General features: G+C 54.0%; 40 protein-coding genes and 1 pseudogene. 36 read left to right on the top strand and 5 right to left on the bottom strand.

The window, feature by feature from the left end:
• Positions 1 to 423: 423 nt before the first annotated feature.
• Genes Q0Y46_RS11300 through galE form a run of 9 tightly spaced genes read left to right on the top strand, consistent with a single transcriptional unit; the run spans position 424 to position 9,248 of the window.
• On the top strand, positions 424 to 2,292 hold the full coding sequence (locus Q0Y46_RS11300) for an alpha-amylase/4-alpha-glucanotransferase domain-containing protein (RefSeq protein WP_297947452.1): 1,869 nt from the start codon (positions 424 to 426) through the stop codon (positions 2,290 to 2,292).
• Positions 2,289 to 2,978 (top strand): hypothetical protein, encoded by a 690-nt coding sequence (locus Q0Y46_RS11295; RefSeq protein ID WP_295684457.1) that lies wholly within the window; start codon positions 2,289 to 2,291, stop codon positions 2,976 to 2,978. Before Q0Y46_RS11300 ends, Q0Y46_RS11295 begins: the two co-directional genes overlap by 4 nt.
• Positions 2,968 to 3,651, top strand: coding sequence for a lytic transglycosylase domain-containing protein (locus tag Q0Y46_RS11290; RefSeq protein WP_295684455.1), 684 nt, complete (start codon positions 2,968 to 2,970; stop codon positions 3,649 to 3,651). The genes Q0Y46_RS11295 and Q0Y46_RS11290 overlap by 11 nt, the downstream gene beginning before the upstream one ends.
• A 12-nt stretch (positions 3,652 to 3,663) precedes the next feature.
• On the top strand, positions 3,664 to 5,070 hold the full coding sequence (locus Q0Y46_RS11285; RefSeq protein ID WP_295684452.1) for a TolC family protein: 1,407 nt from the start codon (positions 3,664 to 3,666) through the stop codon (positions 5,068 to 5,070).
• 1 nt (position 5,071) lies between these two features.
• Positions 5,072 to 5,650, top strand: coding sequence for a phospholipid-binding protein MlaC (locus tag Q0Y46_RS11280; RefSeq protein ID WP_295684449.1), 579 nt, complete (start codon positions 5,072 to 5,074; stop codon positions 5,648 to 5,650).
• Positions 5,650 to 6,588, top strand: a complete 939-nt coding sequence (locus Q0Y46_RS11275; RefSeq protein WP_297947449.1) for a hypothetical protein — start codon at positions 5,650 to 5,652, stop codon at positions 6,586 to 6,588. The genes Q0Y46_RS11280 and Q0Y46_RS11275 overlap by 1 nt, the downstream gene beginning before the upstream one ends.
• Positions 6,588 to 7,292 carry a pseudouridine synthase gene (locus Q0Y46_RS11270; protein WP_295684443.1) on the top strand — a complete coding sequence of 235 codons (705 nt, stop codon included), beginning with the start codon at positions 6,588 to 6,590 and terminating at the stop codon, positions 7,290 to 7,292. Before Q0Y46_RS11275 ends, Q0Y46_RS11270 begins: the two co-directional genes overlap by 1 nt.
• A 60-nt stretch (positions 7,293 to 7,352) precedes the next feature.
• On the top strand, positions 7,353 to 8,249 hold the full coding sequence (locus tag Q0Y46_RS11265) for a flavodoxin (protein WP_297947447.1): 897 nt from the start codon (positions 7,353 to 7,355) through the stop codon (positions 8,247 to 8,249).
• Positions 8,250 to 8,270: 21 nt separating this feature from the next.
• Positions 8,271 to 9,248 (top strand): UDP-glucose 4-epimerase GalE, encoded by a 978-nt coding sequence (galE, locus tag Q0Y46_RS11260; protein ID WP_297947445.1) that lies wholly within the window; start codon positions 8,271 to 8,273, stop codon positions 9,246 to 9,248.
• 5 nt (positions 9,249 to 9,253) lie between these two features.
• Here the strand turns inward: galE and Q0Y46_RS11255 are convergent, their stop codons facing one another.
• Both Q0Y46_RS11255 and Q0Y46_RS11250 read right to left on the bottom strand, forming a co-directional pair.
• Positions 9,254 to 10,717, bottom strand: a complete 1,464-nt coding sequence (locus tag Q0Y46_RS11255; RefSeq protein ID WP_297947443.1) for a hypothetical protein — start codon at positions 10,715 to 10,717, stop codon at positions 9,254 to 9,256.
• Positions 10,718 to 10,783: 66 nt separating this feature from the next.
• Positions 10,784 to 11,641 carry an LOG family protein gene (locus tag Q0Y46_RS11250; protein WP_297947441.1) on the bottom strand — a complete coding sequence of 286 codons (858 nt, stop codon included), beginning with the start codon at positions 11,639 to 11,641 and terminating at the stop codon, positions 10,784 to 10,786.
• A gap of 133 nt (positions 11,642 to 11,774) precedes the next feature.
• Here Q0Y46_RS11250 and Q0Y46_RS11245 point away from each other — a divergent pair, with 133 nt between their 5' ends.
• Positions 11,775 to 11,987: a hypothetical protein gene (locus tag Q0Y46_RS11245; RefSeq protein WP_295684429.1), complete on the top strand. Its 213-nt coding sequence runs from the start codon at positions 11,775 to 11,777 to the stop codon at positions 11,985 to 11,987.
• A gap of 28 nt (positions 11,988 to 12,015) precedes the next feature.
• On the opposite strand, the gene Q0Y46_RS11240 is transcribed toward Q0Y46_RS11245, so the two are convergent.
• Together Q0Y46_RS11240 and Q0Y46_RS11235 are read right to left on the bottom strand one after the other, a co-directional pair.
• Positions 12,016 to 13,701, bottom strand: coding sequence for a bifunctional diguanylate cyclase/phosphodiesterase (locus Q0Y46_RS11240; protein ID WP_295684427.1), 1,686 nt, complete (start codon positions 13,699 to 13,701; stop codon positions 12,016 to 12,018).
• Between the two features lie 11 nt (positions 13,702 to 13,712).
• The gene (locus Q0Y46_RS11235) at positions 13,713 to 13,931 is read right to left on the bottom strand and encodes a hypothetical protein (protein WP_295684425.1); all 219 of its coding nucleotides are present in this window, start codon (positions 13,929 to 13,931) and stop codon (positions 13,713 to 13,715) included.
• Between the two features lie 17 nt (positions 13,932 to 13,948).
• Here Q0Y46_RS11235 and nuoB point away from each other — a divergent pair.
• The 13 genes and pseudogenes from nuoB to Q0Y46_RS11170 form a co-directional block, all read left to right on the top strand.
• Positions 13,949 to 14,428, top strand: a pseudogene (gene nuoB / locus Q0Y46_RS11230) (NADH-quinone oxidoreductase subunit NuoB); the annotation flags it as partial.
• 159 nt (positions 14,429 to 14,587) lie between these two features.
• Positions 14,588 to 15,193 (top strand): NADH-quinone oxidoreductase subunit C, encoded by a 606-nt coding sequence (locus Q0Y46_RS11225; protein WP_297947439.1) that lies wholly within the window; start codon positions 14,588 to 14,590, stop codon positions 15,191 to 15,193.
• Positions 15,190 to 16,383 (top strand): NADH-quinone oxidoreductase subunit D, encoded by a 1,194-nt coding sequence (locus Q0Y46_RS11220; protein ID WP_295684416.1) that lies wholly within the window; start codon positions 15,190 to 15,192, stop codon positions 16,381 to 16,383. Before Q0Y46_RS11225 ends, Q0Y46_RS11220 begins: the two co-directional genes overlap by 4 nt.
• Positions 16,380 to 17,441 carry an NAD(P)H-dependent oxidoreductase subunit E gene (locus Q0Y46_RS11215; RefSeq protein ID WP_297947437.1) on the top strand — a complete coding sequence of 354 codons (1,062 nt, stop codon included), beginning with the start codon at positions 16,380 to 16,382 and terminating at the stop codon, positions 17,439 to 17,441. The genes Q0Y46_RS11220 and Q0Y46_RS11215 overlap by 4 nt, the downstream gene beginning before the upstream one ends.
• A gap of 2 nt (positions 17,442 to 17,443) precedes the next feature.
• Positions 17,444 to 18,751, top strand: a complete 1,308-nt coding sequence (gene nuoF, locus Q0Y46_RS11210) for an NADH-quinone oxidoreductase subunit NuoF (RefSeq protein ID WP_297947435.1) — start codon at positions 17,444 to 17,446, stop codon at positions 18,749 to 18,751.
• A complete protein-coding gene (locus tag Q0Y46_RS11205; RefSeq protein WP_297947433.1) occupies positions 18,675 to 20,348 on the top strand; it encodes a 2Fe-2S iron-sulfur cluster-binding protein in 1,674 nt (557 codons plus the stop codon). The genes nuoF and Q0Y46_RS11205 overlap by 77 nt, the downstream gene beginning before the upstream one ends.
• Positions 20,348 to 21,703, top strand: a complete 1,356-nt coding sequence (locus Q0Y46_RS11200) for a complex I subunit 1 family protein (protein ID WP_297947431.1) — start codon at positions 20,348 to 20,350, stop codon at positions 21,701 to 21,703. The genes Q0Y46_RS11205 and Q0Y46_RS11200 overlap by 1 nt, the downstream gene beginning before the upstream one ends.
• Entirely contained in the window at positions 21,703 to 22,269 is a 567-nt protein-coding gene (locus tag Q0Y46_RS11195) for an NADH-quinone oxidoreductase subunit I (protein ID WP_297947428.1), read from the top strand. The genes Q0Y46_RS11200 and Q0Y46_RS11195 overlap by 1 nt, the downstream gene beginning before the upstream one ends.
• A complete protein-coding gene (locus tag Q0Y46_RS11190; RefSeq protein WP_297947426.1) occupies positions 22,269 to 22,808 on the top strand; it encodes an NADH-quinone oxidoreductase subunit J in 540 nt (179 codons plus the stop codon). Before Q0Y46_RS11195 ends, Q0Y46_RS11190 begins: the two co-directional genes overlap by 1 nt.
• Positions 22,808 to 23,122 carry an NADH-quinone oxidoreductase subunit NuoK gene (gene nuoK, locus Q0Y46_RS11185; protein ID WP_295860235.1) on the top strand — a complete coding sequence of 105 codons (315 nt, stop codon included), beginning with the start codon at positions 22,808 to 22,810 and terminating at the stop codon, positions 23,120 to 23,122. The genes Q0Y46_RS11190 and nuoK overlap by 1 nt, the downstream gene beginning before the upstream one ends.
• Before the next feature lie 3 nt (positions 23,123 to 23,125).
• Positions 23,126 to 25,066, top strand: coding sequence for an NADH-quinone oxidoreductase subunit L (nuoL, locus tag Q0Y46_RS11180; protein WP_297947424.1), 1,941 nt, complete (start codon positions 23,126 to 23,128; stop codon positions 25,064 to 25,066).
• A complete protein-coding gene (locus Q0Y46_RS11175) occupies positions 25,066 to 26,772 on the top strand; it encodes an NADH-quinone oxidoreductase subunit M (RefSeq protein ID WP_297947422.1) in 1,707 nt (568 codons plus the stop codon). The genes nuoL and Q0Y46_RS11175 overlap by 1 nt, the downstream gene beginning before the upstream one ends.
• Positions 26,765 to 28,237: an NADH-quinone oxidoreductase subunit N gene (locus tag Q0Y46_RS11170; protein ID WP_295685196.1), complete on the top strand. Its 1,473-nt coding sequence runs from the start codon at positions 26,765 to 26,767 to the stop codon at positions 28,235 to 28,237. Before Q0Y46_RS11175 ends, Q0Y46_RS11170 begins: the two co-directional genes overlap by 8 nt.
• A gap of 70 nt (positions 28,238 to 28,307) precedes the next feature.
• Here the strand turns inward: Q0Y46_RS11170 and Q0Y46_RS11165 are convergent, their stop codons facing one another.
• Entirely contained in the window at positions 28,308 to 29,465 is a 1,158-nt protein-coding gene (locus tag Q0Y46_RS11165; protein ID WP_297947420.1) for an FprA family A-type flavoprotein, read from the bottom strand.
• 224 nt (positions 29,466 to 29,689) lie between these two features.
• Between Q0Y46_RS11165 and Q0Y46_RS11160 the strand changes: the two genes are divergently transcribed.
• The 13 genes from Q0Y46_RS11160 to Q0Y46_RS11100 form a co-directional block, all read left to right on the top strand.
• The gene (locus tag Q0Y46_RS11160; protein WP_297947418.1) at positions 29,690 to 31,132 is read left to right on the top strand and encodes an FISUMP domain-containing protein; all 1,443 of its coding nucleotides are present in this window, start codon (positions 29,690 to 29,692) and stop codon (positions 31,130 to 31,132) included.
• Between the two features lie 84 nt (positions 31,133 to 31,216).
• Positions 31,217 to 31,702, top strand: a complete 486-nt coding sequence (gene ispF / locus Q0Y46_RS11155) for a 2-C-methyl-D-erythritol 2,4-cyclodiphosphate synthase (protein ID WP_297947416.1) — start codon at positions 31,217 to 31,219, stop codon at positions 31,700 to 31,702.
• A gap of 423 nt (positions 31,703 to 32,125) precedes the next feature.
• Positions 32,126 to 34,453: a fibrobacter succinogenes major paralogous domain-containing protein gene (locus Q0Y46_RS11150; RefSeq protein ID WP_297947414.1), complete on the top strand. Its 2,328-nt coding sequence runs from the start codon at positions 32,126 to 32,128 to the stop codon at positions 34,451 to 34,453.
• Positions 34,454 to 34,877: 424 nt separating this feature from the next.
• On the top strand, positions 34,878 to 36,575 hold the full coding sequence (locus Q0Y46_RS11145; protein WP_297947412.1) for a Na/Pi cotransporter family protein: 1,698 nt from the start codon (positions 34,878 to 34,880) through the stop codon (positions 36,573 to 36,575).
• Positions 36,576 to 36,930: 355 nt separating this feature from the next.
• Complete coding sequence (locus tag Q0Y46_RS11140) at positions 36,931 to 37,614, top strand: response regulator transcription factor (protein WP_073190877.1); 684 nt, start codon at positions 36,931 to 36,933, stop codon at positions 37,612 to 37,614.
• A 29-nt stretch (positions 37,615 to 37,643) separates the two neighbouring features.
• Entirely contained in the window at positions 37,644 to 38,978 is a 1,335-nt protein-coding gene (locus Q0Y46_RS11135; RefSeq protein ID WP_295683672.1) for an ATP-binding protein, read from the top strand.
• Positions 38,975 to 40,681: a Na/Pi cotransporter family protein gene (locus Q0Y46_RS11130; protein ID WP_297947409.1), complete on the top strand. Its 1,707-nt coding sequence runs from the start codon at positions 38,975 to 38,977 to the stop codon at positions 40,679 to 40,681. Before Q0Y46_RS11135 ends, Q0Y46_RS11130 begins: the two co-directional genes overlap by 4 nt.
• A 72-nt stretch (positions 40,682 to 40,753) precedes the next feature.
• Positions 40,754 to 42,172 carry a DUF5683 domain-containing protein gene (locus tag Q0Y46_RS11125; protein ID WP_297947407.1) on the top strand — a complete coding sequence of 473 codons (1,419 nt, stop codon included), beginning with the start codon at positions 40,754 to 40,756 and terminating at the stop codon, positions 42,170 to 42,172.
• Positions 42,172 to 42,882 (top strand): hypothetical protein, encoded by a 711-nt coding sequence (locus Q0Y46_RS11120; protein ID WP_295683683.1) that lies wholly within the window; start codon positions 42,172 to 42,174, stop codon positions 42,880 to 42,882. The genes Q0Y46_RS11125 and Q0Y46_RS11120 overlap by 1 nt, the downstream gene beginning before the upstream one ends.
• 91 nt (positions 42,883 to 42,973) lie before the next feature.
• The gene (locus tag Q0Y46_RS11115; protein ID WP_297947404.1) at positions 42,974 to 44,035 is read left to right on the top strand and encodes an SGNH/GDSL hydrolase family protein; all 1,062 of its coding nucleotides are present in this window, start codon (positions 42,974 to 42,976) and stop codon (positions 44,033 to 44,035) included.
• Positions 44,036 to 44,091: 56 nt separating this feature from the next.
• Positions 44,092 to 45,237, top strand: coding sequence for an efflux RND transporter periplasmic adaptor subunit (locus Q0Y46_RS11110; RefSeq protein WP_297947402.1), 1,146 nt, complete (start codon positions 44,092 to 44,094; stop codon positions 45,235 to 45,237).
• Positions 45,238 to 45,244: 7 nt separating this feature from the next.
• Positions 45,245 to 48,304, top strand: coding sequence for an efflux RND transporter permease subunit (locus Q0Y46_RS11105; protein ID WP_297947400.1), 3,060 nt, complete (start codon positions 45,245 to 45,247; stop codon positions 48,302 to 48,304).
• 171 nt (positions 48,305 to 48,475) lie between these two features.
• On the top strand, positions 48,476 to 49,161 hold a 686-nt coding region (locus Q0Y46_RS11100; protein ID WP_297947398.1), incomplete at its 3' end, for an ATP-binding cassette domain-containing protein.

Below are 49,161 nucleotides of genomic sequence, written 5' to 3'. Positions count from 1 at the left end.
CCGCCTTTATCCACCCGCTCTGCTGTTTTCTTTAAAGTTTAATATAGAATGACAATCCCACTTCCTACTATCTACTTTCTTCTGTCTACTTCCAACTTCCCTCACACCTCATCGCCCCTAACCACCAATCACTAATTAAAAAGAGGCTAGAGATTAGAGACTAAAGGCTAGTGAATAAGTATCACGCACTTCGTGCGTTATTAACAGACGGCGAAGCCGTGATGTTTCTCCCTAGCCCCTAGCCCCTAGCCCCTAGATCCTAATCCCTAACTCATATCTAGAGATTGCTTCGGGGTTTTCACCCCTTGCAATGACAATCCCACTTCCTACTATCTACTTTCTACTGTCTACTTCCAACTTCCCTCACACCTCATCGCCACTAACCACCAACCACTGTTTACTTTTTTTTCTATTCTTCACCTTATGAAGCTGACTTTTTCTTTTGTGTTCCAGCTGCCTCCGCTGACGTTCGAGGACGACGTCAAGGCCATTGCCAGGAATCTCCTGGGTGCCTTTGATTTCCTCTTGAACCTGAGCTCGTTCCGCAGTTCGTTCTTCTTGGACGGTACGGTGCTCGAGGCCATCAACCATGCGGCTGGTCCGCTCTCTATTGGGAAAATCCGGCACGGCATCCGCGAGGGCAAGCTTGAATTCCTGGGCGGCAGCTACCACGATTCATTGCTCCCTTTATTCCCGGCCGAACTGCAGCAGATGCAACTCAAGATGCACCGTAAGCTCCTTCGCAAGATGTTTGACGTTGAACCGACGGGGTTCTTCAATTCGTCAATGGTCTGGGAAATGGATATGACCGACCTCCTGTCGAGGGAGTCCTTTGAATATTCGCTTGTCAGCGAATCGGCATTGCAGGACGCATTGGGCAGGACAACTCCCATATCGGGTTGGTTCACGACCGAAGACAAGGGCGCTCTGATGCGCGTCGTTCCTGTTGCCGAAGGCCTTTCCCGCGCGATTGCCGAAGACAAGTTGGACTGGGATAGCTGTGCAGGCCCGTATTGCCGTGAAAACAAGTCGGCAGTCATTGTCCTTACAATGCCGCGCGATCCCAAAGAAATTGTGCCCTTCTTCGAGAGGCTTGCCGAATTTGTAGAAATGAACGAAATCCGGACCTGGCCTGTCGGACATATCGTTTCGCAGCAAGGTTCCGAAGGCAGCGTCAGTTCTCTCATGTCTGTCGGGACAAACCTGGGCTTGCCAACTACGGCGAAGAGTTGCCGTGAACTCCTGATTCGCAGGCCCGAAATCAACATGCTTCACAAGACTATCCTTGCTCTTTACCGTTCGGGCGTTGCCCAACTTGATGGCAAGGACCGGCAGGATTTTTTCAGGAGGCTTCTGCCGGCAATGCTCCCGCAGTATTTCCGCGACTTGCAGGATGGCGGCATGCGTTCTCCTGCGGTGCGCTGGCGAGCCTATAGGCACTTGATCAGCGTCGTGAACTGGCTGGGGCGGGCTACGGGCTTTAACGGCCTGCGTGTCGAGGTTTCCGATTTTCTCCTGGTCGGTCGCAAGCTGGTCTCGGTGGAAAATCCGCATTTTTCACTTTTGCTCGATTATGCGCAGGGCGGCACGTTGCGTTCCCTCAACTACAAACGTTCTACGCTCAGCCTCCTTTCGGCTTGGCGCGACGACGGCGAACCGACGCTTGGTTTCTTGGATTGCCTTATCCCGAACACGGCGCTCATGCCGGCCAAGCTGGACTTGATCCTCTCGAACCGTGAGAACCTCCTCGCGGAACCTTATGATTACCAAATTAAGCGGCACGAGGAATCTACCGATATCCAGCTGTCTTCGGAACAGGCTTTTTCTGTGGGTTCGCTCCGGGGCCTTTTGCAGGTGGACAAGCGCTATTCCCTCAAGCCTACGGATTCTACGTTCCAACTTTGGTATCGTGTGTCGAATACGACCTATGTTGATTTCAAGGGATACTTCGGCACGCTCATGGAACTGGGCATGCGCCCGTTCAGTTCAAGGAGTCAGGCTGTCTATATCAACGGGCAGAACCTCCGTTGGAAACTGGATATCCCGCTAATCTACCCAGATGCGAGAACGGTCGAAATTTACGACAGGGTGCTTTCGTGCTTGTTCCGCCTGGATTTCGATGTGCCGACGAACCTTTTCTTGGGTCCCATTTTCGGGGCTTCATCTACGGCGGCACCTGAATCGTTCCAGGGAATCCGCATATTCCCGTTCTGGAAACTCGCCATGGAAAGCCTGAACACCGCGAACTACGGCATCAAGGTCAGCCTGTCGCAAAGGAAAATTCTCAGATGAAGGCGGATTTGATTGATATCAGCGTAGACGACCGCGGTGAGGACGTCGAAATCAAGTTGTCCGGTTCTCTGGGCGTGTTCCAGCTGGCGGCTGTCCGCGAAAAAATTGAGATGCTTACCGATGGGCCCGGCTGTTTCTTCTTTTTCAACTTGCAGGATGCTCATTTCGCGACGGACGAGTACATCGTATTCTTCCTGGATTTGTTGAACCGCGTGCGCGGGCAGGGTTCCGCACTTATACTGCTGTTCGACAACGAGGAACAGAAACAGTATTTCGCGAAGTACCGCAACATTTTCGAAATTTACGCGAGCCGCGACGATTACCGGCATTCGGGTATTGCGAAACAGATGTGGCAGGTCGGAATCCATTACGGCAAGAAAACCGGGCTCCGCCTGAGCCCTTCTGTCGCCATCGCGACGGCTTTGCTCATCATCGGCTGGGCGGTGACGATGTTCCTTATCGTGGTCTCGCAGGGGCGCGATATTGTGGACAAACAGGCGCAGATTATCGCATTGCAGAGCCAGAAAGACCGCTATGTCCGTGAAATAGACAAACTAGAATCTTCTATTGGCCCGCTGCGCAAGCTCGGGGTTGTCCAGGATACGACTATGCTCAGCTCTTTTGGTGCTATACAGGACTGGGTTTCCTATTTGGAATACCTGGAGAACGACAGGCGTGAAAAATAGTATCCAGATATCGCCGCCGCTGATGGTGCTGATTCTTGCCGGGCTATTTGCCTTGCTTGTGGTCTTTGGCGTGTGCTGGTTTTCGAGGGCGAATACCTTGGCGCACTTGGCCGAGCAGGAATCGGCTTTGCGGAGCGATTTGGAGCAGTTGGATACTTGGGGCAAGTGGACGATTGATTACGTGAAAATCGACCGCGCGCTGAACTACCTTTCCAAGAACAAGTTGACGCAGGGCACCCGCACGGTGCTTGCTGAACAAATCTGGAAAATCTCGAGGTCGTACTATATCGACCCGCTCTTGATCCTCGCCGTGGTGGCGCAGGAAAGTCGCGGCAACCCGAATGCGCGTGGCCGTGGCCGCTCCGGCAAGGAAACGGGTGCGATGGGTCTCATGCAAATTAAGCTGGAGACTGCTCAGCTGATGGGGGCCCGGTTCGGATTGATCATCGAATCTACCGAGGACTTGTTGCGCCCAGAAGTGAATGTCGCTGTGGGTTCGGCCTACCTGATTCGCCTGTTGGGAAAGTACGGCAACCTGAAGTCGGCTTTGATGGCGTACAATCTGGGCCATGCGGCCGTGGACAAGATGATTGCGAGTGGACAGCCGATTCCTTCCCGTTACTATGATAGGGTCATTTCCAAATATTGGGATCTCGCGAGACTTTCTTTTTAGTAAATTTATATTGTGATTATTCGTCCGCTGGTACCACTGTTGCTTGCCGGGCTCGCTTTTGCTGCCGAGGTCCGCTATGACTGCCTACGTTTTGTGGAGGCAGGGCTTGCTTTTGACCCGCAGGTGGAAGAACTGCGTTACGGTACCGAAGCCAAGAAAAACAAGATCGATGCGCTCAAGGCGGAAGCGATTCTGCCTACGTTTACGATTTCGATGTTGGTTGGCCCTGCTCCGGGCCTCAAGGAATACAACGACTACTATTTCAACGAGAATGGCGACACGCTCGGTGTCGAGAAGGCCGAGAAGTACGATTTTTCCAAGATGGGACCTTTCTGGGGTGTCGAGGGTAAGTTCGTGCAGCCGCTCAATCTCGGGCAGTACCGTACGGGGAAAGAGGCGCTGCAGGCCGACCTCCAGCAGAAAAGTTTCGAAATCGAAAATCAGCTCCACCAGAAGGATGTGGAATTCCAGACGTATTACTACAATTACCTGCTTGCACTCGAAATGAAGCGCCTGGCCGATGATGCAAAACAGCAAATCGACAAGGCTTACGAGCAGATGGAAGAAGCGCTGGACGACGACGATCCGAACGTTACCCAGATGGATTTCTTGAACCTCAAGGCGAAAATGCACACGGTCAAGGAGGCCGTGACGGAGGCTGATCTTGGCATGAAGCGTGTCCAGCTGGCTATCCGGTTCTCGCTGGGCTTGCAAGAGGGGGATGTTTTCGTGGCCGAGGATTCGATCTTGCTCCCGCGAACAGAACCTTTGCCGAGTCTTGATGATGTGCGCGCTATGACCGAACGCCACCATCCCGAACTGCGACAGCTTTCTGCCGGGCTTAGGGCTCGCCGCTTGCAGATGGATTTGTCCGAGGCGAAACTTGCACCGGAGTTCTTTATCATGGGCGAGTTCGAGTATGTGAAAAGCTGGGCCGGCAACCGAAGCGTGATGCAGAAGAACGCCTTTGCCCAGGATGCCGTCAACAGGCTTACGGGGGCTATCGGTATCGGACTGCGGTATCGCCTGAACTTCTGGAACAATTGGGAAAAGTACAAAGCGTCGCGTACGGAATATCATGGCTTGCAACTGAAGGAGGCCTATGCTGTAAACGGCCTTGTTGCTAAAGCCGAAGAACAGTATTATCAGGTTGTTGCCGCCAAAGAAAAGATGGATGCCCTGCAAGAAAGCTTGCGTGCGACGGAGTCTATTTTGAAGGGCGCTGCGATGCAGTATGATTTGGACAAGTCCAAAACCAGCGAACTGGCGTCGGCCTACACCCAGAACGCCACGGTCAAGAAGGATTACTATTTCGCCGTTTGCAAGTACAATGTGGAGTTTGCCCAGTTGATTGCAAAGATGGGATGGTCCTTAAAGGACTTCCATATGGTGTACATGGTTAAAAAAACAGGAGAATAGGATGTTGAAGAAATTGGTTATTATGCTTGCTTGTGCGGCTGTCGTTGCTTTTGCCGCCGACGACCCGGTTACGGTCATCAAGAAGAAGGATGCGGAACTCCAGACTTTGCTCAAAAAGTCGAACCGCAGTGCCAAGGAAACCGAAAGGGTCAAGTCGTTGCTCAACGATTCGTTCGACTTTGCTTTGCTCGCCAAGAAATCTCTTTCGACGAAGGACTGGGATGCTCAGGATGAAGCCTCCCGCAATAAGTTCGTATCGGAATTCCAGCGCATGGTCCGCAATTCCAGCGCAAAGCGCCTTGAACTCTACCGCGCCGATTCTACGATATACGAACCGGCCAAGATGAAAGGGACCAACGAGGCCCGCGTGACGGCGCATCTGTGGAACAAGGGCAAGGAATCTGTGCTGGAATACAAGATGAGCCTTGTGGACGGTACCTGGAAGGCTTGGGACCTGGTCATTGACGACCTCTCTACAGCCCGTAACTACAAGGACCAGTTCAGCCAGATCTTGAAGACCAAGAGCTTTGCCGAACTGATTGACATTATCAGTAAGAAGGCTGACGAAGCCGAGAAGTGATGGGCGGATTTCTCTCTTGGCTTGTACTTGTTGCCTGCGTCCTCGTTTTGGTCGCCCTGTTTTTCCCATTCCGGTTCAGGGCCGAATTCGAGGCTGGCGAACATGGCGGCAAGGTACGCCTTTTCTTTTTTAAAAAGAAACTGTGGTCTGGAGAGAAAAAGTGGGGCCGCGGGAAACGCGATGCGAAAGCCCATGAGAATGACAGAGACCTAGATAGTGATATCGTGGACGACGACGAATCCTTTATGCCGGAATTCGTCGCGACGGCACCTAAACCGAAGGTGGAAAAGAATGCTGCACCCGTAGCCACTCCACCTCCTGCTGTGGAAAATAAACTGGCGGAGATCAAGGCACAAGCCAGGATGGAACCGAAAGAAGCGGAACCTGTAAAGACCGAACCTGTTAAAATAGAATCTGTAAAAGCTGCACCTGTAGAAACGGCTTCAAATCATGATGCCCCAGAACCGGCCCCCGAGAAAAAAGAAAAGCGCAAACTGACAGAGGCGGAATTCTGGACGATACTTCTCACGCCGGAATTGGATAGCTGTGCATTTCGCTACGTGAAGAGCTTGCTTGGAATCATTTTTAAGTTGTTCAATATCCGGTTCGAAAACTGCTATGTTGAGGGAATCCGTGCGGATTATGTTACGATGGGTTACGGGGCTGCAGTAAATGCCGTGATGAAAGGTTTCCCATATTTGGAATCGTGGGACATCCGTATGGATTGGTGTCGCGACAAGGATTTGTGTACTGCAGGGACGATCCATGCGAAGACGAACCTTTGCCGTGTGTTTTTCCTGTTGTTTGCCGCCGTGTTTTATGTTGCAGTTCTTTTCTTGTCGTTCTGGCGTCGCCGTGCGCATGTGCTCAAGACGGGTGAACTGCCGGAACTTGGTTTTGTCCGTAAAAAGATTGTCGGCTGGATGGTGGAGGAATAATGCCTGCTTTGACTTTGGATCGCCTGCTCTCGTCGATTGGTTTCGGTTCCCGCAAAGAAGCGCGTGCGCTTGTGCGCATGGGGCTCGTGGAATTGGACGGCCAGGTTGTAGAAGACCCGTTCATGGAGTTTGCGGAAAGGCCCGCTTGCATTACCGTGAATGGCGAAGAAGTGACGACAGAAGAAAAGTTGTACGTGATGCTCGATAAACCGCTCGATGTGGAATGTAGCCATAACGCCCGTGACCACCGCTCGGTCTTTGAACTTGTGCCCGACCGTTTTACGGCAATGGGTATCCAGACGGTGGGCCGCCTGGATGCGGATTCTACCGGATTGTTGCTGCTCTCGAACCAGGGCGATTTTATCCATAGGGTCGAAAGCCCCAAGAAGGGATTCTTGAAGAAATACCGCGTGACGCTTGCTCGCCCGTTTACGGCAGAACAAGAAGCGGAACTCCTGAAGGGCGTGATGCTCAAGGGGGAACGCCGCGAGGTTGTTGCCCGTGCGATTGAACGCGATGGGGATTCTGTCGTCGTGAGTATTGGTGAAGGGTTGTACCATCAGGTGCGCCGCATGTTTGCTGCTGTCGGGAACCATGTGGAAACACTTAAACGCGAATCCATTGGTCCTGTGGCTCTAGATGATACGCTGGGTAATGGGGGGTGGCGCTTCTTGACGGCAGAAGAAGTGAATTCCTTGATGTAGGCTGGACTTGCCATGGCAAGTATGGCTATCTTTTAGATGGAAATATTACAGGAGGTTGTTATGCCTTGTAAACTGAAATGGGTTATTGCTGCATCTGCGGTTGCTGCCGCGACGATGTTCACTGCCTGCGACGGGCAGGGTGACCAGTCCAAGAAGCGTGCGGAAGCATTGCCTGAGGCGCAAGAACCGATAGCCTCTGCAAAGTCGGTGGTGGTGTTCTTCTCGCAGACGGGCTCGACTGCAAAGCTGGCGGGCATTTTCAAAGAGGCGAGGAATGCCGATGTTATCGAACTCAAACTTGTGGAGCCTTACCCGTCTACTTACGACAGCACGATTGCCAAGGTAGGTGCGCAGCGCCAATCCAAGCAATGGCCTGCTCTCGTGAATGCAAAAATTGACCTTGCCCAGTACGATACGGTTTTCTTGGGTTATCCTATCATGTTCGGCTCGTTCACTCCGCCGATATACACCTTCCTCGATTCCAATGATTTGAGCGGTAAGGTGGTTGTCCCGTTCTGTACTTTTGGCAGCGGTGGTCGCAAGGCGAGTGCCGCAGAACTCAAGGAACTTGAACCGCAGGCCAACGTGACGCTTGCTTACGGAATCACCAACAAGCGCATCAATGCCGAAGGCGGTATCGAAAAGGCGAAGGCCGAAGTCGAGTCGTTCTTTGCAGACCTTGCATCGGGCAAGACCGACGAAATGCTCATGGGCGGCTACTCCGAGCAGCGCCCGCTTGTGGCCGAAGATTCCGCCGTGTTTGCCGAGGCGACAAAGGATTATGCCTACTTGGGCTTGAAACCGCTGAGCGTTTCTACGCAGGTGGTGGCGGGGACGAATTTCCTTTTCGTCTGCGAAATGAAGGCTTTCGGTGGCCCTGCGGTGCAGGCTAACGTAAAAATATTCCGTCCGCTCCCCGGACGCGGAAACCCCGAATTGATTTCGGTGGAAAAGTAGATTTATAAAGAGGACTTTGTTATGAAAATTGCTGTTATTGGTGGTGCTGGGTATATTGGTTCGCATACGGTGCGTGAACTTTTGGACCGTGGTCATGAAGTTTGTGTGTTTGACAATCTTTCGAGTGGCTTGGAACAGAACCTTTTCCCGGAAGCGGGCTTTGTGAAGGGCGACATTCTCCATCCCGACGAGATTGAAAAATTCCTCAAAGACTTCAAGCCGGAAGGATTGGTCCACTTGGCCGCTTTCAAGGCTGCGGGCGAATCGATGCTCAATCCCGAAAAGTACAGCGTCAACAATATCACAGGGTCCATCAATATCCTGAACGCGGCATCTGCTGCTGGAGTCAAGTATTTTGTGTTCTCGAGTTCTGCTGCGACTTACGGGTCCCCGCAGTATCAGCCAGTTGATGAAAACCACCCGACAAACCCTGAGAATTATTACGGCTACACCAAGCTCGCTATCGAAGGGTTCCTCAAGTGGTACGACCAGCTGCGTGGTATTAAGTTCGCTGCCTTGCGCTATTTCAATGCCGCTGGCTACGACGTGAAGGGGCGTATCAACGGGCTCGAAAAGAACCCGGCGAACCTGATTCCGGTGGTGATGGAAGCCTTGCTCGGCAAGCGCAAGGAACTGCTCGTGTTCGGTAACGACTACGATACGCCCGATGGCACGGGCGTGCGCGATTATATCCACGTGAACGACCTTGCAATCGGTCACGGGATGGCGTTCGATTACTTGCAGAAGAACAACAAGAGCTTGATTGTAAACCTCGGCGTGCAGCAGGGGAGTTCCGTGCTCGACGTGATCCACATGGCAGAGAAGGTGAGCGGTCGCAAGTGCCCGTACCGCATTGTGGAACGCCGCCCGGGCGACCCTGCGACACTCGTGGCCAACCCCAAGAAGGCTCACGAAGTTCTTGGCTGGAAGGCGCAGTACAGCGATTTGGAAACGTTGCTTGCGACAACTTGGCGCGCTTACTTGGCGAACGAGAAGTAGGCTTTTTAGCCTTGCTTCTTGGAAGCGAGTTCGATAAGCCGCTTTGCCTGGATGGCGAGGGCGTCCCCTTCGCCGAGGCTGAGTACCTGATTGAGGCGGCGCAGACCCTCTTCGCGGTCCAGCCCCTTGGCCACCCTGATTTCTCCGATGTTGAAAAGAGCCCTGCGGGCGAGCTTTTCGTTTTTCTCCATCGAAAGCCCTTTTTCGAGTAGCATGAGCGCGATTTCGGCGCTGTTTTTGCCCTTGGCTGTTTCGCCCCATTCTAGCCACTGCACGCTGGGGACGCTGATGTACATGTTCGGGCTGGTCATGCGTTCGGTGAGGTCTTTTGCTGTTGCCGTGTCGATGGGGTATTCTTGCAGGAGCGAGGACATTGCCTGGGTCAGGATTTGCTGGGCCTTTTCGTAGCGGGCTTCGTTCGCTTCTTGCAGCCCGTCCTTGATAAGGGCACGTGTCTTTGCCTTGCGCATGGCGATAGGATTGTTCGATGCGGTCTTGCGGATGCGTTCTTCGAGGGCGTTCGCCTTCCGCTCTTCGTGGCTAATTTTGCGGTTGGGGATTTTTAATCCGGCGACGGCCCCGAGGGCGAAAGTTGCAATCGAAGTCAGGGCGACGGCACCGTAAATGCCTCCGTAGCCGAGTGCGTTTGCGATGAGGTCGATGACGGCTCCGATGATGGCCACCGCGCGCACGGTGCCAGGGACTGCGTCTTTTGTGAGTCCGAAACTCGTTGCGCCCAACATGAAGGCGAGCGCGATGCTTGCTCCCATGTACCGATCGCCTACAAAGTGGTCAAAGAAACTCGTTGACGTACAAAGGACAACTCCGATACCGCCGACTAAGACAGCTCCTGCGAAGCAACCGAGAGTGACGGCGACGCCCCAGCGCCTGGAAAGTTGCACGTAGGCGAACAAGAAGAATATCGCAAATATGGCGTAGTTCAACATGCCCGGAGTGAGAATCCAGGAGGTAAGGAGCCTCTCGTATTCGGCGTCTTTGGGAACAAAGGCCATGGCGTAGCGTGCGTGCTTGTCGGTATATTTCTTAATCCACTTGTAACATTCCTGTTCGAAAATCCGCTCGTTCGGGTAGACTTTGTGGTCTTTTGCGTATTCTTCCTTGCCACCGCCAATTTCCCACCACGTCCGGAATTCCTGACGCATTTCGGCGATGCGGTCTTCGATGATGTAGGTGTGGTTCTGCTGCAGGTAGCGGTCGCGATACTGCTCGAATTCTTCGGCTCGCGTTTTTTCGTCGGCTTTGAGCCCTATCGCCATGAACTTTGGTGCGCCTTCTTCTTCCCACCATGTGTTGAAACTCTCGGCGATGCGGTCTTCGCGTTGGCTCTGCTGGATAATGGGGGAGTATATCGTCACTGCGTTGAATATGCCTATGGCGATGATTGCCGCAAACACGACGTAGTGGTGAATCTTGAGTTTCTTGACGAGGCTTTTCACGTTTTCGTTCATATAAAGGAATATATATTAAAAAACGCCCGTGTGGCCGGGCGCTTTGGAATGATTTCTTGGGAAAGGTTACTTTTTCTTGCCGTTACGGTTCCCGTTGAACATGGTCCACTCTTCTTCTTGTTTGTCGAGCGTTCCGGTGATGAAGTCGTAGGCTTCGTCGACGGTGTCGCAGAACTTGAAGAGCTTGAGGTCTTCTTTGTTGATCATGCCAGCCTCGGCGAGGTATTCCCAGTTCACCACCTTTTTCCAGAACTTGGAATCGAAGATGACCACGGGGAGCTGCTGGGCGTATTTGTCGGTCTGGATGAGCGTGAGCATTTCGAACATTTCGTCGAAGGTGCCGAAGCCGCCCGGGAACACGACGAGGGTGCGGGCCTTGCGGAGGAACCAGTACTTGCGGATGAAGAAGTAGCGGAATTGCAGGCTCAGTCCATTGTCGATGTAGGGGTTCGGATGCTGTTCGAACGGGAGCTTGATGTTGAGGCCGATGGAGGGCGTTCCCACATCGTTTGCGCCGCGGTTGCCCGCTTCCATGATGCCGGGGCCGCCACCGGTCATGATGGCGTAGCCCTTGCGGCGGTTGTTGGCCCACTTGCCGAGGCGTCCGGCGAGTTCGCGGGCGTCGTCGTAGGACTGGGCCACCTTTTCGAGGCGGTCGAGACGGTCGAGTTCCTTCTTGTCTTTGCAGTTCTTGCGGAGTTTCTTGATTTCGGCAGGCGGGAGCGTCCTTGCAGAACCGAAGAACACGATGGCGTTCTTGATTTCTTCGTCCTCGAAAATCTGCTGGGGTTCAAAAAATTCAGAAAGGATACGGATGGTCCTGCCGGCGTCGCTTTCGATGAACTTCGAATCGTAATAAGCCATTTTCGGGGTTGCCGTATCTATGTCGCACTTGGTTTTCTTCTTAACAGTCTTTGTAGCCATGATAAACCTCTTTTTATGATATTTAACTTGAATCTACTTTCAAAATTTCATTCGGCAACAAAAAAATGCGATAAATATGCATTTCGTGCTCGCAGGGGGCTGTTCAGGAAGGAAAAATCTTTATATTTACGTCATGCTCGTAAAAATATGGACAGACAGTTTTATTATCACCGGCGAAATCGACACGCTCCGTGACGAACGCCTTACGGACTATATCCGCGAAAACAAGGACTTCATCGCCGTGACGCAGGTGAAGGTCAGCGACCGTTCCGAACGCGACCTGTTCAGGACGCATTTCTTGAATGTGAGCACAAGCCACATCGAGATCATTCTCCCTGCGGAATAATTACGCTATGGGGCTCCCGTGGGGGCGCCTAGATGCTTTCGTAGTAATGGGGGGACCTGAGGCGCTTTTCGAAGTCGCTGATGGTCAGCGGCTGGTCGAAAAGGAATCCCTGGACCAACGGGCAGTGGATGCGTTTGAGGAACTTGACCTGGGCCGGAGTTTCCACGCCTTCGGCGATGGTCTCGATGCTCAGCTCGTTAATCATGTTCACAATATTGCGGATGACGATTTCGTCTTCTTTTTTCGGGCTTTCCAGGTTGTCGATAAGCGACTTGTCTATCTTGATGACATCGACGTCCAAGTTCTTGAGGATGTTCATGGTGGAATAACCCGTTCCAAAGTCATCGATGGCGACCGAGATGCCGTTTCTCCTCAACTTCTTGACGAAACTTTCAAATTCCGCGTAGTCGTCGTAGTCCGAAATTTCGGTCAGTTCGATTTCGATATACTTGCTGTCGATATCGTACTTCTTCATGATGGAGAGAATCTCGTTCACGATATTCTGGTTGCGCAGGTTGCGCTTGGAGAAGTTCGACGAAATGCGGACGATGTGCATGCCTGCGTTGAGCCATTTCCTGAGGCACTTGCAGACACATTCGAATACATACAGGTCGAGCCTGCAGATGGTTTCTTCTTTCTCCAGAATGTTGACGAATTCTGCGGGCGGGATGATGCGGTCGTCGTGGACCCAGCGGACAAGGGCTTCTGCACTGTGCATGTTGTTGTCGTACAGATTGATCTTGGGCTGGAAGTAGATGATGAACTCTCCGTCGTTCAGCGCCTGCGGGAAATGGGTCGACACCTTTTTCTGGTACATGACCTTTTCCATCATCTCGGGCTTGAACAGCGTGATGTCCTTGTTGAGTACGTTCCTGCCGAGGTCAAGCGCGATGGCGCTCTTGTTCATGAGCTCGTTGAACGTGTCGCCTTCCGTGGCGCGATAGACGCCCATGCGGGCCATGACCTGCACGATGAGTTCGCTTCCCTGTTTGCGCTCGTTGATGGGGAAGATGACGAACTTGTTCAGGAAGTCGTTGGTGCGCTCGCTAAGGATGAGGGCGAAGAAGTTGTCGCCGCCCAGGCGTACGAACACCTCGCCTTCCTTGAGGAAGGCCTTCGCGCTCTGCGCATAGATGGTGAGCACCCTGTTGCTGGGTTCCGGACCGAGCGACTTGTTCACGTACTTGAAGTTCTTCAGGTTGATGAAGAAGGCCGTGTATTTGAAAAGCTGCTTTTTTTCTTCGAGCATGTTGCCCATCTGTACGAGGTAGTGCGGGTTGTGCACTCCTGTAGCCGCGTCGGTGATTGTGGCCTGGTAGATGAGGTCCGAGAGTCTAGAGTGTTCGAACAGGGCCCTGATGATGGAAGAGAGGAATTCGACGTCTGCACGGGCTTCTGGTGTGAACTCGTTGCCCTTGGCCGGGTACATCCGGATGGCGGCGATGTAGTTGTCCTCTTTGGCACATTCGGTCGAGAGCGGCTCGCCGGTTGCTGTCCCCCTGTCGAAAAGGCGGACGGGCGAGTTGGACGCTTTCTTGTCGTCTACCGCTTCGGTGGGGCGGGTTTCCAACTCGATTCTTGCGATTCCCAAGGCTTTGGCCAAAGGGAGAATTTCTGTGGAAAGTTTTTCCAGCGTTTGTGCGGGTGACAACGCACTGCTGTACATTGCGTTCCAGAAGTCCCTAAACAACTTGCTGCAAAAATTACCTTCCATGTTTTCCCCATTCAAAAAGCCGAGCCAAATTTAGCTTTTTCTCGGCGTTTTCTGATGGCGCGGAAGTTTTTTTTATGAAGATATTTGACCAAAATTGGGCGCTTGCGCGTAACTCGTTGATATGTAACGTAATAAGAAAATAAGCTGCCGCGCGGGGCGGCTGATGGTGTGGGATTTTTCGCGCCTATTTGGATTGGAAAGAATACAAAATTTCTATTTTTTTCGCGCATTTTATGAGGTATCCTCTATGACAGCTGAGGCAGATAAGCCGAATATCATAACGGCCTCCCTGGACTTTTTGGTCAATTGGGGCAGGACGAATTCTCTTTGGCCGTTCCCTTACGGTACGGCATGTTGTGCAATCGAGTTCATGAGTACGGAAGTGGGTCGTTACGACCTTTCCCGTATTGGTTCAGAGTACGTGCGTTTTACTCCGCGCCAGTCCGACGTGCTGCTTGTCGCGGGTACGATTACCTACAAGCAGGCTCCTATTCTCAAGCGCATCTACGAACAGATGGCTGAGCCGCGTTGGGTGATTGCTATGGGCGCCTGTGCTTGTTCTGGCGGTTTCTACGACTGCTACTGCACGGTTCCGGGTATCGACCACATCATCCCGGTGGACGTGTATATCGGTGGTTGCCCGAGCCGTCCGGAAGCGTTCTTCGATGCGATGTTCGATTTGCAGAAGAAAATCAAGGACGAGTCCTACATGAAGCAGCGTGCCGAACGCGTGAAAGAACAGCTCGAAATGATCAAGGCGAAGACCGCCGAGGCGAAGGCTGCCGCCAAGGATTTTGCCCGCGAAAAAGTCGTGGACATCAAGGATTTCGTGGCGTCCAAAGAGCAGGAACTCGTCAAGAAGGCTCAGTTCTGGAAGGAGTAGGGAATGAATACTGTTGAAGATATCTTCTCCGTCCTGGAGGAAAAGTTTGGCGCGAAGCGCGATACGCAAGACAAGTGGGGCGTGGCCGCCATCGTGAGTGCTGCCTACCTGCACAATGCGGCCCTGTTCCTCAAGGACTCTGCCGCTATCAAGTTCGAGATGCTCGTGGACATCGCGGGTATCGACTACCTGACCTACCCGAACCACGAAGGTCCGCGCTTTGCCGTCTCTTATGCGTTCAAGAGCATGTCCGTCCCGGGCGCACGCATCCGTCTGAAGGTGCTGGTCGGGGAGGCCGATTTGAAGGTCTCGACGATCAGTGACCTTTTCGCGAACGCCAACTGGTACGAGCGCGAAGTGTTCGACCAGTTCGGTATCGTGTTCACGGGCCATCCGGACCTCCGCCGCCTGTTGAACCATGTGGAATTTGTTGGACATCCGCTGCGCAAGGACTACCCGGCCCAGAAGCGCCAGTGGCTCTCTACCAACGATTATCTGCTCCCGGCTTTGGAAAAGCGCCTGGAAGACCTCGGTTACAGGGTTGTCCAGCGTAGCAAGGAAGTCGGGACCAACGACAACGAATATCTCGAAGGGAGTATCAAAGAATGATCGTATTGGATCCTAATGGCGAAAAGCTGAACTTGATGCCCTTGAACGTGGGACCGAGCCATCCGGCGACCCACGGCTGCTTGCGTTTCTTGGCCGCCATGGACGGCGAGACGATTGTCGCGAGCGTGGAAGAAATCGGTTATCTGCACCGCGGTTTTGAGAAGATGGTCGAACGCGGCACGTGGCAGCAGGTGCTGCCCTATACCGACCGTCTCAACTACTGTTCGGCGATTATGAACAATATCGCCTACGTGCGTGCGGTGGAGACGATGTTCGGCGTGGAAATCCCGGAACGCTGCAAGGTGCTCCGCGTGATTGTGAACGAACTTAGCCGTATCAACGACCACTTTGTGTGCATTGCGGCTGCTTTCCAAGATTTGGGCGGCACGACTCCGTTCATGTACGCGTTCAACCCGCGTGAAGAAATCATGTGCATCTGGGAAAAGCTCACGGGTGCACGTCTCACCAACAGCTATGCCCGTATCGGTGGCCTCTACCGCGACAGCTACGACGGCTTCGAGCAGGATGTGCTCGCCGCCCTCGATTCGACGGAAAAGGCTTTGAAGGATTTGCACGCATGTCTCGACCGCAACCGCATCTTCCTCGACCGTACCGTGGGCATCGGCAAGATTTCTGCTGAACGCGCCATCAGCTACGGCTGGACGGGCCCCTGCCTCCGCGCCTCGGGTGTCGCATCCGACTTGCGCAAGGACGAACCTTATTACGATTACGAAACCTACGACTGGGAAGTTGTCGTGGGTACTCAGGGCGACTGCAACGACCGCTTGCAGGTGCGCATGGCCGAAATTGAGGAATCTGTGAAGATTGTGCGCCAGGCCCTGAAGCGTCTCGCTCCGGGCCCGGTCGACATCGTCGACCCACGCATCCGCGTGCCGGCGCACAAGCTGGCCTACCAGGACATGGAAGGCCTCATCGGCCGCTTCAAGAGCGTGTACGAAGGTATCCGCGTCCCCGAAGGCGAATTCTACTGTGGCAGCGAGTGCGCGAACGGCGAACTCGGCTTTACGATTGTTTCTGACGGCAGCGGCCATCCGTACCGCATCAAGGTGCGCCCGCCCTGCTTCACGCAGTTCGCCGCATTCCACGAACTCGTGGAAGGGGGCATGCTTGCCGACTCCATGGCTGTACTTTCCGGCCTCAACATCATTGCTGGAGAACTTGACCGATGAGAGAACATATTCAAGGTGCTGTTCAGTTTGTCTCCAATAACCGCCTGAAGTTCGACGGACCGTCGCAGCCCATCGAGGCTCTGCCGGATCCGGCGCAGACATTCGGCCATGTTCACAAGGCCGTCCCGCAGCCCGCCCCGAAGGAAGTGCTCGCCAAGCTCGACACTCCCGAGATCAAGGAACGCTGCGCCGACTTGCTCAGCCGCTACCCGGTGGGCCAGGGTGCGCTCCTCGAAGTGCTGTGGCTGGTGCAGGGCGTGTTCGGCTGGGTCCCCACGGAAGGTATCCGCTGGGCGGCTAACGTTTGCGGTTGCGCTCCGGCCCATGCGCTCGGTGTCGCGACTTTCTACACCATGTACAACCACGCCCCCAAGGGCAAGTTCCTGTTGCAGTTCTGCCGCAACATCAGCTGCACCATCAAGGGAGCCCCGAGCCTGATCGCCTATGTGGAAAAGAAACTCGGCGTGAAGACCGGCGAAACCACTCCCGACGGACTCTTTACCGTGCTCCAGGTGGAATGCCTCGGCAGCTGCGGCAACGGCCCGATGATGCTTGTGAACGATGACTTCGCGACCGACGTCGTGGATGGAGAGCTTAAGATGAAGCGCGGCACGACGCTCACCGAAGCGAGCATTGACCGCATTATTGCCTGGTGCAAGGCTCACGTGAACGACATGCCGAAGCATGACGTTCTTGGCGGCATCGTCAAGGGCCACGGCGGCCACCCCGGAGCCCCGGGTGCTACGGCCAAGCCGCAGGTCGCCGACTATGCTCCTCCTTCTCCGGTCTTGAACGTGAAGGCCGAGGCCGACGATGCCGGCGCCACGCTCACGTGGAAGGGCGCTCCCGAATTCACGAAGATCGTGGTCGAAAAGAAGAATGGTAACGACTGGGTCGCCGTTGGCGAGCCGGGCGTTAAGGACAAGGCGTTTGTCGATGCGAGCGGCAAGGTGGGCGATGTCTACCGCATGATTGCCACTTCCGGCGAACGCACGGCGAAACCTTCCAACGAAGCGGTGACTACCCAGAAGCCGGTTCCGGTCGAGGAGGGCAAGTAATTATGGCAGAAGTAGTGAAAGTTTGTACGCAGAATTTTGGCAAGGGCGCCCAGGACATCGAAGTCTACAAGAAGCTGGGCGGCTATGCGAACATCTCGGAACGTTTGTTCAACATGAGCCAGTTCGAGCTCATCGACTACGTGCAGCGCTCTAACTTGCGCGGCCGTGGCGGTGCAGGCTTCCCGACCGGCATGAAGTGGAGCTTCGTGCCCCGCAATTCCGGCAAGCCCGTGTACATCGTGGTGAACGCGGACGAAGGCGAAGGCGGTACGTTCAAGGACCACTTCCTGATGATGGAAGATCCGCACCGCTTGATCGAAGGCCTGATTATCGCGGCTTGGGCGCTCGGTTCTCGCGCGGCATACATCTACTGCCGTGGCGAATTCCTGCCCTGCATCGAGAGCATCAACAAGGCTTTGAACCAGGCATACGTTGCCGGTTACCTCGGCGAAAATATCATGGGCACCAAGTTCTGCTTCGATATCTTCGTGCATCGCGGCGCCGGCGCCTACATTTGCGGTGAAGAAACTGCTTTGATTAACTCGCTCGAAGGCCAGAAGGGTCAGCCCCGCCTGAAGCCGCCTTTCCCGGCGGTGAGCGGCGCCTGGAAGTCCCCGACCTGCGTGAACAACGTGGAAACCATCATGGCTCTCCCGTGGATTCTGCAACACGACCCGAGCGAATACGCCAAGATGGGTACGCCGCGTGCCGGTGGTACGAAGGTGTTCTGCATCTCGGGCGACGTGAAGAATCCGGGCGTGTACGAGGCTCCTCTCGGCACTCCGATGATGACGATGATTAACGAATATGCCGGCGGCGTCGTGGGCGGAAAGCTCAAGGCCGTGCTGCCGGGCGGTTCCTCCTGCGCTCCCTTGACTGCCGAAGAAGCCGCTGTCGCGACGATGGACTACGAATGCCTCGCCTCGATGAAGACGATGTTCGGTTCGGGCGCCATGATCGTGATCAACGATACGCACAACATGGTCGACCTTTTGAACTGCCTCGGTAACTTCTACAGCCACGAATCTTGCGGCCAGTGCACTCCGTGCCGCGAAGGTACGGGCCTGTTGCACCGCATGCTGAACCTGATTGTCGCGGGCAAGGGCCACGACGGCGACGTGGAACTGATGCAGAGCCTCTGCGGCGGCTTTGGCGGCGTGACGATTTGCCCGCTGTCCATTTCGCTCGGCGGCCCCGTCTCGAGTTACACGGCGAAGTTCCGTGCGGACTTTGATGAGTATATCGCAAAGAATCCCGACCACGCCAAGCCGCGTGTTCAAGAAACCTATCGTCCTGGAATTTTCTGGTAATAATATGAGTAACTACTACAACATGCCGAAACTCCCGACCGAGAACAGCCCGAAGGTGGAAATCTTCGTGGACGACAAGCCGGTGATGGTTCCTGGCGATACGAACCTCCTCGAGGCCCTCAAGGCTGTCGGGATTGAAACTCCCCACGTATGTTACCATCCTTTCCTCCCGGTGTCGGGTAACTGCCGCCAGTGCCTGGTGGAACAGGAAGGCCCGCGTGGCCGCATGCTCGTGATTGCATGCTACACGCCGGTCGCTCCGGGGATGAAAATTTTTACGCCTGCATCCAGCGCCCGCGTGAAGAACGCCCGCAAGGCTACGCAGGAATTCATGCTGGTGAACCACCCGCTCGATTGCCCCATCTGCGACAAGGCCGGTGAATGCACCCTGCAAGAAAACTACATGGAAGCGGGCCAGAACGAATCCCGCATGCGCCCCGAGTTCGGCAAGAACTACCACGGCAATCCCGAGCACCAGTTCATTGATGCGAAGGGCCAGGTCCGTGGCGGCAAGCATGTGGACTTGGGCCCCCGCGTGTTGCTTGACGAAGAACGCTGCGTGCAGTGCGACCGTTGCGTGCGCTTTATGCGTAGCATCGCCGGTTCCGAACAGCTGCAGCTCGCTGGCCGTGCCGACCACACTTACATTACGACCTTCCCGGGCGAAAAGCTCGACCACGAATACGACTTGTGCGTCACCGACGTTTGCCCGGTGGGCGCGATGACCGCCAAGTATTTCCGCTTCCAGAAGCGCGTATGGCTCTTGAGCCACACACCGACCATCTCGATGGACGATTCCCTCGGCGCGAACATTTGGCTCGACCATGCCGACGGCCACATCTACCGCGTGATGCCGCGTTGCAACCCCGAAGTGAACCGCAGCTGGCTCTCTAACACGAGCCGCCTCGCGTTCCAGAACTTCGACAAGAACCGCCTCCCGGCAATCGATGTGGAATCCCTGCCTATCGGCAAGGGCAAGGTTGCCCTGGTCGCCGGTGGTGCCTGCACCATGGAAGACCTCGCCGCGCTCCGCATGTTCAAGGAATCCCTCGGGGATGGAGCCGAACTGTTCGGCGGCAGCCTGCTCAAGGTGAACGCTCCGGACGGCATCGCCAAGAGCGGCGACCCGGTGGCGAACCGTAGCGGCATGAAGCTCATGGGCTTTGCCGACGTTTCTGAATTCATGAAGCGCGCTTCCGAGTTCGAAACCCTCGTGACCGTGAACGCGGACCTCTTCGGTGAAGATGCCGCCGCCGCGAAGGATCTCGAAAAAATCAATAGCCGCATAGCGCTATCCGCTTTCGACGATGCGACCGCCCGCAAGGCGACAATCGCTATCGGCGTAAGGCACTGGAGCGAGGTGCAGGGCACGATGGTGAACAGCTTGAACATTATCCAGAAGCTGAACGCCTGCCCGGTTTGCCCCGACGAAAATCTTAAGGCCGCTTACGAGGTCATATCGGAATTGGCCGGGAACAAGCTCGAAAGTGCATCTGCCGCGTTTGCCAAGGCGACGGAATATGTCCCCGCGCTGGCCGGACTTACCTACGACAGCATCAAGAGCACTGGAAAACTCCTCGAAGGAGGTAACGCATAATGGATATTATCGAATCCAGGACATGGATTGAATGGGTCATCACGATTGCGAAGTTCGCCTTCTGCTTCGTGCCTGTTCTCTACATCCTTCTTTTGATTCCGATGGAACGCCGTGGCGCAGGCTTCATGCAAGACCGCCAGGGACCGAACCGTTCCTACATCAAGATTCCGTTCTTCGGCAAGATCCGCTTGCTTGGCTACGTGCAGAATATGTGCGACGGCACCAAGCTGTTCTTCAAGGAAATGTTCGCTCCTGCGGGCGTGAACAAGGTGCTCTACTATGTTGCTCCGGCGATTCCGTTCGCTATCGTGTTCCTGAGCCCCTGCGTGATTCCGTGGTTTGGCCCGATGGTGTTCGAGTGGGGCGGCCAGGTTGTCCGCATTCCGGGCTCCATCGTGGATTCCGAGGTGGGCGTGCTTTTGCTGTTCGGTCTCTCTTCGCTCTCGGCTTACGGTGCCGTGCTGGCCGGTTGGGCGTCCAAGTCCAAGTACAGCTTCCTCGGTGCGCTCCGTACGAGCTCCATGACGATTAGCTACGAAGTCTGCCTCGGCCTTTCGATGATGGGCATGCTGCTCCTCGCGGGCTCCTTCAACCTGACCGATATCGTGAACTGGCAGGAACACCACGTGTGGGGCATTGTCGCCCAGCCGGTGGCGTTCTTCTGCTTCCTTATCGCCTGTATCGCCGAGACGGGCCGCGCTCCGTTCGACGTGGCCGAAGGTGAACCTGAACTCGTTGCCGGTTACCATACCGAATACGGTGCCATGCAGTTCGGCCTGTTCTACATGGGTGAATACTCGCACATCTGCATCAACAGCTTCCTGGTGGCGACGCTCTTCTTGGGCGGCTACTCGGTGCCGTTTGTTACGACCGAGACGATGCAGGCCCACATGGGTGGCTCGCTGGCCATTCTCTGCGGCGTGCTGGCCTTCTTCGCCCTGGCCTTCCTCCACCTGATTTACCGCTATTCCCGCAAGCTCAAGGCGACGAACCTTACGAACCGCTTCGAAATCCTGCGCGAATACAGCCTTTACAAGATTGTTGCCTGGCTGGCCGTCGTCGTGCTTGTTGCCGGTGGCGTTTGTGCCTGGCTCTATTACGACCCGTCGAAGTTCGTGGTGAACGGCTTTGCCGTGGGTAGCTTCGCTACCGCGGTGGGTACCGCCCTCATCCACTTGCTCGTGCTTGTTGCAAAGAGCGTGTTCTTCTGCTGGGTGTGGATTTGGGTCCGCTGGACTCTGCCGCGCTTCCGTTATGACCACGTGATGCACCTCGGCTGGAAGATTATCCTGAATATCGCCCTCATCAACCTCGTGGTGACCGCCGTCATCGCTAAACTCGTAGGGGGGAACTAATGCGCGTTATTAAACAGAAACCCATGAACTGGGTTGAACGTCTTTATGTCTTTGAAGCGATTCGTGGCCTTTGGACGACGCTCAAGCACGCCGCTCGCGGCCTGTTCCGTTACGAGACCTTGCCGACGATTTCTTACCCGGAAGGCCAGCCGGAAGTCCGCAACACTTACCGTGCCAAGCACCGCCTGATGTTGCGTCCGGATGGAACGCCCCGTTGTGTCGCATGCGGTATGTGCGCTGCGGCTTGCCCTGCCCACTGCATCTTTATCGAGGCAACGGCCAGCGATGACCCGCGCATCGAAAAGAAGGTGAAGCGTTTCGACATTGACCATTTGACCTGTGTGTTCTGCGGCCTCTGCGCCGAAGCCTGCCCGGTGGATGCGCTCCGCATGGATACCAAGGTGATTTCTTTTGAGCACAGGACCCGCGACGAGTTCGTGGCCCACCTGGAAGACCTTACCGCCTGGGATCCGAAGGATTATCCCGAAGACGAACAGAGCCAAGTGGCTCCGGGCGGAACTAAGAATGCCGAGGCCCGCAAGGTCTGGGGAATGGAGGTGAAGTAATGCTTGCCCTGATATACTTTATTATTCTGGGAATCCTCGCTGTGGGGAGCGCGCTGTGCGTTCTCCTGTCGAGGCACCCGCTGTACGGCGCACTTTCGCTCGTGCTGTCCATGCTCTCGCTCGCTGGCATCTACGGCCTGCTGGGCAGCCCCTTCATCGGGGTGGTGCAGGTCATGGTCTACGCCGGTGCTATCATGATGCTCCTGACGTTTGTCATCATGGTGCTGAACGGCGCCCGCGATTCCAAGACACCGATGTTCGATGGCGTTTCCCTGTTTGTCATTCCGGGCGTTATCGTGCTTGCGGCCCTCGTCGGGTTTGTTCTCGTGCGTACCCCGATGGCGTTTGACGAAACGACGCTCCGCGGTTCTGTGGCTCTCACGTCTCGCACGCTGTTCGATGTCGCGCAGACGGGCCCGGGCTACTTTATCTTGTTCGAGATCCTTGGCTTGCTTTTGCTGTCGTCGATGGCGGCGGCGGTGCTCCTCGCCAAGAAGCGCCTCGGTTCTGTAGATTCTGACGACAAGGAGGAAAAATAATGGCATTGGAAGCTATTTACGTGCAGGTCCTTGCACTGATCCTTTTCTCCATTGGCCTGATTGTGGCGATTGCCCGCCGTAACGTGTTCTTCGTGCTGATGGGTGTCGAAATCGCCCTGAACGCGGTGAACCTGAGCTTTGTCGGGTTCGCAAAGACCCTGCCTGCCGACTTGAGCATCGCGGGCCAGATTGTTCCGCTGTTCTCCATCGCGATTGCCGCGGCGGAGGCTTGCGTCGGTCTTGCTATGGTCATCCTCATTTTCCGTAACCGTGAAAGCGTCGACGCCGACACGTATTCCAACATGAAGGGGTAAACAATGACGAATTTACCGCTTTGGCTTATTCCGCTCTTCCCGCTGGTCGGGACTGTCCTCCTGGGCGCTATCGCCGTGATTTCTTCCGGCAGCAAGAAGGGCCCGGCAGAGGGCATCGTCGGCTTCCTCGCCGTGATTTTCCCTGTGCTGGCTTTTGCAAGCGTGGTCCTTTTGGCTTGGGGCATGCCTGCCGAGGGATTGCGCCAGACGCTCTGCAACTGGATTGACATCCCGCTGTTCAAGGTGGATATCGGATTCCTGTTCGACGGGCTTTCCCGCATCATGCTCCTGTTCGTGACGGGTATCGGTTCGCTCATCGCGCTGTACTCCATCGGTTACATGCACGGCGACCGCGGCTTCGCCCGCTTCTTCGCCTACATCAACCTGTTCCTGTTCAGCATGATTGTGCTCGTGCTTTCGGATAGCCTGCTGCTCACGTTCCTCGGCTGGGAAGGCGTGGGACTCTGCTCCTACCTGCTCATCGGCTTCTGGAACAAGGACCTCTCCAACTGCAAGGCTGCGAACAAGGCGTTCATCGTGAACCGCGTGGGCGATATCGGCTTCTTGCTCGGTATGCTCTGCCTCGTGACCGTGGGCGGCTCCGAAATCCTCAACTACGATTCGCTGAGCGCCTTTATCCAGATGCTCATTGCCGGTGGCCATGTCGAAATCGTGCTCCCGCTGCTTTCGCTGGCCGGGCTCCTGTTCTTTATCGGTTGCACTGGTAAGTCTGCTCAGATTCCGCTCCTCACCTGGCTCCCCGACGCCATGGCGGGTCCGACCCCTGTGTCTGCCCTCATCCATGCCGCGACCATGGTGACTTCTGGTGTGTACCTGCTCGCTCGTATGGGCAACCTCTTCTCGCTCTTGCCGGTCGTGCTGCTCATCATCACGCTGATCGGCCTTGCGACGGCCTTCTGGGCTGCCGTGGCTGGGCTCTTCCAGAACGACATCAAGAAGGTGCTTGCCTACTCGACAATTTCCCAGCTGGGCTACATGTTCATGGCTGCGGGTGTTTGCGCCTTTGACGCTTCTATCTTCCACGTGTTTACCCACGCCTTCTTCAAGGCGGCGCTCTTCCTCGGTGCCGGTGCCGTGATTCACGCTCTCGCCGGCGAACAGGACATGCGCAAGATGGGTGGCCTCCTCCGGAAAACTCCGGTGACGGCATGCGTCATGATTTTCGCATTCTTCGCCATTATCGGTTTCCCGGGCTTTGCCGGTTTCTGGTCCAAGGACCTGATTCTGGAACGCCTCTATACGAGCGGTTCGCTGGGCCCTGTCTTCTACGGTATCGGTCTCTTGACTGCTGTCATCACGGCTGTCTACATGAGCCGCCTCATCATCCTGACCTTCTTCGGTAGCTACCGTGGCAGCAAGGAAAGCGAGGAACACATCCACGAAGCTCCGGCATCCATGCTCATCCCGATGGTCGTGCTCTCGATTGGCGCAATCTTTGCCGGTTACTTCTGGGCCGATTCTCTCGGAATCACGATGTTCAAGGATTCCCTCGCTCCGGTACTCAGTGCTGCTCAGTCGGGTGTCGCTCATGCACATGTGAACCCGATTATCTTCGCGGGCCTTGGTACTTTGGCTGCCTTGCTTGGTATGTTCATCGCTCTCAAGGTCTACGGTTCGTCTCGCGTTCCGGAGGCCAAGGGCAGTTCCGCTCCCGAAGGCTTCAAGGCCGACTGGACGTTCTTCTTTGACACGATTCACAAGTTCTGCGGCATCATCCCGGTTGCCGTGCTTGCTTGGATTGCCGACGTGGTTGTCGAAAAGATCTTGCAGGCTGCTCAGTGGATGGTGGGTGCTCTCGCCGAGATTCTGGGCGATGGTGCTGCCGCTTTCCAGGTCCGCAAGGTCCGACTCCAGCTTGCTCTTAGCGTGGCGGGTGTCGCCATCCTTGTGGCTGTTGTCCTTTTGACTGGAGGTTCGATCTAATGTTGTTACATCTCCTCGTCTTGGCCCCGTTTGTCGCCGCTATCCTGATGGTTGCGACTTCCAAGGAAGACCCCAAGTCGTCTTCCCGTTTGGCCTTCCTTTTCGGTGTTGCCTTCTTCGCCATGTCCATCGCGCTGGTGGCTGGTGGCAACCAGGCGACCGAACCCATGGAATGGTTCCGCATCCCCGGCTGCAAGGGTCCGGTCTATTACTACTTGTACAGCCATGGTCTTGGCGCTTGGATGGTGTTCCTTTCTTGCGGTCTCTCGCTTGTTGCCTTGATTACCGCACGGAACACCTTCGAAAAGAACTACCGTAATTTCGCCATCGGCATCTTCTCGCTGATGGGCGCCATGAACGGCACGTTCCTCTCCGCCGACGCCGTATTGTTCTTCTTCTTCTTCGAGGCCATGGTCATCCCGGCTGCCGTGATGATTGCGGGCTACGGTGGAAAGGAGCGTAAGAAGGCGGCGATGACGTTCGCGATTTATACGCTCGTGGGTTCGGCTCCGATGATGGTCTCCTTGTGGTACCTGCTCACGGTTGCCGATAACTCGCTGCTTCTCTCGTTCGCTATCGCGTTGCAGAGTTTGCCTGCCGAGACGCAGTTTGTCATCTTGCTGAGCTTCTTGCTCGCCTTCCTCGTGAAGACTCCGATTTTCCCGTTCCACGGCTGGCAGGCCATTACCTACGCCGAGGCTCCGGCTCCGCTTTCTGCCATTTTGACAGGTGCGATGAGTAAGGCTGGCGTGTTCGGCTTTATCGCCTGGATTCTCCCGATTTTCCCGCTCTCCATGACGGTTGTGAACGTGATGCTGTGGCTCGGGCTTGCGACGGCTGTGTACGGCGCGCTGCTCGCCCTGCGTGCCACGGATGCCAAGAAGCTTTTGGCTTACAGCTCCATGGGTCACCTTGGCCTTGCAGTCGCTGGCGTGTTCAGCCTTTCCGAGGCGATGTTGCCGGCGGTGCTCGTCCTTTTGGTCGCTCACGGTATTTCGGCCGGTGTGCTCTTCTACCTCGCCGGTGTCGCTGAACGCGTGACTGGCACGCGCGACATTACGCTCATGGGTGGTCTCGCCGGCAAGAATCCGGTGTTCAGCACCTTGTTCGGTTTTGCCGCGGTGATGGCTCTTGCCGTTCCCGGTACGGCGGGCTTTGTCGGTGAATTCACGGTGCTTCTCGCCATTTGGGATATGGGCCCGCTCCCTGCCGTCGTGGCTGGGTTCTGCCTGATTCTCTCTGCCGCCTACATGCTCCGCTTTGTCCAGAAGGTCATCTTCGGCAAGCCTGCCCGCGAATATACCGAGGGCAAACGCATGACGGCTTTGGAAGGTTCTACCTTCGGCATCATGGTTGCCTTGCTCCTCACGTTCGGTTTCCATCCGGCTTTCATCACCAACTCCCTGCACCTCTTTGACGAGGATGCCATCGAGGAGATGAGTAAGCTCTCGGGCCAGGAAGGCGAAGCGGAACAGGCGGCCCCTGCTTCTGATTCTCTCTCCGGGCAAAACTCCGAAGTCAGCGAGTCCGCCGAGGAACACCACCCGATGACGGAAAAAGAAATTGCACAGCTGGACTCCACGCTCGCCGAGGCGGGCTTTGACGAGTCCGAGCGCGCGGCACTGATCCGGCAGATGATTGCTGCCGATGCCGCTCAAAATGGCGAAGCCGCACAGACAAACGCGGAGGCTACAGAAAATGAGTAATTACATCAATTTATTGCCGATTGTCATTGTCGCCGTTGGCGCCCTTGTTTCGCTTGCCGCGGAACCGTTCATCAAGGACGAGAACAAGCACAAGATTCTCCCCTGGGTGGCGTCGCTGTTCGTCATCGCCGGCATGGCCGCCTACTACCTTTGCACGACAGACGTGATGTTCAACTTGTACGCCATGGACCCTGTCCGTAAGGTTCTCGGCGCATCGGTCATGTTCTGCGCCTTCCTCGGGATTGCCGGCCTCCAGTGGACGCTTGGCCACGAGAAGTACAAGGGTGGCGAGGCCTACGCTTTGCTGATGCTTGCAACGTGCGGTGCATGCCTCATGACGCAGGCGATTGATTTCCTTGCGCTGTTTATCGGCATGGAACTCGCGAGCTTCCCGATTTACGCCCTGGTCGGTATCCGCCGCAAAGACGTGAATGCGAACGAAGGCGTGTTCAAATACTTCGTCTCGGGCTCCATCTTCAGCGCCATATTCCTCTACGGTGTGGCTCTGGTTTACGGCGCTACCGGCACGACGCATTTCTTTGCCTCTTGCCTCGATGGCCGTGAAGCGCTTTATGGTATCGGCGTGCTCTTGACCGTGATTGGCCTCCTGTTCAAGGCGGGCGCCGCTCCGGTACACTTCTGGGTCGCCGATGTTTATACGGGTGCTTCCGTTGCCGTGACCGGTTTCATGGCCGCTGTCGTGAAGGTGGGCGCTCTTGCCGCTCTCGCTTCTGTATGGCTGGGTATTCTCGTTACGAACGCCGCAACTGCTCCGGCCTGGAACCTCGCCGAGCCGGTCACCATTGCAAGCCAGTCCAAGGGACTGTTCTACATGGTGGTCATCGTTGCGCTGCTTTCCATGATTATCGGCGCCTTTAGCGGCCTTGCCCAAAAGTCTATTCGCCGTATCCTCGCGTTCTCCGCTGTGATGAACGCAGGCTTCATCGTCATTGGCCTTTTGCTCCCGAACTACGCCAAGGATGGCACGGTGCAGATGGGCGCCATGTTCTATTTCCTTATCACTTACGCCGTGGCCAGTGCCGGTGCGCTGACGGGTATTGCCTACTTGGCCGGTCGCGAAGACCGTAACGAGAATCTGGAAGACCTCCAGGGTAGTGGACGCAAGCGTCCGTATGTCGCTCTCGGTGTGACGGTCTGCCTTGCAAGCCTTGCCGGCCTCCCGCCGGTTGCCGGTTTCTTGGCCAAGTTCTCGCTGTTCACCGAAGCCTTCTCCGGTGGACTCGGCTGGCTCGCCATTGCGGGCTTTGGCCTGTCCCTCGTGGCTGCGGTGTACTACCTGCGTGTCGCGTTCGTGCTCTTTATGCCGATCAAGAACAAGTGCGAATGCAAGAAGAGCTGCTGCGGTTCCACTCCGTTCGCCTACTTGCTCCGCTTTGGCGTGACGGTCGCCGCGATTGCCTTGATTGTCATCGGGATCTTCCCGAACTTGGCTTTGATTGCGTAAGCCGTAAACATTGACTGAAAAAATCCTCCGCGATGGCGGAGGATTTTTTGTTAATGGCGATTAGAAATTTTTAGGCCAGTTCGGCGACGAGCTTGTCGAGAGCCGCTTCGGAATCCGCGTTCAGCGCGGATTTGATTGTTACGACAGTTTCCGTGAGCGTCACGTTCTTGAACGCCGACGCGATTTCGGCCATCTTCTTTGCGGCCATGGGTGCCCACGTGCCGTTTTCAACAATGCCCACTTTGCGGTTGCAGTAGTTCTTTGCCTTGAGGTGGTTGAGGAAATCTTCCATCGCGGGGAAAAGCCCGGCGTCGTATGTCGGGGCCATGATGACCATGCGGTCGTAGCGGAAGGCGTCTTCGATGACTTCGGCCATGTCGTCGCGGACGAGGTCGGAAACGACGACCTTTTCCACTCCGGCGGCGGTCAGCTTTTGCTTCAGGACTTCGGCAGCCTTGGCCGTGTTCCCGTGCATGGTGCCAAACGCGATAAGCACACCCTTGTCTTCGGGAGTGTAGCTGCTCCAGGTGTTGTACTTGTCGATATAGTAGCCGAGATTTTCGGCGAGTACCGGACCGTGCAGCGGGCAAATCGTCTTGATGTCGAGCGCGGCGGCCTTCTTGAGCACAGCCTGCACCTGGTTGCCGTACTTGCCCACGATATTGAAGTAGTATCGGCGGGCTTCGCAAGCCCAGTCGTCCGGGTCGGCATCGTACACGCCGAACTTGCCGAACGCATCGGCGGAGAACAGCACCTTTTCGGACTGCTCGTAGCTGAACAGGACTTCGGGCCAATGCACCATCGGCGCACCGATGAACTGGAGCGTGTGCTTGCCGAGTGCGAGCGTGTCGCCTTCCTTGACGGTAAGCGTCTTTTGCGCTTGCGGTAGCGGCGCGAATTGCGGGAGCATCGCGAACGCCTTGGCCGACGAGACGATGGTCGCATCGGGGTAGGCCTTCACGAAGGCCAGGATGCCGCCGGCATGGTCGGGCTCGATGTGGTGGACTACCAGGTAGTCGGGCGCCTTGCCGTCGAGCTGCTTCTTGAGGTTTTCCATCCAGTCGTCCACTTTGCGGGAATCCACGGTGTCGAGCACCGCGACCTTCTCGTCCATGATGACGTAGGAATTGTAGGTCACCCCGTTCGGGAGGTCGTACTGCCCTTCGAAAATGTCCAAGTCGCTGTCGTCTACGCCGACGTACTTGATGCTGTCGCTAAAGTTTTTCATATCAAATCCTTTTTTTCGAAAAAGATAATATTTCGCTTGAGCAAAAAAGGGAACGGAATAGAAAATGCTTGGCTTTATGACTCAACCTTTCTCCAAAAACAAAAAAGAGGCGATGGCTGAATGTATGAATTTGTACAACATTGAGAGAAAATCTTTACACAATGTAATTATATTTGGAAGAGAAAATCCCTGAATAAAGGGAACAAATCAATAAGGGGCATATTATGAATAAATTATTATGGTCGTCGGTTCTTGCTTTGACAGCAGCCGCATTCCTTAGCGCTTGCGGCGATGAAACGACTAACATTACCGAAACCACGGGCCTGACTTCTGTCGACAAGTTCAAAAACTTGGCCGAATGCACCGCCGAAAACGAAGGCGAACTTGTGTATGTGAAGGATTCCGCAAAGGCGTATCTGTGTGGCGCTAGTGAATGGACTAATTTGAGTGCGAACAACTCCGATGGGAAGAATGGCTTGGACGGCAAGGATGGAAAAAACGGTACCGATGGTAAGAATGGAAAAGATGGTAAGGATGGAGCGTCATGTACAGTAACGCCTATTGAGAATGGTTACAAAGTGCTGTGCGGTGGTGATTCGGTCGGAGTGCTATTGAATGGAGCCAAGGGCGATTCTGGAGCGCAGGGCGTTCAAGGAAAATCGGGCGAAAATTGCACGGTGAAAGCAAATGAAGAAAAGAACGGGTATGATTTAACCTGTGATGGTAAAGTCGTTACGGTAACGAATGGTTCCGACGGTGAAAGCGTCACTGACTCGCAGGGGGAAAGTTGCACGGGCAAGACTCTTGAAAATGGCGATATCCAGATTTCTTGTGGCAAGGATTTTACGGGTGTGCTTCACAATGGAACTGATGGTAAAGAGGGCAAATCGGCCTACGAAATTGCCAAGGAAGAAGATCCAACCATTACGGATGTCGCTTCGTGGCTTGAATCGCTGAAGGGGAATCCGGGAACATCTTGCACGGCGACCGCTTTGAGCGACAGTTCCGGCTTTGAACTTACCTGCGGCGGCAATGTCGTTGGGACGATTTCAAACGGCAAGGATGGTTCCGACGGAAAGGGATTTATGGACGGCTGGATGATTGACTCTCGCGACAAGCAACTCTACAGGGTAGTGACCATCGGCTCACAGACCTGGATGGCGGAGAACTTGAACTACAAAGTGGAAAACAGTTGGTGTGGTGGTGGCAGCGGAGCTACGGAAGGCGATTGCGCTATGTACGGACGCCTGTACACTTGGGCGGCAGTAGTGGACAAGTCTGAGGACGAGTGCGGCTATGGTTACGATTGCCACCTTGACACGGGCCGCGTGCAGGGAATCTGTCCCGACGGTTGGCACGTTCCGTCGTATTCAGAATGGGGCATTTTGTATACTGAGTTGGGCGGTATATCAACGTGTGGACGTGTCCTCAGGTCGAAGACAGGTTGGGAATATGAAGAAGCCGGTACGGACAGCGTGGGCTTCTCTGTGCTCCCTGCTGGTATCAGGGCCCCCAATGGTTACTTTGACGATAAAGGCGTGCATGCCTATATGTGGAGTGCCACTGAGTACGATGACCTCCAAGCCTACGTAGTGCTCCCAGGCTCCGGGGCCAGAGGCTACAGTAACAAGAATAATGCTCTCTCTGTTCGTTGTCTCAAGGACTAACAGTGAGGCGAATGTAGCGTAATGGGTGACTCCATCGGAGTCCCCTATTTTTTTATTTTTAAAAGGTATAGAAAAGGACTTTTTATGGACAAGGTTTATCGTTCTGGAATCGGTTTCGACGTTCACAAGTTGGTAGAGGGCCGCAAGTGCATTATCGGCGGGGTAGATATCCCGTACGAGAAGGGCCTGCTCGGTCACAGCGATGCCGACGTGCTTTTGCATGCGATTAGCGACGCTTTGCTCGGGGCTGCCGGCCTCGGCGACATTGGCACGTACTTCCCAGATACTGACCCTGCGTTCAAGGGTGCCGACAGCCTGGAACTGTTGCGCAAGGTGGGCGAAGAAGTCCGCAAAGCCGGCTACGAAATCGTGAACATCGACAGCATCGTGATGTGCGAACGCCCGAAGGTGAACCCGCACAAGGAACAAATGAAGGCGAAAATCGCTCGTGTGCTCGGCCTCGACGTGAAGCAAATCGGCATCAAGGGTACCACGACCGAAAAACTCGGCTTTACCGGCAGGGGCGAAGGCATCGCCTCCCAGGCCGTCGCCATGGTAAGAAGTCTGTAAGGAAAAGGCTCGGGGCACGAGGCCCCAGCGATGAGCAATGAGCCGTGAGCAGTGAGCCATGAGTTCCTTGTCCCTCACGCCTCAAAGCGACCGAAGGTCGCGACCTCACACCTCAAAGGCACGAAGTGCCGACCTCATTCCTCAAAGCTATACGAAACTAAGAACTTTAGTTCTTTAGTTGAGTTATGCTCTATGAGTAGAAGCGACCTCAAAGGTCCTTTTTGACTTTTTTTGTGTTTTTTTGTACGTTTTTTTGCTGCAGATAAGTTTGTCTTGAACTTGGCGAAAGAAAAAGATATATTTGCAAGCGGGATTGTCGGGTGTGGAGAGTCCACGGTCATTTGTGGGTTTTCTAAGGGGCATTCTCAATAGCAGAAACGCTATTTGATTGATGGTGAAATCAGATAACCATAAGGCTGGTATATGAACAAATTTTCCTTGCTGACGCTGTCTGCTGCAACGGTATTTCTCTTGATCTCTTGCGGAGAAGATTCTACTTCGGATGCTTCTGATACGGTGGGCGGCGTCCCTGAGAACGGTTCCTCTGTAGAAACCATCTACGATTTGGGAAAATGTATTCCTGACAGGGAAGGTGATGTCATTTTTGTCGAAGAAGACAGCCTTGATTATCTGTGCAAGAAGGGCACGTGGGAAGAACTTGTAAGTGCTGTCACAAAGAAGTCTTCGTCTTCCAAGGGAAAATCCTCTGCATCAGAGGAAAAATCTTCCTCCTCCAAAGGCAAGTCCTCTGCATCGGAGAAAAAGTCGTCTTCCTCTTCTAAAGGCGAGTCCTCTGCATCAGAGGAAAAATCTTCCTCTTCTAAAGGCGACTCCTCTGCGTCAGAGGAAAAATCTTCCTCTTCCAAGGGCAACTCCTCAGCATCAGAAGAAAAATCGTCTTCTTCCAAGGGAACCTCCTCGGCTTCGGAAGAAAAATCTTCTTCTTCTAAGGTAGCGTCTTCTTCGTCAAAGCCAGAGGCGAAATCCAGTAGCAGTTCCAAGAAGTCAAGTTCCAGTAGCATTCCCGAATCGAGTTCCAGTGTCAAGGATGCCAAAGATACGGTGAAGAACGTCGTCATTTCTAAAAAGTCTTTTACGGGAGTCGCCGAAAAGGGACCGTACACCAGCGGTTCGATAATCAGGTTGATTGAACTCGACGAAGACATGGACCCGACGGGTACGACCTTTGAATGGGAAGTGTCCAGTGACTTGGGTGCGTACACTTCGCCAAAGGTGTCACTTGTAAATCAATATGCATTGTTCCAAGCGAATGGTTATTTCTATAACGAAAACTCCGCTAAGAGGTCTACAGGGCAGCTTACGATTAAATCTTTAGCCGACTTGAGCGGGAGGTCTTCGGCGAACATTAATGTCTTGGGCCACTTGGCGCACAAGCGTGCCATTTATTTGTTCACGCAAAGCGGTTCGTATAGCAATTTCCCGGCGGCAAAATCGGCTGCCGAAAAGGAAGTGCTCGCCGCATTCGGTTGGGGAGTCAACAACCATGCGTTCGAAGATTTGAGTATTTACGGTAGCTACGAAGATGACGCGAAACTTCTTGCGGCATCGATTCTCTTGCAGGGCTCTCTAGACGATGCGGATCTTTCCAGCCGATTGACCTCCATGACTGCGGATTTCGAGGCTGACGGCCTCTGGAATGACTCTGCTGCGAAAGTCAACATAGCTGACTGGGCGATGCAGACGACGCGTAATTATGCTACGACGCGCTCGAAACTGACCGCCATGAACAAAGCCGTTCCGAATTTTGAAAAATACATCCATATATTTGTTGGAACTATTTATGGACTTGGCGTGTGCAATTCAGGTTCCGATGCTTCCATGATAAAGATGACCAACGCTTATAGTGATAACTTAGGCAAGACATACGTTTGCGATGATGAAAGATGGCGTTTGCCGACGTCTATAGAAACCTCCCTAGGTGCCGCTTGTACGAGTAATAAGAATGGATCGAAAGTCTCGGGAACTTCGGTTGATTACATATGTGATGGGGGCGCGGGCAATTGGCGCCAGATGGCCGTTTACGACCATAAAAAAGGGGATTACCTGAGCCAGGATGCACATTATGGAACGTTGAAGGACGGTCGTGACGGGAAAACATACAAGACTGTTGAAATCGGTTTGCAAACCTGGATGGCGGAAAATCTGAATTTTTACGATGAAAAAAATGTGAACCTAGTTGATAACAGCTGGTGTTACAAGAACAAGAAAGAAAACTGCGAAGTCGGTGGTCGACTCTATTCTTGGACTGCCGCTATGGATATACCTAGCTCGTATCAGTCTTTACTTGCGGAAGCGTTGATTGAAACTCCGCACCGGGGTATTTGTCCTGAGGGATGGCATGTTCCAGATACTTCCGAGTGGTTCCAACTCAAGAGGTATGTTGCCAAGATGGAGGGCTACGACGGGTATACGAACGACCATTCGGGGCAGTTAAAATCTCAGAAAGGGTGGACTTCGTACTCTACGGCAACCAGGTCTTCGGATGCTTATGGATTCTCTGCGATTCCAACGGGAGCTTATTATGGCTCTTATGCCGATCCAAGTGCTGATTATAGCCGCCTCATCTATGACGATGCAGGTTACTTTGCGAATTTCTGGAGTTCTACAGAAACGGGTAAAATCCGAGCCGCTTACTGGTATCTTGATTATCGTTATAATTATCTCGATTATTATCTGTCCAGCTACAACCAGAAAGACCGTGGATTCTCGCTTCGCTGCGTGAAAAACTAATGAGGTACGAGGCGCGGGGCCCGAGGCTCGAGCAGTGAGCGATGAACAGTGAGGCAAGATGCCTCATACCTCAAAGGCACGAAGTGCCGACCTCATGCCTCAAAGCGACCGAAGGTCGCGACCTCATTGCTCAAAGCTATACGAAACTAAGAACTTTAGTTCTTTAGTTGAGTTATGCTCTATGAGTAGAAGCGACCTCAAAGGGGCTTTAGCCCCGACCTCACACCTCATCCCTCGTTGTCCCTGATTCAACGTGTTTGGTTTACCATTTTTTTTAGTGGTTAAATTTTACCAATTTTTTTTCTATATTTTACGCCAGCTTTACAAACAACAATTCACCGCCATGAGCCCGAACTAGCTGAAAGGCAGCGACGATGATCCGGTAGTGGCGCTCCTTATAGGAAGGTCCTATTCTATGACTTGGATGGCTCTCAAAATGTTAGGGTGCTTGGCCCTGCTCATGTTCGGTATGAAGTCCATGAGCGAAGCTCTTCAAAAAATGGCCGGTCCGCAGCTCAGACACGTGCTCGGAACCATGACCACAAACCGTTTCACGGGTATGCTCACCGGTATGTTCGTTACAGCCTCGGTACAAAGTTCGACCGCCACCACGTTGATGACGGTCTCTTTTGTTAATGCGGGGCTCCTTACGCTCATGCAGGCCATCTCGATTATCCTCGGCGCCCACATCGGTACGACGGTAACGGCATGGATCATGAGCCTCGGGTTCTCGTTCAACATCGCGAACTTCGTCTACCCGGCGTTCTTCATCGGTATCATTCTCGTGTACCTGAACAAGAAGCGCGTGCTGGGCGAGTTCCTGTTCGGTGTCGGTTTTCTCTTCCTCGGTCTTACGACCCTCAAGGAAACTGGTTTCGCGGTAGTACAGGATCCGGGTGCGAGCGCTTCCATCAGTTCGTTCTTTGCCCGCTTCAGCGACCCGAACTTCTTCAACTCGCTGTTCTTCCTCGTGATGGGTACGGTGCTTACCCTGTGCGTGCAGTCTTCTGCCGCCATCATGGCCATCACGATGATCCTCTGCTCCACCGGCGTGCTCCATATTGACCAGGGCATCATGCTCGTGCTTGGCGAAAACATCGGTACGACGATTACCGCGAACATCGTGGCGCTTTCCGCCAATACGCAGGCTCGCCGCGCGGCCCTTGCTCACTTTACGATTAACGTGATAGGCGTTATCTGGGTAATCATCGTGCTCAAGTGGTTCCTCGCTGCCGTCTGTAACGTGGTTGGCTTCGACCTCTCCATCCACATGGGCGAACCGGGTTACGAAAAGAACCTTGCGAAGATTTCCGTGGTGCTCGCCACGTTCCACTCGGCGTTCAACGTCTCGAACACATTCATCCAGATTTGGTTCATCAAGTACATCGAAAAATTTGTTTGCAGGGTCATTAAGCCCAAGAAATCCGATGAAGAGGAAGATTCCCGCCTGCACTTCATTAGCTCTGGCCTGATGGGCACTCCGGAACTCTCGCTCCTTGAGGCCCGCAAGGAAATCAGCCTGTTTGCGACCCGCACTCGCAAGATGTTCAACTTCGTACCGAACCTGCTCGAAATGAAGGAAGAGAACGACTTCGTGAAGTTGTTCGCCCGCATTGAGAAGTACGAAGGCATCAGCGACAACATGGAAATAGAGATTGCGAAGTACCTGAACCAGGTGAGCGAAGGCCGCCTGAGCCCGGAGAGCAAGACGACCATTCAGGCAATGCTCAGGGAAATTTCCGAAATCGAAAGCATTGGCGATTCCTGCTACAACATGGCGCGCGCCATCAACCGCAAGTTCCGCAGCAAGGAAGATTTTACCGCGGAGCAGTACGGGCATATCAAGCATATCATGGGCCTGTGCGACAAGGCGCTCGAGCATATGATAGCTGTTCTCGACGATAGCCAGCAGGTGGATGCGAACCGTACGCTGAACCTGGAAAACGAGATTAACGACTACCGCAAGCTCCTCAAGGAGAAGAATGTCGACGATATTGAAAACCAGAAGTACAGCTACCAGATGGGCGTGCACTACATGGACGTGGTGAACGACTGCGAAAAGCTGGGCGACTACGTGGTGAATGTGGTAGAGGCTCACGCCAACAAGAAATTCTCTACATAAATTTGCCTATAAACGTCGCCATACGGCATCGCGCTCGCACTCGCTGTATTTTTATACAGCTTCGGTTCGCGCTCTTTGCTACTGAGACTCCGCGCTTTAGCGCGGGAAATGGGCTTTGCCCATTGTTCGTCGAAGGATGTCGTAATCATATCTTGTCGGAAACTTGTTTCCGTTTCAAGATATAGATTAGGACCTTGCTCGTTTCTAGGTGAATTTTGAAGATAGGCTTTTCTAGTCAAATTCTGATTTGTAAAATCCATGTAAAGTATAAATAAAACCTTTGCGAAGCTTTTGTTTTAGACATTGCATTGATTGTATTGTGTTTTTATCTTGGTGATTGGAAAATCCGCAAACTATGAATACAATCTACATTGTTGAAGACGATTCCGAAATCCGCGAGATGGAAGCCTACGCGCTTAAAAGTAGCGGTTTTGATGTGAACGCTTTCGACTGCGGGAAGGGCTTAGACGAGGCTGTCAAGACATGCGTGCCCGACCTGATTATTCTCGATATCATGTTGCCGGGAGAAGATGGCCTAAGTATTCTGAGGCGCCTCCGCGCACAGGACGCTACTAAGAGTGTCCCTGTCATCATGATTACTGCCAAGGGCTCTGAAATCGAAAAGGTCAAGGGTCTCGACGCGGGTGCGGACGATTACATTGCAAAGCCTTTCGGTATTCTGGAATTCATTTCGCGCGTCAAGGCGCTGCTCCGCCGTGCGGGCACGCTGAAAGCCGATTCCGAGGAACAGACTTCGCTATCGCTCGGGGGTGTTTGCATCGATATGGGTAAGCGCATCGTTACCGCCGATGGCGGGAACGTGGAACTCACCTATAAGGAATACGAGCTCCTGAAACTTCTCATGTCTCAACCGGGGCTCGTCTATTCCAGGCAGCAGATTCTAGAAAAGATTTGGGGCATCGATTTCAAGATGGACACTCGAACGGTGGATATGCACATCAAGACCCTCCGACAAAAATTGGGTGAGCAAGGGTCCATCATTCAAACCGTCCGCAATGTAGGTTACAAGGCGCAATGAAGGACCGCATAAGATATAGCTTGATCTATATGGGGGTGATTGCAGCCCTGTGTGCGGTTTACTTTACAATGCAGGTTTTTGAAGGGGAAATGGCGGGCCAGCTCAAGAGCCAACTTCGCGAGAACCTGCGCCTGATAGAGACAGCGTATGTCGGGGAAGCCCTTGGCGACGAGCCTCAAAAGCTTTCAAAGTTTGCAAGCAAGGACCTTCGCATAACGCTCATCGATTCGAAGGGAGGAATCCTTTACGATAGCGATGCCGAAACGGTCAAGATGGAAAATCACAATGACCGCGAAGAGGTCATAGATGCCTTTGCGAAAGGGGCTGGCGAAGATCTCCGCTATTCCTCTACCTTGCAGGCAAAGGTGTTCTACTTTGCCAAGCGCCTGAATGATGGCAAGGTGCTGCGCCTCGGAATGCGCCAGGCGAACTTGCAGCAGGTATTTTCCAAGACGATTCCGTACCTTATTGTTTTGTTGGCGGCCATTGTCGCTGCGGCAATTCTCATTGCAATCGGGCTTAGCCGAGCCTTCATTAGTCCGCTACAAAAGCTAGTGGACCAGTTGGGAACTCCCGAGTGGATGAAAATCGAGAACGTCTACAAGGAAATCGCACCGCTTGTCAATACCATACGCAAGCAGGATCTTGAGCTGCAGTTGACCATCGAGCAGCTCTCGAACGAAAAGCAGAAGATAACGCACCTGAAGGACGAGTTTACGGCGAATGCTTCTCACGAGCTGAAGACGCCGTTGACCTCTATTTCGGGCTATGCGGAACTTATCGAGAACGACATGGCAAAACCTGAAGATGTCAAGATGTTTGCGGGCAAAATCCACAAGGAAGCGCTCCGCCTGCAGTCCATCGCGAACGACATCATCACGCTCTCGAAACTGGATGGGCAACAAGGCGAACTATTTGACCTGAACGAAAAGGTCAACCTCTGGAACGTGGCGCACGGCTGCGTCGAGGACCTTAGCCTGAAGGCAAGCAAAAAATCCGTATCAGTCTCGCTGGATGGCGATAAGGCTGCGGAAATCCAGGGAAACTCGAAACTGCTTTACGAGATGGTCTTTAACCTAGTGGATAACTCCATTCGCTATACGGAGCAAGGCGGCAAGGTTGCCGTTGTTGTTGAACCGGGCGCTATCGTGGTGAAGGATACCGGCATCGGCATTCCGGAAGAATGCCAATCGCGTGTCTTTGAGCGCTTTTACCGCGTAGACAAGAGCCGTTCCAAGGCAACAGGTGGAACGGGGCTCGGGCTTGCTATCGTAAAGCACATAGCGGAAGTTCTCCACGCAACAATACAACTGAATTCGGCTGTCGGATTCGGTACTGAAATTAGGATTGGATTTAAAGTATGATTCTTGCAATTCTTAAAATGATTGGTTGCCTTGCGCTCCTCATGTTCGGCATGAAGACGATGAGCGAAGGCTTGCAGAAACTCACCGGCGGGCACCTCCGCGCAGTCCTTGGCACCATGACCAAGCACCGTATCGGAGGCCTCCTCACAGGCACGTTCGTCACGGCCTCGGTGCAGTCTTCTACCGCTACGACCGTCCTCACCGTAAGTTTCGTTAATGCTGGCCTGCTCACGTTGAGTCAGGCCATTCCTGTTATTATGGGCGCGAACATCGGTACCACAGCCACGGCGTGGATCATGTCGATATTCGGGTTCCAGTTCAACATGAGCTCGGTGGTGTGGCCCTTCTTCGCCCTCGGCATCATCCTTTCTTACACCAAGAAGAACTCGACCAAGAGTATCGGCGAATTCGTGTTCGGTTTCGCGTTCATGTTCCTGGGCCTTACCACGCTGCGCGAGAATGCCGTGGCGATGGACCTGGCTCACAACCAGGCCGTCATCAACTTCTTTTCGACGACCGGCGGCTGGGGGATCTTCAGCACGCTCCTCTTCCTGTTGCTGGGCAGCATCCTTACTATGTGCGTGCAGTCGTCTGCGGCCATCATGGCGATTACGCTCTTGCTCTGCAGTAGCGGCGTGCTCCCGATTTACCAGGGCATTGCGCTCGTGATGGGCGAAAACATCGGTACCACGGTGACATCGAACCTCGCGGCCCTTTCGGCAAGTACGCAGGCAAGGCGCGCGGCTTTGGCCCACATGCTCTTCAACGTGTTCGGCGTGGTGTGGATTCTGATTGTGTTCCGCCCGTTCGTGAACATAGTGTGCAGCATCGTGGGGTTCGACCCGAATTTCGTGCCGCATACCGAAGAAGAAATTGCCCAGGCGGGCGTACGCGTGACTTACGCACTTTCTGCTTTCCACACGGCATTCAACCTCTGCAACGTGCTTATCCTTATCTGGTTCATCAAGCCGATGGAAAAAATCATTTGCAGGATTATCCGCGAGAAGGAAGACGGCGAGGATTTCAAGGTCAAGTTTATCAGCGCGGGCCTCATGAGTACTGCGGAACTCTCGCTCTTTGAAGCCCGCAAGGAAATAAACTTGTTCGCGGCACGCACGCAGAAGATGTTCCGCATGGTGCCCGAACTGCTCGAGATGAAGGATGAAAACGATTTCGTGAAACTGTTCGCCCGTATCGAAAAATACGAGGGAATCAGCGACAATATGGAAATCGAGATTGCGAACTACCTGAACAAGGTTTCGGAAGGCCGCCTGAGTCCTGAAAGTAAGACGATCATCCAGGCGATGCTTAGGGAGATTTCTGAAATCGAGAGTATCGGCGATGCCTGCTACAACATGGCCCGCGCCATCAACCGCAAGTTCCGCAGTAAGGATGACTTTACGGAAAACCAGTACGGCCATATCAAGCACATTATGCAGCTTTGCGACAATGCGCTCACCAACATGGTCGATGTCATTAGCGACCATGCGTCCGCCGATGCGAACCGCACGCTGAACCTGGAAAACGAAATCAACGACTACCGCAAACTCCTCAAGGAGAAGAACGTCACCGATATCGAGAACCAGGAATACAGCTACCAGATGGGCGTCCACTACATGGACGTGGTGAACGACTGCGAAAAGCTGGGCGACTACGTGGTGAACGTCGTCGAAGCGCACGTGAACCGTCGATTCCCCGGTTAGTTGAGCCTTTCCGGCCTAATTTGAACGTTTGTATTGGTTAGATTGCGCATACATTTGCTATTTTAGCGGTGTATGCGCAATTTTGCCTTTTCTCTTGTTGCCTGTGTGGCTAGTGTTTTTGTGGCTCAGTCCTTCGCCCAGACCCGTGACCTGTTTGCGGAATTTGAGGCGGAGGCCACTCAGCAGTCCGCTGATTCCGTAAAGACTGTTCCCAGTTCGAGCAGTGTCGCTCCCGCGCCTGTTTCTTCTGCAAATCTTTCCAGTTCGGCTCCGGTCCTGTCGTCAAGTTCTGTGGCGCTGTCGAGTTCCGTTGCCGTTTCTTCCAGTAGCGTAGCCCCGGCTGTCGCTCCGGCGGCCGATACGTCGGCAGTTTCGTCTTCGTCTGTTCCTGTTGTCGCCGATTCTGCGGTCGCGGATTCTGCCAAGGTGGATTCTGCCAAGGTGGATTCTGCAAAAATAAAGGAATATGTTGATGCGGTAAACGCCGCTATGGAAAAATCCAGAAAGCAGGATTCCCTTGCTGCGCTCAGTTCCAGCAGTTCCGAGCAGGCTCCGTCTCTTTCTTCTTCCAGCATGAGCCGTCGTGACCTCCTTGGCCCGGTCAAGGTATCCAAGGTGCATGGTATCGACGAGATGAAGGGCCAGTACAAGAGCCCGCGCAAGGCTTTGTTCCTCTCGCTCGTCATTCCGGGTAGCGGCCAACTCTATGTGGGTGGGGGCAAGTTCACTTATGCCCGTGGTGTGGTTTACCTGGCTCTCGAAGCAGGCCTGTGGGCCGGTTGGTATTATAATTCGGTGTACAAGTACGACAAGCAGGTGGACAAGTACAAGAAGTTTGCAAACGAACATTATTCTATAGGCCGTTACGAAAATGCCATGTATGATTTGTTCCACTCCTTGAACGACGAAACAGAAAAGAATAGGTTCGTTGAACGCTACATGAGCAGCCGTCAATCGTTCTGCGAGGCTTTGTATGGCAATGCAAGTAATCGAGAGTGCTATACAGGTCGCCAACTTCCGTATTCCGATGAAACACCCCACAAGAAACATTTCGGGAACAATCCGGAGTCTCTCGGAAAGGAAAGCAAGCGTGAACATGACTTCTATGAATCTGCCGAGATTTACCAGATGATTGGTGGAGCGACATACGTGTTGGGTTGGGATGACGTGGATAGCGTCGCCCTCGCCCGTGAAATGGATCTCGGGGACCCGAATTCAAGTGTGATTTCGCTTGGCGAATCGAGCAATCGAAACAAGTACAGGTCTATGCGCAGTGAGGCCAACGATTTGGCCGACATGCAAGCGTGGTTTATCGGTGGCTTGATTCTCAACCATCTGGTTTCTGCTGTGGATGCTGCCATTACTGCTTACTCGCACAACAAGGCGTTGTATGAGGAAGATGTTTCCTGGTACGACCACTTGCATTTTGACAGCGGATTTTCCTTCTTTAACGGGTTTGGCGTGGATGTCCGCGCTTCCTGGGGATTCTGATGCGTTTTTTCCTGCTTGTATTGCTCGCTGTTACAGCCTCCTTTTCGCAAATCGTGATTTCGGTTGATGAAAACGTAAGCCGGAACCACGACAAGAGTCTATTCCTCGGACTAGGAGCCTCGGCACTTCTCCCGGGTATGGGTGAACTTTATCTAGGCGAACAGAAAATGGTTCGTCCCTTTGTCTGGGTAGACGCCGCCCTTTGGATTACGGCGATTAGTTCCTATGTCATCGGAGACCGCTATATATCGTCTGCACACGATTACGCCGTGAGGCATGCGGGCCTGAACACGAACAGCAAGGATGTCTCGCTCCTCAACACGGTGGGGGACTACCGCAGCCGTAGTGGTGTCTCTGGGCAGAATTCCTCGCCAGACATGGACGAAGACTACAATCAGGCGATGATCCGTTCCGGGAAGAAGATTGACAACGAGTTCGATTCTAGTATCCTGTGGGACTGGGGCGCCAGTGACAATCCCGAGTCTACGGAACACATGGAAGAATACAAGGACCGTTTGAGCCATTACCGTGTTTCCCGTATCGTTTTCCAGGCGTCCATTGGCGCACTGGTCCTCAACCGCGTGATTTCTGTGTTGGATGTGATGCGTGTTTACCGTGCGACATCTTCGAAGTCCTTCTCCGAAAGGGTTCGCTTCTTGCCTGAGTTTTCAGACGAAGGAAGTGGCCTGAGCGTGAATGTGAAATTCTAAACATTGATAACTAGGTATCGTGATGAAGCCCATCCTCTTTATTGCGTTACTCTGTTCTCTGCTCGCGGTTTCGTGTAGTAACTCTGTTTGTTTGGAAGATTTTAAAGACGAAGCTCAGAACCAGGAATGGACCTGGATTCCTTATGACTCGGATCTTTTGCAGATTACAGGGCGAACGAATTACGAAAAAGGCGATTTCGTGATTCTGTCGTGGTCGTCGTCTGCTGTTACGATAGGCTTTGTAGGGACTGCGCTGGAAACAAAAATTTGGACAGATATTTACGTTTATCTAGATGTATTTGTTGATGGGGAAGACGATCCGTCTTCTGTAATTGAATACGTCCAATCCGGTGATGATCCTGCCATGGTGCGAGTTGTTTCCGGCTTGTCTTATGGGCCGCATGTTGTAACCTTGTATAAAAAAACTGAAAGTAATCTTGGGGATTGGTACTTCTACGGGTTGCGTGTTTTAGGCCAGGCCCAAAAAGATCTTTTGCCCAAGGCGAAAAAAAAGAAGATTGAATTTGTCGGGAATTCCATAACATGTGGCAGCGGCGTTCTGATTCCTGACTTGAGTTTGGATAATGGCTTTATTTATGAAAGCTCATTTTATGGTTATGCAGGGCAGACTGCAAGAATCCTCAATGCGGAACCTCATATCATTTGCAGTAGCGGGCATGGCTTTTATGTGAACATCGATGGTTCGAAAATGGATCTTCTTCCTGTTGTATATAACAAGACGGGGACGCGGTCTTTGTCTGCGATTGCTTGGGACCACGATAAATGGCACCCAGATTTAGTCGTAATAAACTTGGGCACGAACGATATCGCCAGTGGTCAGAGTGATTCGGCCCATTTTGTAAACGCTGCCGTTAATTTTATTCGGAATATCCGGTCTTACCATCCGAAGGCGAAAATTGTGCTGTTGGACGGCCCGATGCTGACAGGGAAAAACAAGGTCAAATGCCGGCGTTATCTGGATGCCGTAAAAAAAGTTCTCAAAAATCAAGGCGAAAAGAATTTGTACCGCTTTTCTCTTGAACCGAGAGGGGATTCCCCGGAAGGCTTAGTTGCCCATCCGAATAAGGAGCAGGCCGCCGAAGATGCTAAAAAACTGAGTGCGTGGATACGCTCGGAATTTGGATGGGAATAGAGAGAAAGTTTTTTTCTAAATTTAAGGCCTAAAAAGTTGCCGAATGTGAGGTTTTGATGCAACCAAACAAGCCCGACATGCATCTAATGGGCGTGAAATCGATTTTTATCCCCATTTTTGTGTCTTTTTTCCTTGCTGCCTGTGGCGGTGAATCTGGTTCTGCGCCAGGTGGTAAAGGTGGCCCCGGAGCGGGCGCTCCCGGCGGAAAGGGCGGCCCTGGCGGCAGGCCGGCCCGCGAAATTGCGGTCGAAGGCTACATTGCCGAGGCTCATTCGGCAAACAAGACGTTCTCTGCAATGGCGACGCTTGAACCCATGAACAGCGTGGAACTCACGGCGGCAACGTCCGGCAGGCTCATGAACCTTTATGCGAAAGACGGGGCCCAGGTACAGAAGGGCGCTCTCCTTGCAAAGATTGACGATTCCGAACTCAAGGCGCAACTCAAGCAGGCCGAATCGAACCAGCAACTCGCACAGCAGAAGTTCGACCGCGTAAAGACGCTTTTCGAAAAAGACGGAGCCACCAAGGCGGACATGGAAAATGCCGAAGCCTCGCTCAAGTCGGCCGAAGCATCTGTGGAACTCATCAAGGCGCAAATTGCAAAGACCGAAGTCCGAGCTCCGTTTGCGGGCAGGCTCGGGTTCGTGAACGTGTCGGTAGGGGCTTGGCTCACGACGGGAACGTCGATTGCTACCCTCAGCGATGTGGAATATCTCAAGGCCAAGTTTGCTCTCCCGCAGCGTTATGCGTCTAGCCTCAATGTGGGCGATGCTGTTGATGTCAAGGACGAAGAACGCAATATTTCCAAGTCGGGCGTGGTGAAGGCGCTCGAGGCTTCGCTTTCCGAAAGCAGCCGTACCCGCCGGGTGATGGTGGAAGTCGACAATGTGAATGGCGAACTTTTGGCGGGCTCCTATGCAAAAGTGAATGTGTCGATGCAGTCGGGAATGGCCAAGAGCATCCCGATTCCGGCAGAAGCTTTTACGCTGGATAAAGATGGCGCTTACGTGTTCGTGGCGACTGGCGGCAAGGCGAAAATCAAGCATGTCGAAACGGGTCTCCGCACTCCGATTGCGGTCGATGTGACTGCCGGCCTCGACGAGGGCGATACCGTGATTACCTCCGGCTTGATCAGTTTGCGCGAAGGGACCTCGGTGCGCATCCGCGAAATCCGCCACAACACTGATTACGAAGTGGAGTAGGGGAGCGATGAGTGTAGCGAACCTATCCGTACGTCGTCCGGTGCTCATGACGGTGATGGCGCTTGTCATCATCTTGCTCGGTGCTTTTGGCGCTTCCAACTTGGGCGTGCGTGAATATCCGAACGTGGACTACCCGCTTATCCAGGTGCGTACATCTTACCCCGGTGCGAACGCCGCGGTGGTGGAAGCCGAAGTGACCGAAATTTTGGAAGCGTCCATCAACAGTGCTTCCGGTATCAAGGCGCTGACGTCTACGAGCCGAGATGGTTTCTCCTTCATCAACATTGAATTCGAAACCGGCATGGATTTGGAAGCGGCCGCGAACGAAATCCGCGACCGCGTGAGCCGTGTGCGTCGTAGGCTCCCTGACGATGTGGACGAACCGACGGTTTACAAGTCCGATAGCGACAACGACCCGATTTTGATGGTGAGTCTCGTGAGCGACAAGCTCGACCCGATGGAAGTTTCGGAAATCGCGAACAATTTTGTGAAGGAACGCCTGCAGACAATCAATGGCGTGTCCGAAGTCGCCATTTGGGGTGAAAAGCGCCCGACGGTTCGCCTTTGGATTGATCCGGTGCGCTTGCAGGCGTTGGGTGTTTCTGGTGCCGAGATGTCGGCTGCCCTTAAGAAGGGCAACCTGGAACTGCCCTCCGGTTCTATCGAAGGGAGCGAGACGACGCTTTCTATCCGTACGCTGGGTCGCATTTTGGACCCGAAATCATTCGAAAACATTGCAGTAAAGACGGCTGCCGATGGTACGGTCATTCGCATTTCGGATGTAGCCGACATCCATTACGAACCGAAGGATACGCGCACGGGCTTTAGGCGCAATGGCAAGAACTCCATCACGCTCGCATTGATGGCGCAGCCCGGTTCTAACCATGTGGAAATCGCCAACGAATTTTACAAGCGCGTGGAAGATATCCGCCGCGAAATACCCGAAGGCGTGCAAGTCCTCTATGGCCGCGATACCTCGATTAACATCCGCGCATCCATCAAGGAAGTGGTGCAGACCATCTTCATCGCGTTCTTGTTGGTGATTGCGATTATCTTCGCGTTCCTGCGTCAGGCGCGTACGACGCTCATTCCGATGGTGGTGGTGCCGGTCGCCGTTATCGGTAGCTTCTTTGTGCTTTACTTGTGCGGGTTCAGTATCAACGTGTTGACCTTGCTTGCGATGGTGCTGGCGATTGGCCTTGTCGTGGACGATGCCATCGTGATTGTGGAGAACATCTACCACAAGATTGAAAAAGGCATGACGCCCAAGCAGGCGGCTGTGGCGGGTACAAACGAAATCTTCTTTGCCGTGATTGCGACTTCGGTGGTGTTGATGGCTGTGTTCGTGCCGGTGCTGGCCCTTGGCGGTACCACGGGCCTCCTGTTCCGCGAGTTCGTAGCGGTGATGATCGGGACGGTATTCCTTTCGACATTGTGCGCACTCACGCTTTCGCCGATGCTCTGCTCCAAGTTCCTCAGCCGCCAGAAGCAAGGCTGGTTCTACCGCATCACCGAACCGTTCTTTGACTGGATTAACCGCGTTTACGCAGTGCTTCTCGGATTGTTCCTCAAGTTACGCTTCTTGCTTTTCCCGATTGTGGCGGGCCTCCTCGCTGCGGCGTATTTCTGCTTCAACAACATGAGTAGCGAAATGGCCCCGACCGAAGACTCCAATGCGGTCATGGTGAACATGAACATGCCCGAGGGCGTGACGCTGACGCGCACCAAGCGCATGGCCGATGCCTTTGCCGAAGAAGTCATTGCGCTCATGGATACCAACGAGTATTCCGAAATCCAGGCAGGTGCGTGGAATGCGGGCAACTCGAGAATGCGGATCTTCTTGAACGACGACAAGAAGGCGCGTCGCCCGCAGAGCGAGATTGCACGCGCCATTCAGGTGCTCGGTAACGAATACCCTGACTTGCGCGTGATGGTGTTTGAACCGCAGAGCATCAGTACGCAGCGCGGCGGCCTTCCGGTGCAGTTCGTGCTGCAGGCTCCGAACATCGAAATCTTGCGTACGCTCGTGCCCAAGTTCGAAGAAGAGGCGAGCAAGAGCCCTGTGTTCAGTGTGGTGAACACGAACCTGCGCTTTACCAAGCCGGAACTGCATATCGAGATTTTACGCGACAAGGCGAACGAAGAAGGCGTGTCGGTGAACGACATTGCCCAGGCGGTGCAGCTTGCGATTAGCGACCAGAGTTACGGCGAGTTCTACAAGGACGGCCGCCAGTACGATATCATCGGCGCGGTGGGTTACCAGTACCGTAGCATGCCCGAGAACATCTCGATGCTTACCGTGAAGAACGGTAAGGGCGAACTTGTGAGCCTCGATAACTTCATCACGTTTAGCGAACAGTCCGCATCGCCGTCGCTCCCGCGTTTCAATCGATTCTCCGCGGCGACCATCCAGGCGGGCCTTGTGCCGGGCAAGACGATTGGCGACGGCGTCGAAGAAATGCGCCGTATTGCAAAGCACTTGTTGAAGGATTACCCGAACGTGAGTACGGCGTTGAGCGGGTCTTCGAAGGAATTCGAGGAAAGCTCCAGCGGCCTCTACATCGTGTTCCTCCTGGCGCTGGCACTTGTGTTCCTCGTGCTTGCCGGGCAGTTCGAAAGTTTCCGTGCACCATTCGTCATCTTCTTTACGGTGCCGCTCGCCTTGGCAGGTGCGCTTGCCTTCTTGTTCATTACCGGGCAGACACTCAATATTTTCAGCGAAATTGCGCTGATTCTCTTGATTGCGCTTGTGACGAAGAACGGTATCTTGATTGTGGAATTTGCAAACCAGATTGCAGCGAACACAGGCTGCAGCAAGCTGGAGGCGGCTCGCCAAGCGGCGGAACGCCGCTTCCGCCCAATCCTGATGACAAGCCTGTCAACAGTATTGGGCGCGGTGCCGCTCATCATGACCGGCACCCCGAGCCGCATTGCGATGGGCATCGCCATCGCCGGTGGCCTCACGTTTGCAACGTTCCTCTCGCTGTTCATCGTGCCTGCGGCCTACAGCTTCTTTGCCGGCAAGGTCGAGTCCACGAATACCATTGACGCTAGCAAAATGGCATAGCAGGCTCGGGGCCCCAGGCTCGAGGCTCGGGCCTCCTAAAAACCCCTATAAACAACTTTGCATCCTCCGCGCTAAAACGCGAAAGAATTAAATTTCCATTGAAAAACCCCTAGATCCTAACCTCTAGGCTCTAGATTCTAACCACCAACCACTAACCACAAACCACTATTTATGGCCGAAAATAAAGCAGAAAAATTCGTTTTCTACATGTACAAGATGACCAAGTCATACCCGCCTAACAAGGAGGTGCTGAAGGACATTTCCTTGAGCTTCTACTACGGCGCAAAGATTGGCATCATCGGCCAGAACGGTGCCGGTAAGTCGACGCTGCTGCGCATCATGGCGGGCATCGACAAGGAATTCCAGGGCGAAGCCTGGATCGAGCCGGGCCGCACCGCGGGCTACCTGCCGCAGGAACCGCAGCTCGACCCGAACTTGACCGTCAAGGAAAACGTGATGCAGGCCGTGGCCAAGAAGCAGGCCGTACTTGACCGCTTCAACGAAATTTCCATGAAGTTCGCCGAACCCATGGAAGACGACGAGATGAACAAGCTCCTCGACGAACAGGCAAAGCTCCAGGACATCATCGACGCGCAGGACCTGTGGAGCCTCGACCGCAACATTGAAATTGCAATGGACGCTCTTCGCTGCCCGCCGGGTGACTGGCCGGTGACGAACCTTTCCGGTGGTGAAAAGCGCCGTGTGGCCCTCTGCCGCCTGCTCCTTGAAGAGCCGGATTTGCTCTTGCTTGACGAACCGACGAACCACCTGGATGCCGAAACGGTTGCCTGGCTCGAACGCCACCTCCGCGAATACAAGGGCTCCGTGATTCTCGTGACGCATGACCGTTACTTCCT

The sequence above is a fragment of the uncultured Fibrobacter sp. genome, assembly GCF_947305105.1.
Lineage (GTDB): Bacteria > Fibrobacterota > Fibrobacteria > Fibrobacterales > Fibrobacteraceae > Fibrobacter.
Note: the sequence above shows the minus strand (reverse complement) of the source record. Positions and strands in the feature narration are given on the sequence as shown.

Bases quoted from the DNA above. Each gene is read 5' to 3' on its own strand.
- Q0Y46_RS11240 (WP_295684427.1), bottom strand. From the start codon at position 13,701: ATGGAAGGTAATTTTTGCAGCAAGTTGTTTAGGGACTTCTGGAACGCA.
- Q0Y46_RS11215 (WP_297947437.1), top strand. From the start codon at position 16,380: ATGAGAGAACATATTCAAGGTGCTGTTCAGTTTGTCTCCAATAACCGC.
- Q0Y46_RS11235 (WP_295684425.1), bottom strand. From the start codon at position 13,931: ATGCGCGAAAAAAATAGAAATTTTGTATTCTTTCCAATCCAAATAGGC.
- Q0Y46_RS11110 (WP_297947402.1), top strand. From the start codon at position 44,092: ATGCAACCAAACAAGCCCGACATGCATCTAATGGGCGTGAAATCGATT.
- Q0Y46_RS11220 (WP_295684416.1), top strand. From the start codon at position 15,190: ATGATCGTATTGGATCCTAATGGCGAAAAGCTGAACTTGATGCCCTTG.
- Q0Y46_RS11245 (WP_295684429.1), top strand. From the start codon at position 11,775: ATGCTCGTAAAAATATGGACAGACAGTTTTATTATCACCGGCGAAATC.
- Q0Y46_RS11225 (WP_297947439.1), top strand. From the start codon at position 14,588: ATGAATACTGTTGAAGATATCTTCTCCGTCCTGGAGGAAAAGTTTGGC.
- Q0Y46_RS11270 (WP_295684443.1), top strand. From the start codon at position 6,588: ATGCCTGCTTTGACTTTGGATCGCCTGCTCTCGTCGATTGGTTTCGGT.
- nuoF (WP_297947435.1), top strand. From the start codon at position 17,444: ATGGCAGAAGTAGTGAAAGTTTGTACGCAGAATTTTGGCAAGGGCGCC.
- Q0Y46_RS11205 (WP_297947433.1), top strand. From the start codon at position 18,675: ATGAGTATATCGCAAAGAATCCCGACCACGCCAAGCCGCGTGTTCAAG.
- Q0Y46_RS11165 (WP_297947420.1), bottom strand. From the start codon at position 29,465: ATGAAAAACTTTAGCGACAGCATCAAGTACGTCGGCGTAGACGACAGC.
- Q0Y46_RS11275 (WP_297947449.1), top strand. From the start codon at position 5,650: ATGGGCGGATTTCTCTCTTGGCTTGTACTTGTTGCCTGCGTCCTCGTT.
- Q0Y46_RS11280 (WP_295684449.1), top strand. From the start codon at position 5,072: ATGTTGAAGAAATTGGTTATTATGCTTGCTTGTGCGGCTGTCGTTGCT.
- nuoK (WP_295860235.1), top strand. From the start codon at position 22,808: ATGGCATTGGAAGCTATTTACGTGCAGGTCCTTGCACTGATCCTTTTC.
- Q0Y46_RS11130 (WP_297947409.1), top strand. From the start codon at position 38,975: ATGATTCTTGCAATTCTTAAAATGATTGGTTGCCTTGCGCTCCTCATG.
- Q0Y46_RS11170 (WP_295685196.1), top strand. From the start codon at position 26,765: ATGAGTAATTACATCAATTTATTGCCGATTGTCATTGTCGCCGTTGGC.
- Q0Y46_RS11175 (WP_297947422.1), top strand. From the start codon at position 25,066: ATGTTGTTACATCTCCTCGTCTTGGCCCCGTTTGTCGCCGCTATCCTG.
- Q0Y46_RS11195 (WP_297947428.1), top strand. From the start codon at position 21,703: ATGCGCGTTATTAAACAGAAACCCATGAACTGGGTTGAACGTCTTTAT.
- galE (WP_297947445.1), top strand. From the start codon at position 8,271: ATGAAAATTGCTGTTATTGGTGGTGCTGGGTATATTGGTTCGCATACG.
- nuoL (WP_297947424.1), top strand. From the start codon at position 23,126: ATGACGAATTTACCGCTTTGGCTTATTCCGCTCTTCCCGCTGGTCGGG.
- Q0Y46_RS11105 (WP_297947400.1), top strand. From the start codon at position 45,245: ATGAGTGTAGCGAACCTATCCGTACGTCGTCCGGTGCTCATGACGGTG.
- Q0Y46_RS11150 (WP_297947414.1), top strand. From the start codon at position 32,126: ATGAACAAATTTTCCTTGCTGACGCTGTCTGCTGCAACGGTATTTCTC.
- Q0Y46_RS11140 (WP_073190877.1), top strand. From the start codon at position 36,931: ATGAATACAATCTACATTGTTGAAGACGATTCCGAAATCCGCGAGATG.
- Q0Y46_RS11295 (WP_295684457.1), top strand. From the start codon at position 2,289: ATGAAGGCGGATTTGATTGATATCAGCGTAGACGACCGCGGTGAGGAC.
- Q0Y46_RS11265 (WP_297947447.1), top strand. From the start codon at position 7,353: ATGCCTTGTAAACTGAAATGGGTTATTGCTGCATCTGCGGTTGCTGCC.
- Q0Y46_RS11250 (WP_297947441.1), bottom strand. From the start codon at position 11,641: ATGGCTACAAAGACTGTTAAGAAGAAAACCAAGTGCGACATAGATACG.
- Q0Y46_RS11255 (WP_297947443.1), bottom strand. From the start codon at position 10,717: ATGAACGAAAACGTGAAAAGCCTCGTCAAGAAACTCAAGATTCACCAC.
- Q0Y46_RS11120 (WP_295683683.1), top strand. From the start codon at position 42,172: ATGCGTTTTTTCCTGCTTGTATTGCTCGCTGTTACAGCCTCCTTTTCG.
- Q0Y46_RS11190 (WP_297947426.1), top strand. From the start codon at position 22,269: ATGCTTGCCCTGATATACTTTATTATTCTGGGAATCCTCGCTGTGGGG.
- Q0Y46_RS11125 (WP_297947407.1), top strand. From the start codon at position 40,754: ATGCGCAATTTTGCCTTTTCTCTTGTTGCCTGTGTGGCTAGTGTTTTT.
- Q0Y46_RS11145 (WP_297947412.1), top strand. From the start codon at position 34,878: ATGGCTCTCAAAATGTTAGGGTGCTTGGCCCTGCTCATGTTCGGTATG.
- Q0Y46_RS11300 (WP_297947452.1), top strand. From the start codon at position 424: ATGAAGCTGACTTTTTCTTTTGTGTTCCAGCTGCCTCCGCTGACGTTC.
- Q0Y46_RS11200 (WP_297947431.1), top strand. From the start codon at position 20,348: ATGGATATTATCGAATCCAGGACATGGATTGAATGGGTCATCACGATT.
- Q0Y46_RS11160 (WP_297947418.1), top strand. From the start codon at position 29,690: ATGAATAAATTATTATGGTCGTCGGTTCTTGCTTTGACAGCAGCCGCA.
- Q0Y46_RS11135 (WP_295683672.1), top strand. From the start codon at position 37,644: ATGGGGGTGATTGCAGCCCTGTGTGCGGTTTACTTTACAATGCAGGTT.
- ispF (WP_297947416.1), top strand. From the start codon at position 31,217: ATGGACAAGGTTTATCGTTCTGGAATCGGTTTCGACGTTCACAAGTTG.